This window comes from Nocardia sp. NPDC004573 (assembly GCF_053602135.1).
Genome location: NZ_JBSGDA010000003.1, coordinates 219627 through 277297 on the forward strand (window position 1 = coordinate 219627; position 57671 = coordinate 277297).

At 69.7% G+C, this 57671-nt stretch carries 46 protein-coding genes, 1 tRNA gene and 1 pseudogene (2 of these 48 cut by a window edge); 24 read left to right on the forward strand and 24 right to left on the reverse strand.

The annotated features are described in order from the left end of the window. The 5 genes in view from ACWEKR_RS06620 to ACWEKR_RS06640 are tightly spaced (at most 52 nt apart) and all read right to left on the reverse strand, a layout consistent with a single transcriptional unit that may run on beyond the window. Positions 1-832 carry the 5' portion of an MATE family efflux transporter gene (locus tag ACWEKR_RS06620; RefSeq protein WP_452353637.1) on the reverse strand. 572 nt of this gene lie to the left of the window's left edge, so 832 of the gene's 1404 nt are visible here — the first part of the coding sequence; it begins with the start codon at positions 830-832; its stop codon lies beyond the left edge, outside the window. A 52-nt stretch (positions 833-884) separates the two neighbouring features. Then, positions 885-1916 (reverse strand): PLP-dependent cysteine synthase family protein, encoded by a 1032-nt coding sequence (locus tag ACWEKR_RS06625; RefSeq protein ID WP_452353638.1) that lies wholly within the window; start codon positions 1914-1916, stop codon positions 885-887. Positions 1917-1949: 33 nt separating this feature from the next. Continuing rightward, on the reverse strand, positions 1950-3326 hold the full coding sequence (locus ACWEKR_RS06630; protein WP_452353639.1) for an alanine racemase: 1377 nt from the start codon (positions 3324-3326) through the stop codon (positions 1950-1952). Between the two features lie 16 nt (positions 3327-3342). Next, positions 3343-4353, reverse strand: coding sequence for an ornithine cyclodeaminase family protein (locus ACWEKR_RS06635; RefSeq protein WP_452353801.1), 1011 nt, complete (start codon positions 4351-4353; stop codon positions 3343-3345). Beyond that, the gene (locus ACWEKR_RS06640) at positions 4325-5482 is read right to left on the reverse strand and encodes a TauD/TfdA family dioxygenase (protein ID WP_452353640.1); all 1158 of its coding nucleotides are present in this window, start codon (positions 5480-5482) and stop codon (positions 4325-4327) included. The genes ACWEKR_RS06635 and ACWEKR_RS06640 overlap by 29 nt, the downstream gene beginning before the upstream one ends. A gap of 320 nt (positions 5483-5802) precedes the next feature. On the opposite strand from ACWEKR_RS06640, the gene ACWEKR_RS06645 reads away from it, so the two are divergent. The 9 genes from ACWEKR_RS06645 to ACWEKR_RS06685 all read left to right on the forward strand — a co-directional run bounded on the left by ACWEKR_RS06645 (position 5803) and on the right by ACWEKR_RS06685 (position 15490). Next, a complete protein-coding gene (locus ACWEKR_RS06645) occupies positions 5803-7320 on the forward strand; it encodes an ABC transporter substrate-binding protein (protein ID WP_452353641.1) in 1518 nt (505 codons plus the stop codon). Continuing rightward, a complete protein-coding gene (locus tag ACWEKR_RS06650; RefSeq protein WP_452353642.1) occupies positions 7317-8246 on the forward strand; it encodes an ABC transporter permease in 930 nt (309 codons plus the stop codon). The genes ACWEKR_RS06645 and ACWEKR_RS06650 overlap by 4 nt, the downstream gene beginning before the upstream one ends. Then, a complete protein-coding gene (locus ACWEKR_RS06655) occupies positions 8243-9064 on the forward strand; it encodes an ABC transporter permease (RefSeq protein WP_452353643.1) in 822 nt (273 codons plus the stop codon). The genes ACWEKR_RS06650 and ACWEKR_RS06655 overlap by 4 nt, the downstream gene beginning before the upstream one ends. Continuing rightward, complete coding sequence (locus ACWEKR_RS06660; RefSeq protein WP_452353644.1) at positions 9061-11106, forward strand: ATP-binding cassette domain-containing protein; 2046 nt, start codon at positions 9061-9063, stop codon at positions 11104-11106. The genes ACWEKR_RS06655 and ACWEKR_RS06660 overlap by 4 nt, the downstream gene beginning before the upstream one ends. Positions 11107-11191: 85 nt before the next feature. Further along, the gene (locus ACWEKR_RS06665; RefSeq protein WP_452353802.1) at positions 11192-11920 is read left to right on the forward strand and encodes a lytic transglycosylase domain-containing protein; all 729 of its coding nucleotides are present in this window, start codon (positions 11192-11194) and stop codon (positions 11918-11920) included. Between the two features lie 114 nt (positions 11921-12034). Then, entirely contained in the window at positions 12035-13321 is a 1287-nt protein-coding gene (gene eno, locus ACWEKR_RS06670; protein ID WP_195086014.1) for a phosphopyruvate hydratase, read from the forward strand. 90 nt (positions 13322-13411) lie between these two features. Next, positions 13412-14017: an FtsB family cell division protein gene (locus ACWEKR_RS06675; RefSeq protein ID WP_452353645.1), complete on the forward strand. Its 606-nt coding sequence runs from the start codon at positions 13412-13414 to the stop codon at positions 14015-14017. Continuing rightward, positions 14014-14550 carry a DUF501 domain-containing protein gene (locus ACWEKR_RS06680; protein WP_452353646.1) on the forward strand — a complete coding sequence of 179 codons (537 nt, stop codon included), beginning with the start codon at positions 14014-14016 and terminating at the stop codon, positions 14548-14550. Before ACWEKR_RS06675 ends, ACWEKR_RS06680 begins: the two co-directional genes overlap by 4 nt. Further along, positions 14543-15490, forward strand: coding sequence for a Ppx/GppA phosphatase family protein (locus tag ACWEKR_RS06685; RefSeq protein ID WP_452353647.1), 948 nt, complete (start codon positions 14543-14545; stop codon positions 15488-15490). The genes ACWEKR_RS06680 and ACWEKR_RS06685 overlap by 8 nt, the downstream gene beginning before the upstream one ends. 24 nt (positions 15491-15514) lie before the next feature. Here the strand turns inward: ACWEKR_RS06685 and ACWEKR_RS06690 are convergent, their stop codons facing one another. Continuing rightward, complete coding sequence (locus tag ACWEKR_RS06690; protein ID WP_452353648.1) at positions 15515-16036, reverse strand: SRPBCC family protein; 522 nt, start codon at positions 16034-16036, stop codon at positions 15515-15517. 422 nt (positions 16037-16458) lie between these two features. On the opposite strand from ACWEKR_RS06690, the gene ACWEKR_RS06695 reads away from it, so the two are divergent. From ACWEKR_RS06695 to ACWEKR_RS06710, 4 genes are all read left to right on the forward strand, one after another. Continuing rightward, complete coding sequence (locus ACWEKR_RS06695; protein WP_452353649.1) at positions 16459-17967, forward strand: amino acid permease; 1509 nt, start codon at positions 16459-16461, stop codon at positions 17965-17967. A 46-nt stretch (positions 17968-18013) separates the two neighbouring features. After that, on the forward strand, positions 18014-18931 hold the full coding sequence (locus tag ACWEKR_RS06700) for a ribonuclease Z (protein ID WP_452353650.1): 918 nt from the start codon (positions 18014-18016) through the stop codon (positions 18929-18931). 231 nt (positions 18932-19162) lie between these two features. Then, positions 19163-19236: transfer RNA gene (locus tag ACWEKR_RS06705), tRNA-Leu, on the forward strand. A 284-nt stretch (positions 19237-19520) separates the two neighbouring features. After that, complete coding sequence (locus tag ACWEKR_RS06710) at positions 19521-20018, forward strand: hypothetical protein (RefSeq protein ID WP_452353651.1); 498 nt, start codon at positions 19521-19523, stop codon at positions 20016-20018. Between the two features lie 158 nt (positions 20019-20176). On the opposite strand, the gene ACWEKR_RS06715 is transcribed toward ACWEKR_RS06710, so the two are convergent. Further along, positions 20177-20980 carry an SDR family oxidoreductase gene (locus ACWEKR_RS06715; protein WP_452353652.1) on the reverse strand — a complete coding sequence of 268 codons (804 nt, stop codon included), beginning with the start codon at positions 20978-20980 and terminating at the stop codon, positions 20177-20179. Positions 20981-21416: 436 nt separating this feature from the next. Here ACWEKR_RS06715 and ACWEKR_RS06720 point away from each other — a divergent pair, with 436 nt between their 5' ends. Next, the gene (locus tag ACWEKR_RS06720) at positions 21417-22820 is read left to right on the forward strand and encodes a three-helix bundle dimerization domain-containing protein (protein WP_452353653.1); all 1404 of its coding nucleotides are present in this window, start codon (positions 21417-21419) and stop codon (positions 22818-22820) included. A 115-nt stretch (positions 22821-22935) separates the two neighbouring features. Next, a complete protein-coding gene (locus ACWEKR_RS06725; protein ID WP_452353654.1) occupies positions 22936-23262 on the forward strand; it encodes a hypothetical protein in 327 nt (108 codons plus the stop codon). 6 nt (positions 23263-23268) lie between these two features. On the opposite strand, the gene ACWEKR_RS06730 is transcribed toward ACWEKR_RS06725, so the two are convergent. The 5 genes from ACWEKR_RS06730 to ACWEKR_RS06750 all read right to left on the reverse strand — a co-directional run bounded on the left by ACWEKR_RS06730 (position 23269) and on the right by ACWEKR_RS06750 (position 32674). Further along, the gene (locus ACWEKR_RS06730; RefSeq protein ID WP_452353655.1) at positions 23269-29436 is read right to left on the reverse strand and encodes an amino acid adenylation domain-containing protein; all 6168 of its coding nucleotides are present in this window, start codon (positions 29434-29436) and stop codon (positions 23269-23271) included. Between the two features lie 436 nt (positions 29437-29872). Continuing rightward, a complete protein-coding gene (locus ACWEKR_RS06735) occupies positions 29873-30424 on the reverse strand; it encodes a hypothetical protein (RefSeq protein WP_452353656.1) in 552 nt (183 codons plus the stop codon). Positions 30425-30561: 137 nt separating this feature from the next. Beyond that, a complete protein-coding gene (locus tag ACWEKR_RS06740) occupies positions 30562-31182 on the reverse strand; it encodes a DUF305 domain-containing protein (RefSeq protein ID WP_452353657.1) in 621 nt (206 codons plus the stop codon). 86 nt (positions 31183-31268) lie between these two features. Beyond that, positions 31269-31424, reverse strand: a complete 156-nt coding sequence (locus tag ACWEKR_RS06745) for a hypothetical protein (RefSeq protein ID WP_452353658.1) — start codon at positions 31422-31424, stop codon at positions 31269-31271. Positions 31425-32098: 674 nt separating this feature from the next. Then, complete coding sequence (locus ACWEKR_RS06750) at positions 32099-32674, reverse strand: AMIN-like domain-containing (lipo)protein (protein ID WP_452353659.1); 576 nt, start codon at positions 32672-32674, stop codon at positions 32099-32101. A 295-nt stretch (positions 32675-32969) separates the two neighbouring features. Here ACWEKR_RS06750 and ACWEKR_RS06755 point away from each other — a divergent pair, with 295 nt between their 5' ends. Next, a complete protein-coding gene (locus ACWEKR_RS06755) occupies positions 32970-34121 on the forward strand; it encodes a class I SAM-dependent methyltransferase (RefSeq protein ID WP_452353660.1) in 1152 nt (383 codons plus the stop codon). 133 nt (positions 34122-34254) lie between these two features. Further along, positions 34255-35118 carry a Bax inhibitor-1/YccA family protein gene (locus tag ACWEKR_RS06760; protein WP_195086000.1) on the forward strand — a complete coding sequence of 288 codons (864 nt, stop codon included), beginning with the start codon at positions 34255-34257 and terminating at the stop codon, positions 35116-35118. A gap of 57 nt (positions 35119-35175) precedes the next feature. Here the strand turns inward: ACWEKR_RS06760 and ACWEKR_RS06765 are convergent, their stop codons facing one another. From ACWEKR_RS06765 to ACWEKR_RS06775, 3 genes are all read right to left on the reverse strand, one after another. Continuing rightward, a complete protein-coding gene (locus ACWEKR_RS06765) occupies positions 35176-36396 on the reverse strand; it encodes an acetyl-CoA C-acetyltransferase (protein WP_159843093.1) in 1221 nt (406 codons plus the stop codon). A gap of 41 nt (positions 36397-36437) precedes the next feature. Further along, the gene (locus ACWEKR_RS06770; protein WP_452353803.1) at positions 36438-37271 is read right to left on the reverse strand and encodes an SGNH/GDSL hydrolase family protein; all 834 of its coding nucleotides are present in this window, start codon (positions 37269-37271) and stop codon (positions 36438-36440) included. Between the two features lie 315 nt (positions 37272-37586). Beyond that, the gene (locus ACWEKR_RS06775; RefSeq protein ID WP_452353661.1) at positions 37587-38048 is read right to left on the reverse strand and encodes a hypothetical protein; all 462 of its coding nucleotides are present in this window, start codon (positions 38046-38048) and stop codon (positions 37587-37589) included. Between the two features lie 103 nt (positions 38049-38151). On the opposite strand from ACWEKR_RS06775, the gene ACWEKR_RS06780 reads away from it, so the two are divergent. Then, positions 38152-39540 (forward strand): cystathionine beta-synthase, encoded by a 1389-nt coding sequence (locus ACWEKR_RS06780; protein ID WP_452353662.1) that lies wholly within the window; start codon positions 38152-38154, stop codon positions 39538-39540. A 61-nt stretch (positions 39541-39601) separates the two neighbouring features. On the opposite strand, the gene ACWEKR_RS06785 is transcribed toward ACWEKR_RS06780, so the two are convergent. The 3 genes from ACWEKR_RS06785 to ACWEKR_RS06795 form a co-directional block, all read right to left on the reverse strand. Beyond that, positions 39602-40081 carry a DUF4254 domain-containing protein gene (locus ACWEKR_RS06785; protein WP_452353663.1) on the reverse strand — a complete coding sequence of 160 codons (480 nt, stop codon included), beginning with the start codon at positions 40079-40081 and terminating at the stop codon, positions 39602-39604. Between the two features lie 296 nt (positions 40082-40377). After that, complete coding sequence (locus ACWEKR_RS06790; protein ID WP_452353664.1) at positions 40378-42000, reverse strand: HD domain-containing phosphohydrolase; 1623 nt, start codon at positions 41998-42000, stop codon at positions 40378-40380. A 364-nt stretch (positions 42001-42364) separates the two neighbouring features. Continuing rightward, a complete protein-coding gene (locus ACWEKR_RS06795; RefSeq protein WP_281877622.1) occupies positions 42365-43540 on the reverse strand; it encodes an acyl-CoA dehydrogenase family protein in 1176 nt (391 codons plus the stop codon). Positions 43541-43768: 228 nt separating this feature from the next. Here ACWEKR_RS06795 and ACWEKR_RS06800 point away from each other — a divergent pair, with 228 nt between their 5' ends. Continuing rightward, positions 43769-44911, forward strand: coding sequence for a cystathionine gamma-synthase (locus ACWEKR_RS06800; protein ID WP_159843104.1), 1143 nt, complete (start codon positions 43769-43771; stop codon positions 44909-44911). A gap of 97 nt (positions 44912-45008) precedes the next feature. On the opposite strand, the gene greA is transcribed toward ACWEKR_RS06800, so the two are convergent. Together greA and ACWEKR_RS06810 are read right to left on the reverse strand one after the other, a co-directional pair. Further along, the gene (gene greA, locus ACWEKR_RS06805) at positions 45009-45503 is read right to left on the reverse strand and encodes a transcription elongation factor GreA (protein WP_040782534.1); all 495 of its coding nucleotides are present in this window, start codon (positions 45501-45503) and stop codon (positions 45009-45011) included. 297 nt (positions 45504-45800) lie between these two features. Then, complete coding sequence (locus ACWEKR_RS06810) at positions 45801-46271, reverse strand: DUF4307 domain-containing protein (protein WP_452353665.1); 471 nt, start codon at positions 46269-46271, stop codon at positions 45801-45803. 102 nt (positions 46272-46373) lie between these two features. On the opposite strand from ACWEKR_RS06810, the gene mca reads away from it, so the two are divergent. The 3 genes from mca (at position 46374) to ACWEKR_RS06825 (ending at position 49004) form a co-directional block, all read left to right on the forward strand. Continuing rightward, positions 46374-47258 (forward strand): mycothiol conjugate amidase Mca, encoded by an 885-nt coding sequence (gene mca / locus ACWEKR_RS06815; protein ID WP_452353666.1) that lies wholly within the window; start codon positions 46374-46376, stop codon positions 47256-47258. Then, positions 47255-47533, forward strand: a complete 279-nt coding sequence (locus ACWEKR_RS06820; protein ID WP_452353667.1) for a hypothetical protein — start codon at positions 47255-47257, stop codon at positions 47531-47533. The genes mca and ACWEKR_RS06820 overlap by 4 nt, the downstream gene beginning before the upstream one ends. Before the next feature lie 160 nt (positions 47534-47693). After that, positions 47694-49004 carry an FAD-binding oxidoreductase gene (locus ACWEKR_RS06825; protein WP_452353668.1) on the forward strand — a complete coding sequence of 437 codons (1311 nt, stop codon included), beginning with the start codon at positions 47694-47696 and terminating at the stop codon, positions 49002-49004. Positions 49005-49050: 46 nt separating this feature from the next. Here ACWEKR_RS06825 and ACWEKR_RS06830 read toward each other — a convergent pair whose 3' ends face one another. Further along, complete coding sequence (locus ACWEKR_RS06830) at positions 49051-50655, reverse strand: TROVE domain-containing protein (protein ID WP_452353669.1); 1605 nt, start codon at positions 50653-50655, stop codon at positions 49051-49053. Positions 50656-51552: 897 nt separating this feature from the next. Here ACWEKR_RS06830 and ACWEKR_RS06835 point away from each other — a divergent pair. Then, a complete protein-coding gene (locus ACWEKR_RS06835; RefSeq protein ID WP_195085988.1) occupies positions 51553-52131 on the forward strand; it encodes a TIGR03086 family metal-binding protein in 579 nt (192 codons plus the stop codon). A gap of 765 nt (positions 52132-52896) precedes the next feature. Here ACWEKR_RS06835 and ACWEKR_RS06840 read toward each other — a convergent pair. Further along, positions 52897-53292 (reverse strand): hypothetical protein, encoded by a 396-nt coding sequence (locus ACWEKR_RS06840; RefSeq protein ID WP_452353670.1) that lies wholly within the window; start codon positions 53290-53292, stop codon positions 52897-52899. Between the two features lie 20 nt (positions 53293-53312). Then, positions 53313-53891: a hypothetical protein gene (locus ACWEKR_RS06845; RefSeq protein ID WP_452353671.1), complete on the reverse strand. Its 579-nt coding sequence runs from the start codon at positions 53889-53891 to the stop codon at positions 53313-53315. Positions 53892-54225: 334 nt separating this feature from the next. Between ACWEKR_RS06845 and ACWEKR_RS06850 the strand changes: the two are divergent. Next, a pseudogene (locus ACWEKR_RS06850) lies at positions 54226-56308 on the forward strand (thioredoxin domain-containing protein). Positions 56309-56377: 69 nt separating this feature from the next. Here the strand turns inward: ACWEKR_RS06850 and ACWEKR_RS06855 are convergent. Continuing rightward, a protein-coding gene (locus ACWEKR_RS06855) for an adenylate/guanylate cyclase domain-containing protein (protein ID WP_452353672.1) crosses the window boundary here: on the reverse strand, positions 56378-57671 show its 3' portion. 335 nt of this gene lie beyond the right edge of the window; the window shows 1294 of its 1629 coding nt (coding positions 336-1629); its start codon lies off the right edge, out of view — the gene reads right to left on this strand; it ends in the stop codon at positions 56378-56380.

A 57671-nucleotide genomic window follows, 5' to 3' on the forward strand; every position in this document is an offset into this window, starting at 1 on the left:
CCAGCGCCGCCGGGCCGATGCTGCCCATGACCAGCGCGAGCACCGAGAACATGCCGGCCTCGGAGCCGTAGGTGAGCGCGATCGGCGTGCCGAGTCGCAACTCGGCGCGCACGGTGGTGAGCCGTACCGGCAGGGGGGTCCTGGGCAGAGTGCGGCCGAGTTCGTCGTCGTGCCACACCATCGCCCAGAACACGCCGAAGGTGATCAGGAAGACCAGCGAGGTCGCGACCCCGATGCCGGTCAGCCCGAGCGCGGGCAGCCCGGCCTTGCCGTGGATGAGGCCGAACGCCAGGACCAGGTTGAGCACCACCGAGCCGAGCGTGACCAGCAACAGCGCCTGCGGGCGCTGCATGCCGACCGTGTACTGGCGCAGGACCTGGAACCACAGGCAGGGCAGCAGACCGGGCGCGAGCGCCACCATCAGCGGACGGGCGTCGGCGAGCACGCCCGGGTCCTGCCCGAGCCAGGGCAGCATCCACCCGAGCCCGATCAGCACCGCGCCGCCGAGCAGACCGGCGACCGTGGCGATCGCGAAGCTCGAGCGCAGCAGGTCACGGATCTCCGGATCCGGCGAGTCACCGCGCTTGCCCGCCGCGCTCACGGCGGTGGCGATCTGGTTGCCGCTGGCGGTGATCAGTCCGACGCACATAGTGCGGATCTGGTTGAACAGCACGATCGCCAGCCCGCCCGCGGCCACCTGGCGCACGCCGAGCGTGCCCATCAGCGCGATGTTGGTGGTCGAGACCGCTATCTGGGCCAGCTGGGTCAACGCGATCGGCGTCGCGAGCGCGGTGAGCCGCCCGCCGTCGCCGCGGAAACTCGTCACGATCACCGGTTCTCCTTCGCAGAGGGCGAGAGCGTCGTCTTACGCGGGCAACCGGACCTCACCGCGCTTGCACCAGTGCGTTGCGGGCGGCGGGCGCGTAGCGCCGCAGCAGCACGGCGACCTCGCGTTCGGTGCCGGGGTCGAGCAGGTCGCGCTCGGTCATCCAGTCGTCGTCGAACACCGTGTCCAGGTACTTCTCTCCGCCATCGCACACGATGGTGACCACAGTGGAGCCCGGCGGAAACTCCTCGAGCCGGGTGAGCGCGGCGTACACGGACCCGCCCGCCGACCCGCCGATCATCAGGCCCAGTTCCGCGGCCACCGCGCGGGCGGTCGCGAAGGCCGCCACATCGGTGACCTTCACGCCCTCGTCCAGCAAGGAGTAGTCGACGGCGGTGCCGATGGTCGCGCCCGGCGGGGTGCCGGTGCCCGACTGCCAGTACGGGCCGCCCGGGCCGCCGAAGGCGATCGAGCCGACCGGCTCCACGCCGATCACGTAGGGGGTGCAACCCAGCTGCCGCAGCCGGGTCGCGGTGCCGAACAGCGAACCTCCGGTGCCGACGGCGGACAGCAGGATGTCGACCCGCTCGACGTCTTCCAGCAACTCTTCCGCCACCGGGTAGTAGCCCACCGCGTTGGCGTCGTTGTTGTGCTGCTCGGTGAAGAACGCGTCGTCCCGCTCGGCCGCCATCGCCTCGGCCAGGTCCTCCCGTGCCGAGGTGGCGAGGTTGTCGTCGCCCTCGTCGGCGACGTACACCAGTTCCGCACCCATTGCCCGCATCGCGCGCAGTTTGTCCTTACATGCGTGATGGTCGACCACTGCGGTGAAGCGATACCCACGTTCGGCGGCAACTACCGCGAGGCCGAGCCCGGTGTTGCCGGACGTGGATTCGATGATATGTCCGCCACTGCGCAGCAAACCGCGCCGCTCGGCGTCGAGCACCATTTCGCGCGCCATCCTGATCTTGGCCGCGCCGGTCGGGTTGAACTGCTCCAGTTTGAGCAGCAGGCGGGTGCCGGTCGCGGTGGCCGCGAGCTCGAACAGCGGCGTGCGGCCGATCAGATCCGTCACGCGCGTGACGAGCGGCATTGATGTCTCCTGTTACGGGTCGGGGAAGTCGGGTCAGTTGCCGTCGCGGGTCCAGCGGAAGCGGTCGCCGGGCGCGTCGTGCAGCACGACTTTCGGTGGGATGGGCAGTTCGTGGAAGGCGGACTCGTTCGAATCCATCTGATAACCAGCGGTATTCGGGTAGATCAGCAGGTCGCCGACCGCGGCTGCGCGGGGCAGCGGCACGCGCCGCCAGCTCAGCATGTCGGAATCCAGACAGGTGGCCGCACCGACGCTGGTCGGTGTCGGGTCGCCGGGCCGCTCGGGCCACAGCACCGGATCGGGGAGGTACTCGCTGTCGAACCACTGTTCCGAGAGGCTGAGGCTGGTGCCGTCGACGGTGAGCAACCGGTAGGGCCGGCCGTGCGCATGCCTGGTCTTGCTGCCCTGCACGCGGAAGACGGTGCATCCCGCGTGCGCGAGCAGCGCGCGGCCCGGTTCGATGGCCAGGCGCACGGCGTTGTCCCGCAATCGTCCGGCCAGATCGTCGTGGTAGAGAATCCGGGCGAGCATGGCCGCGCCGGGCACGGGAAAGTGGTACGGATAGTACGAATCGAAGGACTTCCCGGAGTGGAACCACTGTCTGTTCACACCCGCGGTGAACTCCAGCGCGGCGTCCGCCGCGACGTAATCGACCCCGAAGCCTCCGCCGATCGAGACCGTGGTGGCCGGATGTCCCAGCGTGCGCGCGTGCAGGCAGCGGGCGATCAGCTCGCCCGCCAGTTCCGCCCGTGCCACCGCGTCGTAGCCGGAGAGGTGAAAACTGAAGCCTTCCAGCCGGATCGAATCGTGCCCGCCCAGGATCGCGAGTGCGTCCTCGATTTCGGCGGGTGTCATGCCGAACCGGCTGGCCGAGGCCGTGGGCAGCACGCGGATCAGCACGCGCGCGGGCTCACTCGCGGGGGCCAGCGCGGCGAGCCGGTCGATCTCCCCGAGGTCGTCCACCGCGATCAGCGCGCCGTGCCGGGCGGCCAGCCAGAGCAGTTCGTCCGCCTTGGCGGGGCCGGTCACCATGAGCTCGGCGCCGCGCACGCCCTGCGCCAGCGCCGCGGTCAGCTCGCCGACGCTGGCGACGTCGACACCCGCACCGTTTTCCGCGCACGCGCGTGCGACACACCCGGCTTTGTTCGCCTTCTTGCCGTAGTAGATCGTGCCGTGCACCCCGGCCTGCGTGAACGCGGCGTGGAAGGCTCGGATGTTGTGACCGACTCGCGCCGGATACATGACGTGGAACGGGCCGCCCATCGCGAAAGCCAGGTCTGCCAGAAGATCCGGATCTGCGAGCAGGCGACGCTCCCACTGGTCCAGATGCGCGGGCATCGGCGCCGCGCCGATCGACTCGTTCGCCTCGGCCCCCGGCTGCACGGCGACACTCGCCTGTTCTAGACCCACCGGGTACCTCCGTGCGCTAATCCCACAGGGGCACCTCCGTACCGCGGCCTTCGGTGATCGCCCGCTCGGCCAGCGCGTGAGCGACCGCGATGTCGGTCAGCACCAGTCCACTGTTGTAGACGAAGACGCGCTCCTCGTCCGAACGGCGCGCGACCGCACGGCGATTCAGGATCTGCGGCAGCTCGGCGTCCACCGGGCGCAGCGTGCCGTCGGGGCCCGCCATGTCGGTGCCGGTCAGGGCCATCTGCTCGGCGCTGGTCGCGATCACGCGGTCGGCGTCGTGCAGCGTGGAGGGCGCGAGCCCGTATCCGACCAGCACCGCCACCGAACCCGGTGCCAGATCGTCGGATTCGAGCGCGACCTCGGTGGCCGGGCCCGCCGTCGCCAGCACGACGTCGGCCGTCGCCGCCGCCGCGCGCGGATCGGTGACCGTCTCGAGCAGCGCGTGCGGGTGGTGCTCGGCGAGCCCGCGGTGCACGGCTTCCAGGCCCTCGGGGTGGGTGCCATACACCATCAGTTTGCGCAGCTGCGGGTTCGCGGCGAGCAGATGCGGCAGGGCGTTGCGTCCCTGGGTTCCGGTGCCGATCAGCAGCACGCTCTCCGCGCCGCGGCGGATCGTCTCGCGCACCAGCAGGGCCGACACGGCGGGCGTGCGCAACGCGCCGACCCGTGCGCAGTCCATCATCGCGATCGGCGCACCGGTGCTGTCGTCGTAGAGCGTGATCGTCGTGTAATACCGCTTGGTGCTGCGGTCGTGGCCCGGGTCGAACTTGTAGGAGGTCTTCATCGCCACCACGCGCCTGCGGCCGTCCCGGCCGAGCATGGCGTAGGCGACCGACCAGCCGTCCGGATTCGCGACGCTGAGCTTGCGGGGGTTGTCCGAATCACCCGCCGCCAGCGCCAGATACGCCTCTTCGACCGCGCGCACCACGGCGGCCGGTGTGATCGGCACGTCGGCGAGGTCGCTGCGGCTCAACACCCGCAGGGGTGTGCTTCGGTCACGCGTGCTCAAGGGGTCCTCGATCATGTCGTACTGCATCCCGCTCCTGAGTGCCGCTCTCGACCGGCGGGGTGTCCGCCGTTCGGAACGGGGCCACGGTTTGTTGCCCGTAGCCATTCTCGTCGGCTTCCTCGGCTCGCCGCCGACGTTCCGGAAGCCGGATGTTCACTCGCTTGAGCCACCGGTCGGTGCCGTCGTACCGCGCGGTGAACGGCACCCGGCCGTGCACGGCGACGTCGTTGTCCACCAGCAACAGCTCCCCGGGGGCGAGCGCGGCGGTCACACATACGCGTTCGAGTTCGGCGGCGAGATGCGCGTAGGCCGCGCGGAATTCCGGATCGGCGTCGGAGAGCGGGGTGTACGCCGGGTCGTAGCGCAGGGTCTGCCCCTCGGTTCCGCCGGCGCTCCACAGCGTCGGAATCGGTGGCGCGGTGTAGTTTTCGTGTCCGGCGCCGTAGGAGACGTCCGGCAGGATCGGAAGTGTCGGCGTGCTGAGCAGTTCACGCTCCGCGGTGGACAGCTCGATGCGCCGCACCGACGACACGGTGGTGCCGACCAGATCCGGATTGCGCAGACACCCGAGCATCAGCAGGTTGGCGCGCCGCGGATGAAAGGCGTCCTCGGTGTGCGGGCTCAGCAGCACCGCGCTGCTGGCGCCGGACTGTTCGTGCTCGTGACCCGCTGCCGGGACGATGTTGTTGACCAGACGTCCGTCCTGTTGGCCCCGCCAGCCGAACGGCTCACCGGCACTGCGCGCGAGCAGCAGCATGACCAGGTCCAGTTCGTACGAGTGCGCGCGTCGCGCCGGATCGCCGCTCCAGCGCGCCGCTTCCTGCCAGCTCGGCGGCGTGGGACCGAACTCGTTGTCGGTCAGAGGAAGACGGCCTACGACGGTCGCGCCGGCCGGGGTGGCGGGCGGACGCACGGCGTGGCGCACCTCGGCGGGAAGCGCCGCGGCGCCGGCATCGATCCGTTCGATGAGCGCCGGGTCCGCGAGGGTGCGCGCGGCGGCGGCGGGATCGGCGAGCGCGAGATCGAGTGTGGCGGAGATCTCCCTGGCGAGCGCGCGCACGGCGCGGCCGGCTCCGGGGGACAACTCCCGTCGTTCGAGATCTAGGGGGTGAAGCGTCTTACGTTCGGAGAGAACGCTTTTCACCGGGTATCCCTTCTTCGCATCGGTTCGAAAAGCAGGGGTCACGAGTTATCATGCGAAGGTAACCCTTCGGACTTAGTGAAGCAAGCCTTACCTAAGCGAGTCGAAGAAAACATAGCAGAATTGCATAACTTCGGATCGGGTGAATGCGGCGGTCCGGGGGCGCGCGCGAGGCCGGTGGGTAAGTTTGCGGAAAATGCGCCCCTACGCTGCCGTTTCGGTGCCGGTATCGGCGAGTCGTGCAGCGGATTAGGCTAGCCTGTCCTGATCGCACTATGCGCGCGGTACCGCGATGGGTTCGGTTCAGGAAGAGGGGCAGCACCATGGTTATGAATCGACGGCAACTGCTGCGGTCGAGTCTCGGGGCGGGAGCGGTGCTGCTGGTCGCCGCGTGTTCCGACGGCGACGACACGTCCGGACCGGCGCGGCGTGGCGGCACGCTGCGGGTCGGCGCGCTGGGCACCACGGCACGCATCGAACGGGACCCGCACGCCAACCTCAGCAACGACAGCGATTTCCTGATCACGTCCCTGGTCTACGACGCGCTCACGGTGCCGGGTGGAAACCCGAATGTCCTGCCGCGCCTGGCGACTCGCTGGGAGCCCGATGCCGACCGACGACGCTGGAGCTTCACCCTGGCCGAGAACGCGACCTTTCACGACGGGTCACCGGTGACCTCCGAGGACGTGGTGTGGTCGCTGCGCAGGCTGCGCACGGTCGGCGGCGCGTCGAAGATACCGGTGGCCGTGGAGGACATCACCGCCGACGGGCCGAACCGGGTGGTCCTGGCCGTGCCCGAGCCGAATACCCAACTGCCGCTGCTGGTCCGGTTGATGACCTTCACCGCCAAGAAGGACACCACCGACTTCACCGGCGCGGTCGGCAGCGGACCGTTCCGGTTGGAGTCCTATCAGGGCGGCAACGCCCGCCTGGTGCGCAACGAGCGGTGGCACGGCGGGCCGCCGCCGCTGGACGCCATCGAGGTCACCATGTTCGAAAGCGTGACCGCGCTGGGCAACGCGGTGCTCGGCGGGCAGATCGACCTGGCCTCGAACGTCGGCGCCATCGCGGGCCGCACCGCCGAGGGGCGCGGCGACCTGACGGTCGTGCGCCGCCCGAACGACACGGTCGTCGGCGTCGCCATGCGTACCTCCGACGGGCCGTTCGCCGACGCGCGGGTGCGCACTGCCCTCCGGCTCGGCGTCGACCGCAAAGCCCTTGTCAACCAGGTGCATTCCGGATACGGAACGATCGCCAACGACATCCTCGGCACCGGCGATCCGCTCTACGACACCTCCCTGGCCCAGCGCACCCGCGACGTGGACCGCGCGAAGGCGCTGCTGCGCGAGGCGAACTTCGACACCGGACGCGGCTACCCGCTCGTCACCAAGGCCGAGGCGCCCGGCGAGGTCGAATCGGCCAAGGTGATCGCCACCCAGCTCGCCGAGATCGGCGTCCGGCTGGAAGTCCTCACCCAGGAGCCGAACGCCTTCTACGACCAGACCTGGCTGAAGGCGCCGCTGTACACGATCTCGTGGGGCACCAACGATTCCACACTGTTCTTCGCGAGCAAACTGCTGTCCAGCGGTTCGAACCGCAACGAGACCGGCTTCAAGGACGCGGCGTTCGACGCGGCCACGGCCAAGGCGCTCGCCGCGCACAGCGACGACGAATACCGGCAGGCCGCGCAGGAACTGCAGCGCATCCAGTACGAGCGCGGCGGTTACCTGGTCTGGGGCATGGCCGACGGCATCGACATCGCCGCCGCCCGGGTGCGCGACCTGCCCACGCTCGGCGGATTCGCCCGGGTCCAGCTGGAGAAGGCCTGGCTGGCCGGGTGATCTCGTTCGCGCGACTCCTGCTGCGGCGCGTCATCCTGCTGGTGACGCTGCTGGCCTGTGTCTTCGTCGCCGTGGACCTGCTGCCGGGCAGCACCGCCCGCGCGGTCCTCGGCCGGGAGGCCGCGCCGGAGCAGATCGCGGCAAAAGAGCGCGAACTCGGCCTGGACCGGCCGCTGGCGGTCCGGTTCTGGCAGTGGATATCGGGTGTCGCCACCGGCGATTTCGGGCGCACCGCGCGCGGACGGCCGGTCAACGACCTGCTGGTCGACAAATTCCCACCGACGCTGCTGCTCGGTGGGCTCGCCCTCGCGGTGACGGTGCTGGCCTCGCTCGCGCTCGGCGCGTGGTGGGCTACGCGACCGGGCAGCGTGGCCGCCCGCGTGTTGCAGCCGACGACGACCACCGCGGTGGCCGTTCCCGAATTCGTGATCGCCACCGTGCTGATCCTGGTGTTCGCATTGGCGCTGGGCTGGTTGCCCGCGGTGACCATCACCGGCCGCTCGGGGATGCCCGCCGGACCGGAAATGCTGGTGCTGCCGGTGTTCGCGCTCGCGTTGCCCCAGATCGGGTGGAACACCAGGGTGGTGCGCGCGGCCCTGGCCGACGCCGCGCTCGCTCCCCATGTGGAAAGCGCCGTGCTGGACGGTCTTTCGAGCGGCGCGGTGCTGGTGCGGCATGTGCTGCCGTTCGCGTTGCCGACGATCGTCGCCAGCTTCGCCACCACGGTGGGGATGTTGCTCGGCGGGGCACTGGTGGTGGAGACGGTCTTCAACTATCCGGGTCTCGGTGCGGTGCTGGCCGGTTCGGTGGCCGATCGCGACACCTCGGTGGTCGCCGCGGTCGTCGCGCTGTCCGGGGTGGTCATCATGGTCGTGCTCGCGGTCGCCGATGGTATCCGCACCTGGTCGCTGCGGGGGCGGCGATGAACGCCGCCACGCAGGTCGCGAGGCGGGCGCGGCGACGGCTCGGCCGGCTGACGGTCGCGCCCGCGCTGCTGGTCACGCTGCTGGCGGCGGCGGGGCCGACGCTGGCCCCGCATCCGGCGGAGGAGGCGATCGGCATCCCGTTCGGCGCTCCCGGCGCGGGGGCGCCGCTGGGCACCGACCGGCTCGGCCGTGACGTGCTCAGCCACCTGCTCTACGGCGGGTGGGGATTGCTGCTCGTCGCCGCGGTCATCGCCGTGCTGGTGACCGGATTGTCGTGTGTCCTCGGCGCGGTCGCGGCGCTGCGCCCGCGGATCGGGGCGTGGATCGAACTGGGTACCGACCTGTTCATCCTGCTGCCCGCGGTGCTGGGGATCCTGCTCGTGCTGACCTCGTGGCCGGACGCGGGCACCGCGGGACTGATCGTGCTGGCGTTGCTGTTCGGCGTCCCCTATTGCGCGCGCATCTTCACGGCCGCCGCCGCCGGTGTCGCGGCCTCCGGATATGTCGAGAGCGCCCGAGCCGCGGGTGAGTCGCTCACACATCTCGTGTTCCGCGAGGTTATTCCGAATCTGCGCGCGGTGACGATGACACAGCTCGGGCTGCGTTTCGTGGCCGGGGTGTACCTCGTGAGCACGGCGTCGTTCCTGCAACTACCGACGACGCTGGGCGCGAGCAACTGGGCCGTCATGGTGCGCGAGAACGCCTCCGGCATGCTGCTCAATCCCTGGGCGGTGCTGGCTCCGAGCCTCGCGATCGCGATCGTCGCGGTGAGCGTGAACCTGGCGGTGTCGGCGTTCGGGCGAGGGGAGCGGGAATGAACGCGCACGTCATCAAACGAGAGAGCGGGACGGGGGAGGCGGCGGCGTGGGCCGGGCACGACCTCGTCGCGGTCGATGGTCTGACCGTACTGAGCCCGGACGGACGGGAATTGGCCGGGCCGGCGACATTCCGGATTCCGGCGGGCACGGTCACGGCACTCACCGGTCCGTCCGGGTCGGGCAAATCCACGGTCATGCGCGCCCTGCTCGGGCAGCTGCCGTCGCCCGCGGCGCACGCGACGGGTTCGGTGTCGGTCGCCGGACACGACGTGTTCGCGCTCGATCGTGCGGCGCTGCACCGCTTCCGGCGTCGGCACATCGCCTACGTCGGGCAGGACCCGGGTTCGGCGCTGAACCCGCTGCTGCGCGTGCGCGCACTGCTGCGCGAGGTCGCGCCGCGGGCGCCCGAGTCCACCCTGATCGACACGCTGGCGTCGGTCGGTCTGTCGCCGGACTATCTGCGCCGCCGCCCCGGTGAACTGTCCGGCGGTCAGCAGCGCCGCGTCGCCCTCGCCAGGGCGCTGATCCGCCGGACCGGCGTGCTGGTGCTCGACGAGCCGCTCGCCGGGCTGCACGGCGCGCTGCGCACCGATATCGCCGGGCAGCTCGCGGCGCTGGCCCGCGAGCGGTCGGCGGCGATCCTGCTGTCCGGGCACGACACCGCTCTCGTGCACTCGATCGCCGACGACATCGTCGAACTCGGCGCGATCGTTCCGGCGTCCGTCCATCCGGCTCGGATGAGCGGTTCGCCGGGGAAGTCGTCGGCTGAGCCGGAGCATCCGGTTCGAGCGAATGGTTCGCCGGGGAAGTCGTCGGCTGAGCCGGAGCGTCCGGTTCGAGCGAATGGTTCGCCGGGGAAGTCGTCGGCTGAGCCGGAGCGTCCGGTTCGAGCGAATGGTTCGCCGCGCAAGCGGTCGGCTGAACCGGAGCGTCCGGTTCGGGTGAATGGTCTGCCGGGGAAGTCGTCGGGTGCGGCGGATGCCGAGTCGGAGCATCCGGTTCGGGGGAACAGTGCGCTGGGGCAATCGTCCGTTGCGGCGGCGGTGCCCCAATATCCGGTTCAGGGAAACGGTTCGCCGGGAACGTTCGGTACGCCTGCTGAGCCGGGAACGCGCCCGTTGACCACCGCGGCTGCCGACCCAGCCACGAGCCGGGCGATCGCCGGCTCGGCCGATGTCCCGGCATGCGGTGAATCGGCCGAACCTGTGGTGGCAGCCAGCGGTGCCCGGCAGTCTCGCCCTGGCTTCGACCGGGCGCGAAACGGTTCGGCAGGCAGAGTTCCGGCCGCGGACGACCGGCCGCGCGGTGCTGTCGTGCTGCGGGCCAGAGGCATCAGCGCCTCGATCGACGGACACCGGGTGCTCGCCGATATCGACCTCGCGCTCGAAGCGGGCTCTGCGCTCGCGGTGGTCGGCGCGTCGGGCGCGGGCAAGACCACCTTGGCGCGCGTCATCGCGGGATTGCACGGTTCGGCGACCGGTGCACTCGAACTGGGCGGGACCGCGATCGCCGTGGGTGCGGACCGGCGAATCCGATACGGCGCGGGCGGGATACAGCTGGTCACCCAGAATCCGAGGTCCGCGCTCAACCCCCGCCGCACGGTGGCGCAGACACTCGGCCGCCCGCTGCGGCGGATCGGGCGCGTCGCGCGCCGGGATCTCGCGCCGCGGATCATCGAACTCCTCGCCGCTGTCGAGCTGTCCGCCGACCTGGCCGCCCGCTACCCGCACGAGCTGTCCGGCGGCCAGCGCCAGCGCGTGGCCTTGGCCCGCGCCCTCGCCGCCGAACCCGCCGTGCTCCTGTGCGACGAGATCACCTCGGCACTGGACCACAACACCGCGGCGGCGATCATGGCGCTGCTGGACCGGATTCGCGCCGAACGCGGAACCGCCCTGCTGATCATCACCCACGACATGGCCTTGGTAGCGGAATACTGCCCCGTCCTGCTGGTCCTCGATCAGGGTCACATCGTCGAAACAGGTGACACCGAAAAGGTTCTCGCCGCGCCGACGCACAACGCGACCAGCGAACTGCTCGTCTGAACCGCGCACGGCGCGCAGCCGGGTGCGCACCCGACACGCAGTGGGCTTCGTCACCGGTTCGCCGTGGGTGCGCGCCGTCATCTGGATGATGGAAAGGGTGTTGCGAAAGACCGGCGTGTCGGCCGCCGTCGTGGTGCTCATCGGGCTCGCCGGTTGCGGCGTCGACCGCACCCCGATCCCGGAAGGCATTCCGCCCGGGCCGGGCACACCCCTGCCCGTGATCGACTTGGACGCTCCCGGGCGCACCGCCGTCCAACTGCGCGGATGGGCCGGCGAGCAGGCCGACGGGCTGGGCATCCCCTCGATCGCGCTGGAGGCGTACGGCTACGCGGCGGCCGTGATGACCAGGGCGCGTCCCGACTGCGGCGTCGCGTGGACGACGCTCGCGGGCATCGCGAGCGTGGAGAGCAAGCACGGGACCCATCGCGGGGCGAAGATGGATGCGGACGGATCGGTCCGCCCGCCGATCATCGGCGTCCCGCTGGACGGCTCGCCCGGCGTCGCGCTGGTGCACGACACCGACGGCGGCGCGCTCGACGGCGATCCGGTGCACGATCGCGCCGTCGGCCCGCTGCAGTTCATCCCGGAGACGTGGAAGCGCTGGGGCGTCGACGCCAACGGCGACGGCGTCGCCGATCCGCAGAACATCGATGACGCCGCGCTCACCGCCGCCAGGTACCTGTGCGCCAGCGGCGGTGACCTCACCTCCGAGCACGGCTGGCAGCGGGCGCTGCTCACCTACAACCAGTCGCGCGCCTACCTGCTGACGGTGCGCGATCGGGCCGCGAGTTACAGCATCGGCCGCCGGGTGTGATCGTCCGATCCCCGGAGTGCCGGTTACCCGCGTCGCCGGCGGGACGATAGGCTCGCAGCGCACGGCCCATCCCGTGAGACCAACCGTGTCAGCAGCCGAAGGAGTGTCGTTTTCGTGGCCATCATCGAACAGGTCGGAGCTCGCGAGATCCTGGATTCCCGCGGTAACCCCACCGTCGAGGTCGAGATCGCTCTCGACGACGGCACCCTGACCCGGGCCGCCGTGCCCTCCGGCGCGTCCACCGGCGAGCACGAGGCCGTGGAACTGCGCGACGGTGGCGAGCGCTACGGCGGCAAGGGCGTGCGCAAGGCGGTCGAGGGTGTGCTCGACGAGATCGCGCCCGCCGTCATCGGCCTCGACGCCGTGGAGCAGCGCACGATCGATCAGGTCCTGCTCGACCTGGACGGCACCCAGGACAAGTCCCGGCTCGGCGCCAACGCCCTGCTCGGCGTCTCGCTGGCCGTGGCCCGCGCCGCCGCCGAGTCCTCGGGGCTCGAGCTGTTCCGCTACCTCGGCGGTCCGAACGCGCACGTGCTGCCCGTCCCGATGATGAACATCCTCAACGGCGGTGCGCACGCCGACACCGGCGTCGACGTGCAGGAATTCATGGTCGCCCCGATCGGCGCGCCGACGTTCAAGGAGTCGCTGCGCTGGGGTGCGGAGGTCTACCACGCCCTCAAGGCGGTGCTGAAGGCCAAGGGCCTGTCCACCGGTCTCGGCGACGAAGGCGGTTTCGCCCCTGACGTGGCGGGCACCAAGGCCGCGCTCGACCTGATCAGCGAGGCCATCGGCAAGACCGGCCTGAAGCTGGGCAGCGACGTGGCGCTCGCGCTGGACGTCGCGGCAACGGAGTTCTACACCTCCGGCAGCGGCTACAAGTTCGAGGGCGTCGTGCGCTCCGCCGAGGAGATGGCGCAGTTCTACGCCGACCTGATCGGCGCCTACCCGCTGGTGTCCATCGAGGACCCGCTCTCGGAGGACGACTGGGACGGCTGGGTGACCCTGACCGACCAGATCGGCGAGAAGATCCAGCTCGTCGGCGACGACCTGTTCGTCACCAACCCGGAGCGTCTGGAGGAGGGCATCGCCAAGGGCGCCGCCAACGCGCTGCTGGTGAAGGTGAACCAGATCGGCACGCTCACCGAGACCCTGGACGCGGTGGAGTTGGCGCACCGCAACGGCTACAAGACGATGATGTCGCACCGGTCCGGTGAGACCGAGGACACCACCATCGCCGACCTCGCCGTCGCGGTGGGCAGCGGCCAGATCAAGACCGGCGCCCCCGCCCGCAGCGAGCGCGTCGCCAAGTACAACCAGCTGCTGCGCATCGAGGACGCGCTCGGCGATTCGGCGCGCTACGCCGGCGAAGTGGCGTTCCCCCGGTTCGCGTTCGAAAGCTGACCTGCGGTGCGAGCGACGGGCCCGGCGGGGGCGGCGAGCGTGACCCCGCGGGCCGCCGGGAGCACCGCGAAGTAGAGACCGAGGCGTGAGATGACGGAGCGACGTGCGCGTGGGACCAGTCCGGCCGGACGCGGAGACCGCCGCACGTCGCGTGCCGCCGGATCACGCCCGGCCGATGCCGCGGCCAAACGCGGCCGCAGGCGATCGGAGACCGCGGAGAAGCCGAAGCCGCGCAAGATCGCGTCCCGTTCCGCAGGCGACAAGCACGACCACACCTTCCTCGGTCTCTCCACCGGCAAGGCGGTGATCCTCGCGATGGTGGTGTGCGGGCTCGCGCTCACCCTCGCCGTGCCGATGCGCACGTACTTCACCCAGCGCGCGGAGGCCGCGCAACTGGCGCAGCAGCGCGAGGAACTCGAGGCGGATCTCGCCCGATTACGCGACCGCCGTGCGCAGCAACAGGATCCGGCCTACATCCGTACCGAGGCGCGCGATCGTCTGCGCCTGGTGATGCCCGGCGAGACGCCGTACATCGTGCAGGTACCCGGCATCGAGGCGCCCGCGCCGCCACCGGCGCCGACCAGAGCCAGAGAACCCGATCCCTGGTACACCGAAGTGTGGCGCAGCATCGCCGAGCCGCAGCCGACGCCCGCGGCCGCCGCGCCACTACCACAAGCACCGGAAGGACATAGGTGACCGCACCCACCGACCAGGATCTCGCGATCATCGCCGAGCAGCTGGGCCGCGCACCGCGCGGCGTGCTCGCCATCGCCTACCGCACCCCCGACGGGATCCCGGCCGTTGTGAAGACCGCGCCCCGGCTGCCGGACGGCACCCCCTTCCCGACGCTCTACTACCTCACCGATCCCCGGCTCACCGCCGAGGCGAGCAGGCAGGAATCCGCCGGTGTGATGCGGGAGATGACCGAACGGCTCGCCGCCGACCAGGAGCTGGCCGCCGCCTACCGCGCCGCGCACGAGAGCTATCTGGCCGAACGCGACGAAATCGAGTCGCTTGGCACGGATTTCACCGGGGGCGGGATGCCCGAACGGGTCAAGTGCCTGCACGTACTGATCGCCCACGCACTGGCCAAGGGGCCGGGCGTGAATCCGCTCGGCGACGAGGCCGTGGCGTTGGCCGCCGAGCACGGCCTGCGCGGTACCGCGATTCCGGCCGACTGGCCCGCGCCTGCGACCGCCCGCGAGAATCTGGAGCACAGCGATGAGTGACCGGGTAGCCGCCGTGGATTGCGGCACGAATTCCATCCGACTGTTGATCGCCGACGTGCTCGGCGACGGACGCCTGGCCGACCTGCACCGCGAGATGCGCATCGTCCGCTTGGGCCAAGGGGTCGACGCGACCGGCTCGCTGGCGCCCGAGGCGATCGAACGCACCCGCGTCGCCTTGGCCGACTACGCCGCGCTGATGCGCGAGGCCGGGGTCGGCCGGGTGCGGATGGTGGCCACGTCCGCCACCCGGGACGCCGCCAACCGGGAGGACTTCTTCGCCATGGCGCGGGCCGAACTCGGCGCCGTGGTCGCGGGCGCGGAAGCGGAGGTGATCACCGGTGACGAGGAGGCGCGCCTGTCGTTCGCCGGCGCGATCGGCGAGCTGTCCAGCGCGGCAGGGCCGTTCGTCGTGGTCGACCTCGGCGGCGGTTCCACCGAGCTGGTGTTCGGCGACAGTGCGGGAGTGCGAGCCGCGTTCTCCGCCGACATCGGTTGCGTCCGCATCACCGAGCGGTGCCTGGCGGGCAACCCGCCCACCGCGCAAGAGATCGCCGCCGCCCGCGCCTTCGCCACCGAGCGGTTGACCGAAGCGTTCACGCACGTGCCCGTGGAGGGCGCGCACACCTGGGTCGGCGTGGCGGGCACGATGACCACCCTGGCCGCGGTCGCGCTCGACCTCCCGGAATACGACTCCGAAAGGGTGCACCTCACCCGCTTGACCCTGGATCAGGTCCACCAGGTCTGCGACCGCCTGATCGCCATGGATCACGATCAGCGCGCCGCGCTCGGGCCCATGCATCCCGGCCGGGTCGACGTGATCGGCGGCGGCGCGGTCATCACCGAGGTCCTCGCCGAGGAACTGTCCCGGCGCGCGGGCATCGCCGAACTGGTCGTCAGCGAGCACGACATCCTCGACGGCATCGCCTTGTCGATCGCCTGATCCCGCTCGGGCCGGCGCGTCCGGTCAGGTCTGCAGCGGGTGTCCGTCGAGTTTCACCTCGGCGTGCGTGTCGGCTCCGGCCCGAACTCCCAGTCCGGCGCGACTGCGGCGAGATTTGCCGACCGCGATGTCGGCGAGGCGGGAGAGTGACTCCATATTCCGCGGCACCAACAAGAGCTCTTGCAGCACATTGGGCACCATTCTCCCCAGCCCGCGTTCGGCGTGCTCGTACATCCGGATCTGGGTCTCACCGGGCACGGTCTCGACGAGTTCCAGACGGATCCACGCGGCGCCGATCGGCGAGAGCTTGGCTTCCAGTTCGAGCATGTGCGGCGGATCCACCGACACGACCTTGGTGGTGTCGTTCACGGTGAACGGCCATACGCCCGCGCTGTAGTGCAGCTGGGCGCCGACGCCGGGCCACTCGTCGTCGACGTCGCGGATGTGGGTGGCGCCGACCACCCAGGCGCAGAACAGCCATCCGTCGGCCAGGACGGCGAAGACGTCTTCCGGTGTCGTCGGCACGGTGATTTCCACGTGGACCATCAGCTCAACGCTTCCTGGGTGTGGGCGGGGGCTGGTTTGCCTGTCGCTTGCGGGGTGCCCGGTCGTCCGGCAGGCAAACCACCGTGTCCTGGTCCGAGTCGCTCCGCCGGGGTGAACAGAACAAACGAATCCCCCGCGGCACCGCGCCGGATGCCATCTTCGGGAGATGGTCGAAGCGGCAAGTTCGGCACCGGTATCTTCTTCCCGGTTGGTCCGGGGACATCGGTGTCGGGTAGTTTGGCTCGGTTCTATGACCCAGGTCACGGGTTCGTGTACTCCGGTATCACCGGGAGGTCGTGGTGTGTGCGGGGCTGATCGTCACCGCCAACACGCTAATGACCAGCAAACTTATGGCCGACGTGCATCGACTCGCCGTATGGGTACAGAACACCAAGCACAGCAGCACGAATTAAGGAGAACGCGTGACTAACCCCGGGCCACAAGCCGATCCGGCGGGTGATGTCTCGTCTCGGTGGGGCGGCCTGTTCCGCACCAAGTCCATCGAACAGTCGATCCGCGACACCGACGAACCCGACTCGAAACTCCGCAAGGACCTGACCGCCTGGGATCTCACCGTCTTCGGCGTGGCCGTCGTGGTCGGGGCGGGCATCTTCACCCTCACCGCGCGCACCGCAGGCAATGTCGCGGGCCCGTCGGTCTCGCTCGCCTTCGTGTTCGCCGCGATCGCCTGCGGGCTGACCGCCCTCTGCTACGCCGAGTTCGCCTCCACCGTGCCGGTGGCGGGCAGCGCCTACACCTACTCCTACGCCACCTTCGGCGAGCTCGTCGCCTGGATCATCGGCTGGGACCTGATCCTGGAATTCGCCCTCGCCGCGGCGGTGGTGGCCAAGGGCTGGTCACAGTACCTCGGCGAGGTACTCGGCACCACCTCCCCGATCGTGCACCTGGGCCCGGTGACCTTCGACTGGGGCGCGGTGCTGCTGATCACGGTGCTCGGCGTGCTGCTCGCGACCGGCACCAAGGTGTCCTCGCGGGTGTCGGCGGTGGCGGTCGCCATCAAGCTGGGCGTGATCGCGCTGGTGCTGGTCGTCGGCGCCACCTACTTCAAGTCCTCGAACCTCTCGCCCTACATTCCGCCGTCCCAGGCGGGTGAGCGCGGCGAGGGCCTGCGGCAGTCGCTGTTCTCCTATCTGACCGGCGCCGGGCACAGCAACTTCGGTTGGTACGGCCTGCTCGCCGCGGCCAGCCTGGTGTTCTTCGCGTTCATCGGCTTCGACGTGGTCGCCACGACCGCCGAGGAGACCCGCAACCCGCAGAAGGCGGTGCCGCGCGGCATCCTCGGCTCGCTGCTCATCGTCACGATCCTGTATGTCGCGGTGTCACTCGTGCTCACCGGTATGGTGCCCTACACCGAGCTGGCCGGTGACGACGCGACCCTGGCGACGGCGTTCGGCATCCACGGGGTGACCTGGGCGAAGAACATCATCTCCATCGGCGCGCTCGCCGGGCTCACCACGGTGGTGATGGTGATGTACCTCGGGCAGACGCGGGTGTTGTTCGCGATGTCGCGCGACGGGCTGATGCCGCGCAAGCTCGCGCACACCGGCGCGAACGGCACGCCGGTGCGCGTCACCGCCATCGTCGGCGTGGCGTGCGCAGTGCTGGCGGGGTTCGTGGACTTCGGCACGCTGGAGGAGATGGTCAACATCGGGACGCTGTTCGCGTTCGTGCTGGTGTCGGTCGGCGTGCTCATCCTGCGGCGCACGCGCCCGGATCTGCCGCGCGGGTTCCGGGTTCCGCTCGTGCCGGTCGTCCCCGTCCTCGCGGTGCTGGCGTGCCTGTGGCTGATGCTGAACCTGTCGGTGGAGACCTGGCTGCGGTTCCTGGTGTGGATGCTGATCGGGTTCGTCGTCTACTTCGCCTACTCCCGGCGCAACTCCGTGCTCCGCAAGGCTCCTGCCCTGGAGTGACGCGGCCGTGTTCGGCTCCTCGGAGGTGGGCGGCTAGCCTGACGCCGTGTCGCAGCGTGAGTTGGTCGTGCTCGGAACCGCGAGTCAGGTGCCGACGAAACAGCGGAACCACAACGGGTACCTGCTCCGGTGGGACGACGAGGCGATCCTGTTCGACCCCGGTGAGGGAACACAGCGGCAGATGACCTATGCCGGTGTGACCGCCACCGGGCTCACCCGGATCGCCATCACCCATTTCCACGGCGACCACAGCCTCGGGCTGGCCGGGGTGGTGCAGCGGATCAACCTCGATCGGGTGCCGCATCCGGTCGACGTCTGGTTTCCCGCGTCCGGCGCGGTGTACTACGACCGACTGGTCAACGCGACGTCCTACTATCACCGCGCCGAACTGCGGCCGCGTCCGGTGGCCGGACCGGGGCCCGTCGACCTGCCCGAAGCGCCGTTCACGGTGACGGCGGTGCCGCTGTCGCATCCGGTGGACACCTTCGGCTATCGGCTCAGCGAGCCGCCCGGTCGCCGCATCCTGCCGGACCGGTTGCGCGCCTTGGGATTGAGCGGCCCGATCATCTCCGAACTGCAAGAGCGCGGCAGCGTCGAGTCGGAGGGCCGCACAATCACTTTGGCGGAGATCAGCGAACCGCGATCCGGCCAGAGCTTCGCCTTCGTGATGGACACCAGGCTGTGCCCGGGCGTCCGGGAACTCGCCGCCGATGTCGACATGCTCGTCATCGAAGCCACATTCCTGGACGCCGACGAACATCTGGCGGTCGAGTACGGCCATCTCACCGCGGGCCAAGCCGCGCGGGTGGCCGCGGACGCGGGCGTTCGCACCCTGGTGCTCACCCATTTCTCCCAGCGCTACCGCGACCTCGACGAGCACCTGGCGGAAGCGGCGAAGTACTTCACGGGCGAGATCCACATCGCCACCGATCTGGCCCGAATCCCGCTGCCTCCGCGCCGCTGACCCGCGCACCGGACATCCGACACGCCGAGATGATCGGTGGACGCTAACACCAGCCCGCCGTCACCGATCTAGTTCTCTGGGACGCCTGCCAGCCCCGCGCTGGAAACCGCCGTCACCGGCGCCGGTCATCCGACCGCGCCGTCCGGCACCCGGCCACGGCCGACGCCCCGCCACCCCGGCGAATTGCCGGAATTCCGGTACAGCCGTACGACTCGGTACGCTGTCCCGGACGCCCCTATAGCCCAATTGGCAGAGGCAGCGGACTTAAAATCCGCCAAGTGTCGGTTCGAGTCCGACTGGGGGCACTCAGGTGGACTGTCCAGGTCCCGCCGCCGGCGGCTCGGCACAAGAAGCGGCACCGGCCACTGACTGCTGTGTGGATCTTCGTAACCGTCTCGAGGACGCGTCGCACGGTGACCTACGTCGCCGGACGAGACATCCGGATCCGGCGCGGGGTGGTGACGCGGCACCGGTATGCGCAGGACATCACCAGCCCGGCCGGAACCTCTGGGGCGTGAGAACGGCGCATGGATAGTCCTCTCCGGCTACGCGCGGCATCGAAGTCGTTGTGGCGTAATAGAGTGGCGGTGTGGCTCTGGAATGGGTAGCTGTCGTGGGGACTTTGGGCGGCGCGGTTCTCGGGTCGGGTTCCACGATGCTCGTCGAGACGATACGAGCCCGGCGAGAACGATCGGTACGCCTGGAAGACACGCGCCGCCAGGCATACGTGAAATATCTGACGGCCCTGACCCAGACCGACAACGCCATGCAAGCCCTCGCCATCGGACGGTCGTCTCCGCTGGACCGCGCGGAGGCCACCGCGGCGTTCCGGTCGAACCACCTGGTCGCGGCGATCTACGAACTCGAATTGTTCGCGCCGAAATCCGTCTGCGACAACGCGTGGCTGGCATACGGCAGGCTGAAAGATATCCGAGAAACGCTGATCACTCAGAGTGTGACGATCGAGCGTGCCGGCGCGGGTTCACCAGAGTGGCGGGCGGTCCACGAGCCATTCTTGGCCGCGCTGAAGCAACTGCGCGAATCCATGCGGGGGCAGTCGGGTGGTCTCGAAAGGGCGCCATCCTGAGTCGGCGGATCGCGTACGAGGTGGGGCGGTCGCTGTTGACCTTCGGCTTTCACGAGGTGGGATCCAGGCCCACGTTCGTGCTCGACCGCGGTAGCTCGCTCTGCTGAGGGGCTCGAGGGAGACGGTATGTGCGGCCGTCGCGTCCGGCCCTCCCTGCTTCAACGCGAAAGGCCGTAGGCGCGAGCGATGATGCGTTCCATGACGGTGCGGGGGAGGAGTCGGCGGAGGGTGAAGAGGGCGGGGGCGTTGCTGCCTACGGCGTAGAGGGGGTGTGGGCGGTCGGCTTCGATTGCTCGGACGATCGTGGTGGCGACCTTCTCGGGGGTGATGCCTTTGGCCTGGTTCTCATCGAGCTTCGCCATGAAAGTGGTGAAGTCGGCGGTGTGGGGGGAGCCTTCGGTGAGGTATTTGGTGCGTCGTTCGCGGAGGCCGGTGTCGATCTGGCCGGGCTCGACCGCAGTGATCCAGACGTCGAAGGGGGACTCCTCGAAGCGGGCGGCGACCGCGAAGCCGCGCAACGCCGCCTTGGTGGCGACGTAGGAGGAGCGGTAAGGCATCGGAAAGCTGGCGAGCATCGAGCCGACCATGACGACGCGCCCGTATCGGCGTTCCCGCATGCCGGGCAGCACCGCTTTGGTCAACGCGATCGGACCGAGCACGTTGAGCTGGAACAGTCGCTCGACGGCGTCGGTGGGCAGTTCGGCGAGCGGGCCCGCCTGGCTCTCGCCCGCGTTGTTCACCAGGATGTCGACCTGGTCCAAGCCGGCCGCGAAGGCATCGATCGAGGCCGTATCGGTGAGGTCGAGCGCCCGGTATTCGACGCCCGGCAGCACGGCGTCGGAGCCGATGGCGTCGGGATTCCGGCTGGTGCCGACCACCCGGTATCCCCGCCCGGCCAGTGCGGCGGCCGTAGCCTTGCCGATTCCGGACGACGCACCGGTGACCACGGCGACGCGAGACATGACGCTCCTTTCGACAGCAAACACGCTGACGATATCGTCAACTCCACGGTCTGCGCTACCGCAAAGTAGCTTCGGGCCGTCCGTACGGCACCGGCCGGGCGCGCAAGCGCGACGGCTGCGACGCGCAATCCCGCGGCGGCGGGAAACGCGAAGACAACATGTGGTAGCGGGTCGGAGATTGCCCATTGAATTCTGTGTGGCGAGATTCGGCCAGGGCCTGGTGTGGGGTGGGCTGTCGCCTGCACGCTTCGCGGGCCTGTGAGCTGGGCGGACGGACGTGCCAGACGGCGTGGGATACGCACCGGCGCAGGCGAAATCGTTCACCGGCGGGAAGTCTGCCCGGATGTCGGCCGCAATGCGATAGGGCTAGTGTTGGCCGGCGCGGTGCAGGCCGGAGACGCTGCCGCGTTACCCCCCCGACGCCGAGGAGACTGTGGTGGTTGTCGATACCGTCCGAGAGGAACAGGCGATCCGTCAGATGACGGAGCGGCTGGTCGAAAACTACACCGAGACTTATTCTCCGGAGCATATCCAGAGCACGGTAGGGGCGGCGCGAAAGAAGTTCGAGGGCCACCCGGTGCGGCAATTCGTTCCCATTCTGGTCGAGCGGGTGGTGCGACGGGAGTTGGAGAAGTCCCCCGAAGCGGAAGTCCAGCCCATGACGGTCCCGATGGACAAGGCGCAGGAGCCCTCGGCGACTTCTCCGGGAAAACTCGCGCAATTGCGTGCGGTGTGGTCGTCGAGGAAGCGTTTCGCGCCGTATGCGGTGGGCGCCGTCGTCATCCTGACGGTGATCGCCGTCGTCCTCGCCGTGCGGCAACCCGCTCCCGAAGCGCCCGCCGCCGCGCCGGCTCCGGCCGCGCCGCTCACCGTTGCCCATGGTGTCGTGGGGTCCGAGAAGATGGGTTTCTTCCAGGACCAGAAGGTGATCGACGCGCTGGCGCGCAACGGCGTCCGGGTGGAGGTCGAGCCCGCCGGGTCGCGCCAGATCGCCACATCCATAGATCTCGCGAAATTCGATTTCGCCTTTCCATCCAGTGAACAGGCGGCCGAGCGAATTCAGCGGCAGCGCAACGTGACCGGGAAATACACGCCGTTCTCCTCGCCGATGGCCGTCGCGACATTCACGCCGATCACAGAACTGCTCGCCAAGGCGGGAGCGCTGCGCCCCGGGCCGGTGCCGACGCTGGACCTGCGCCGTTACCTCGAAATCGTCCGCAACGGTACCCGCTGGGACGAACTGCCCGACAACGCCGCGTATCCGGTGCGCAAGAACATCCTGATCTCCACCACCGATCCGCGCAGCTCGAATTCGGCCGCCATGTATCTGGCCGCGGCGAGCTATGTCGCGAACAACAACACGATCGTGCAGGGCCCGGCCGCCGAGCAGGCCGTCCTGCCCGCGGTGGCGCGGCTGTTCGTGGGCCAGGGGTACACCGACAACACCACCGAGGGCCCGTTCAACAACTACCTCGCCACGGGCATGGGCCCGACGCCGATGGCTTGGATCTACGAGGCGCAGTACGTCGAGGCGATCGTGCGCGGCCAGGTGAAGCCCGAGATGACGCTGCTGTACCCGTCTCCGACGGTGCTGTCCCGGCACACGCTGGTGCCGTTCGGCGCGACGGGCGACCGGCTGGGCCGCCTGCTGTCCACGGATCCGGAGTTGCAGCGGCTGGCCGCCGAGCACGGCTTCCGCACCAACGACGGCGCGCAGTTCGCGAAGGTCGCCGCCGAACGCAAAGCCCCGGTGCCCGCGGAACTGCTGGACGTCGTCGCCACCCCGACCTACGACACCCTGGAGCATCTGCTCGACGGAGTGACCAAGACCTACAACTGAAGCCACGTCCAAGTCCGGGTGTGTCCGCCCTCGCGTTTCGGTGCAGACGATACGGGCATCCTCCCCGCATCAGATACCGCGACAGCGGCCGGTATCGCGGCGGGAGGAAACACCAGTGACAGCGGACGACGGACCATGGGAGATACCTCCCATCGATGACGCTCCGGACATCGCGCGCGACCCCGCGCCGCCGCCGGGATCGACGTTGGCCGACACCAGGAACTGGGCCGGGTACGGATTGCTGCTGCTCGCGGCGGTGGGTGCGATAGCCGCCGCGGTGCTGGCGGCCTCGGGGCCGGCCCGTTCGTCCGTCGTCGCCGCGATCATCGCGGCCGTCTTCCTGGTGGCCGGTGTGGGCATGATCGTGCTGGAGCAGGTGCGCGCACGAGCCAAGGCCCGCAGGCGCACCGCAGAACCCGCCGCCGTGCCGCCGGGGTACTGAGAATCCTCAATCCACAGGCAGGAAACCGGAGTCGATGAACTCCCGCACAAAGGTGTCCACCACCGTGCGGTCCACCGCAGGGCAATCCACCCCGGTGCCCGCCAGTGCGGCGCGCGCGTGTTCGTCGTCCCAGTCGAGATGACCGGCGAGCCGGGCGAAGTCATGACTCAGTAGTGCCGCACGCACCAGCGAATCGTCGCCGAGAGCGTCGCGCCGCCGCGCTTCCCTGTCCAGGCCCGCACGCACGGTGTCCGCCGGCATCGTCGCCAGCGGGAGCCCGTGCGCTCGCAGACTCGCGAGGATCTCGCCGACCGCCACCGGCGCTCGGTTGACCAGGTGATAGACGGTTCGCGAGCGCGGCCGGACGGAGATCTCCACAATCGCGCCCGCCACGTAGCTCACCGGAACCAAGGAGACGGTCGCGTCCCCGACGTCGGGCGCCATGCCGAGCATCGCGGCGGCTCGCACCATGTTCCACAGCGAATCCTGCGGGCTGTTCACGCCGACCTCGGGGCACCCGCAGATGGTGCCCGGGCGGTAGATGGCGATGGGCACGCCGCGCTCGCCGGCCTGGCGGACCAGTTCCTCGGCGACCCATTTGGACGCGAGATAGCCGTTGCCGGACACCTGATCGGCGCCCAGCCGCACGTCTTCGCTGACCACCGGCGAATCCGGCGCCGCGGCGACGGCCGCGCCCATGGTGGAGACCAAGTGGAACGGCTTGACTCGCCGTGTCGTCGCCAACCGCAGGAGTTCTCGCGTGCCTTCGACGTTGGCCTGCCGGAGCCGGGCGTAGGGGTCGACGTGATTGACGCGCGCGCCGTTGTGGTAGATCGCGTCGATGCTGTCGGCCAAGCACTCGTAGTCGGCGGGGCCGAGGCCGAGGCGCGGCGCGGTGAGGTCTCCCGCGACGACGACGATCCGTTCCGCGGCGGTCGTCCCGGCGAGCCGGTAGTGGCTCAGCGCGGCCAGGATCCGGTCGATGCCTTCCTCGGCGTCGTCGGCGCGCACCACGCACCACACCCGCGCGTCGGTGCGGTCCAGCAGTTCTTGCAGCAGGTGGGCGCCGAGGAAGCCGGTCGCGCCGGTCAGCAGCACCTCCTGCGGCGGCCCGGTGTGCGCAGGCCGGCATCCACCGATGCCGATCTCCGGCTCCAACACGGCGTCGCCTTCCGGCGTGGGAGCGGTGGGGGCGCACGCACCGGCCAACCGCGCCGCGAGGCCGCCCACCGTCGGAGCAGCGAGGATCGCCGACATCGGCACGTCGCGCCGCAGCCGGTCCGATAGCCGCTGGTGCAGCGTGAACGCGAGCAGCGACGAACCGCCGAGTTCGAAGAAGTCGTCGCCGACGCCGATCGGCGACACCGCGAGCACCTCGGCGAAGACTTCCGCGATCGCGCGCTCCAGTGGGGTGCCGGGGCGTACCTCGGTGCGGGCGGCGAACACCGGCTGAGGTAGCGCGGCTCGGTCGAGCTTCCCACTGGTATTCACCGGGAACGCGTCCAGCGTCAGCACCGCCGACGGCACCATGTAGCCGGGCAGCACCCGAGCGACCGAGTGCCGCACCGCGTCCGGATCGACCGTGGCTCCCGGCGCGGCGACCACGTAGCCGACCAGCCGGTCTCCGGCGTCGGAGCCCTTGACCGCGACTGCGGCGCGGCCCACCGCCGGATCGGTCAGCAGGGCGGCTTCGATCTCGCCGAGCTCGATGCGATGGCCGCGCACCTTCACCTGGAAGTCGGTACGACCCAGATAGTCGAGGTTGCCGCCGCGGTTCCATCGCACGAGGTCGCCGGTCCGGTACATCCGCTCGCCGGGATGCGAGGGATCGGCGACGAACCGGGCCGCGGTCAGGCCTGATGCGCCGTGATAACCACGGGCCAGCTGAACGCCTCCCAGGTACAGTTCGCCCGCCACACCCACCGGAACCGGCCGCAGCCGATCGTCCAGGACCTGGCATCGCGAATTCCACTCCGGCACGCCGATGGAGACAGTGGCAGAGGTGTGGTCGGCGGCCGAGACGGCGTGCCGCGTGATGCTCACCGCGGCCTCGGTGGGTCCGTACAGGTTGTGCAATCCGGCCCCGCACACGCTTGCGAAAGCCCGCGCGGTCTCCGGAGGTAATGCCTCGCCGATGACGAAAACGGCTCGCAGCGAGGATAATTCGTCATCCGTCACGTGCTGGGCGAAGACCGTGAGCATCGCGGGAACGAAATCGGTGAGCGTCACCCGGTGCTCGGCGATCAGTCGGCCCAGTGCCGCCGGGTCGCGATGCTCCTCCGGGCCGGCCAGTACCAGCCGTGCACCCGCGCGCAAGGGCAGGAAGTAGCCCCACAGGGACACGTCGAAGGTCGCGGGGGTCTTGTGCAGATAGACGTCGGTGGCGTCGACGCCGTATTCGGCTTGCATCCAGTCGAGTTGGTGCACGATCGCCCGATGGCTGACCGCCACTCCCTTGGGGCGACCGGTCGAGCCGGAGGTGTAGATGAGATAGGCGGGATGGTCGGCGTGCCAGGACGCCCGGCGCTCGGCGTCGAGCACCGGTGCGGAGCCGAAGCGATCGAGATCCAGGGCATCGACGTCGTACGCCTCGGTGACCGTGAAGCCGTCCGCGGCGGTGGTCAGCACGCACCGTGGCGACGCCGACTCGAGCACGTACCGGATGCGTTCGGCCGGGTGGCCGGGATCGATCGGCACCCAGGCCGCGCCCGCCGCCACGATCGCCTGCAGCGCGACGACCTGCTGGATCGACCGACGCATCGCCACCGCGACCACACTCTCCGGCCCCACGCCCCGCTCGATCAGCCAGCGGGCCAGGCGCGCGGAGCGCTCGCACAGTTGCGCGTAGGTGAGCGTCTCGGGCCCGCACACCACGGCGATCGCATCCGGCGTCGCCGCGGCATGCCGCGCCGTCGCCGCGGTGAGCAGCTCGGCCGGGACGGCGTGCCCGGCTCCGGCGCCCCACGACCGGATGCGCTTGTGCTCGACCGGGTCCATGATGTCGATATCCCCGACGACCGCCCCGGGCTCGGCCGCGACCTGCCGCAAGATGCGGATGTAGCCGTCCAGGAAGCGCTGCACGGTGTGCTCGTCGAACAAGTCGGTGCTGTAACCGAATCGGATGATGATCTCGCCGGGCTCGCCGTCGTCGTCACGGGTGTCCACCACTCCGATGTGCAGATCGGTCTTCGCCGTGTCGGCGTCCACGTCGAGGAACGACACGCTCGGCCCGGACAGCTCGAGGGTGGCCTGCGTGAAGTTCTGGAACGCGAAGCCGACCTGGTAGAGCGGGTGACGTCCGGGCGAGCGGGTCGGATCGACCGCGTCGACCACGTGCTCGAAGGGCACCTCGGAGTGCGCGAAGTTGACCAGGTCCCGCTCCCTGGTGCGGCGCAGCAGAGCGGTGAAACGCTCCGCGGGCTCGATCCTGGTCCGGGAGACGGTCGTATTGACGAACATGCCGACGACATCGGCGAGCGCGGGCTCGGCTCGATTGGTCATCGGCACGCCGATCGCGATGTCTGTGCTGCCGGACAGGCGGGCCAGCAGCACCGCCAGCGCCGAGCGCATCACCATGAACAGCGTCGCCCGGTGGGCGCGGGCGAGCGTGAGCAGGTCACGGTGCAGGGTCGCGGGCACCGACCGCTGAGTGGCCGAGCCGCGCAGTGTGGCCACCGGCGGGCGGGGCCGGTCGGCGGGCAGATCGAGTTCGTCGGGCAGGCCGGCCAGCTCTCCGGTCCAGTACGCCAGTTGTCGCGACAGCAGCGACTCCGGGTCGTCGCGGGAACCGAGTAAGTCCTTCTGCCACAGCGCGTAGTCGGCGTACTGGACATCCGGCGGCTGCCAGGCCGGCGCGGCGCCCGCGCTGCGGGCGGCGTAGGCCATGGCCACGTCGCGGGCCAGCGGCGCGAGCGACGACCCGTCCGCACAGATATGGTGCAGAGCGCAGACCAGGACGTATTCGGTGGGGGTGTGCAGCAGCCGGACGCGCAGCGGCACTTCGGCGGACACGTCGAACCCGTGCCGCAGGATCGCACGTACCCGGTCGGGCACCGCCTCGTCGGGCAGTTCCTCGACCGCGAAATCGTCCACCACGCAGTCGGTGTCGAGGATCAGCTGGCGCGGCCCGGTCTCGTCGGCCGGGTACTTCGTGCGCAACGCCTCGTGCCGTTCGACGGTGTCGGCGAACGCCGCGCGCAAGGCGGGGACGTCCAGTTCCGACAGCCGCAGGGCGAAGCCGATGTTGTCCACCGAGGACGTCGTGTCGAACTGGTTGCGCAACCAGAACCGCAACTGGGCGGGCGACAGCGGGATGCGCTGCGGCCTCGCTTGCGCGCGCAGCACCGGGCGGGCCGTGTCGAACTGCTGCGAGCGAATGGCCTTCGCCAAGGTGGGGACCGTCGGATGGTCGAACACCAGCCGCGGCGGAATGCGCAGCCGCCAGGTTTCGCTCAGGCGCGCGGCCACCTGGGTCGCCAGCAGTGAATTGCCGCCCGCCGCGAAGAAGTCGGCGTCGGCGCTGAACCGCTCGCGGCCCAGCACGCGGGCGAACACCTCGGCGACCGTTTCCTCGCCGAGGTCGGCGGCGGGCCGATGGTCCGGCTCGTCGAGGGCACGCACGCGCAGCGCGGGCCGGTCGGCCTTACCGGTCGGGGTGCGCGGAATCCGGTCCACGACCGTGATCGTGTTCGGCACCATGTATTTCGGCAGCAGTGCGGTCAGCGCGTCGGCCAGGGCCGCGGTGTCGGGGGCGTGTCCCGGTTCCGGTTGGACGAAGGCGGCCAGCGTGGTCTCGCCCGAGGCGGTCTTGCGGTCGACGGTCACTGCCAGCCGCACGCCCGGCTGGGTCGAGAGGATCGCGTCGATCTCGCCGAGTTCGATCCGGAAGCCCCGGATCTTGACTTGGTCGTCGGCCCGGCCGAAATAGTCGAGAGCGCCGGCGGTGGTGCGGCGGACGAGGTCGCCGGTGCGGTACATCCGGGAGCCGGGCGGTCCGAATGGGTCGGCGAGGAACTGTTGCGCGGTCAGATCGGGTCGCCCGTGGTATCCCCTCGCCACCCCGGGGCCCGACACGTACAGCTCGCCGACGACGCCGGTGCCGACCGGCCGCAGCCGATGATCGAGCACCTGGCAGCGCATGCCGGGCACAGCGGACCCGATGGTGACCGGTGCGTCCGGTGACAACGCCGGACTGAGCGTCGCCACGATGGTGGACTCGGTCGGGCCGTAGGCGTTGTGAAACAGGCGCCCTCCGGTCGCCCAGTGCCGCGGCAGCATCGGGGCGCAGGGTTCGCCGCCGACCATGACCGAGCGCAGGGCGGGCAGTCCGGCAGGCTCGATGGTGGCCAGTGCGGACGGGGTGAGGAAAGCATGGGTGACGGCCTGCCGCGCGAGCAGTTCCACCAGGGCGGCGCCGCCGTACAGGGTCGGCGGGGCGATCACGAGTGTGGCGGCGGAGGAGATCGCGAGCAGCAACTCCAGGATCGAGGCGTCGAAACTGGGTGACGCGAAGTGCAGCACGCGCGCGTCTTTGTCCAGCGCGTGCCGGGTGGCCAGTTCGGCGCACAGCGGGGCGAGCCCGGCGTGGGTGACGGTGACGCCTTTCGGGCGTCCGGTCGATCCGGACGTGTAGATCACGTAGGCCGCGTGGGCGGGCCGAAGCCGTACCGGGCGCTCGAAATACGCGATCGGACTCGCGGGGTTCGCCGCCACCTGCGCGGCCACCTCGGCATCGTCCAACGCCAGCCAGCGCACCTCGGCGGGCAGCGCGGTCGCATGTTCGGTGCGCGTCAAGCCCAGCACGACGCCGCTGTCCGAAACTTGAAATCGGATGCGAGACAACGGAAGTGCCGGATCGATGGGGACGAAGGCCGCGCCGGTCTTCGCGATGGCCCACACCGCGAGCACCGCATCGAGCGAACGCGGCAGTGTCACCGCTACCGTCGATTCCGGCCCAGCGCCCGCCGCCAGCAGCGTGCGGGCCAGGCGGGAGGACTCGGCGTCGAGGTCACGGTAGGTGATCTCGGTGTCGTCGGACCGCACCGCGATGCCGTCGGGATTGTGCTCCGCCGCTGCGGCCAGCAGCGCGGCGAACGTCGGTGCTGCCGAGTCGGCCGACCTGCGGCGCCGGCCGTTCCGGGCGGAGGGGCGGGGATTCCGGATACCGCTGGTCATATCTTCGTCCCGTTCCGCGTGGCAGTAAACGCGCCAGATGCTATAGCGGCACAGGGCGATTCCTCACCGATGAGAAGGAGCCGCCCGCCCGCTTCGTCGGCGCTCGGTGACCCGCCAGCGTGCGCGGCGATGCCGTCCGGCACGCAGGGGAGTCCGAAGACGGAACGGTCGTCCGCGTCCTGGTCCACCGCGTCGCGCGGATGGCGGGCGAATGGGGATTCGCGACGTTCGCGATGACCTCGCGGATGTAAGGGCGACGGCCGCCATTCGTCCTCGGTGCGACAGGTCCGGCGCTGTGCCCGGTCGTCGGCCAACTGCTGGGCGACAGCACCGGAGCGGGCACCCACCACCGCGGCGACGAGCGTGATGTCGCGGGTGTGCGCCCGCAGCGTCAGCGTGCGGTCTTGTGCCGGTTACCGGCCGGAACAGGTGCCGGTCATCGCGTGCCGTGACCTTGGCAGGCTGTCAGCGCGCTGTTCTTGGTGGCGTTGAACCGGTCGATCGCCGTGTTGAGGGTGTCGGTGTCGGCGCGGCGGGCCAGCGTGTCGGCCAGGGCGTTGGTGTCGTCGCGGTAGGCGCGCAGCGAGGTGGCGATCGCGGACGGCACGTCTCTGGTCACGTTCTGGTCGACCGAGCGCGCATTGTTGCGCAACGTCGAGACAGCGGTGTCCGCTTTGCCGTTGGTCTCGGCATCTGCGCGCCCTTTGGTGTTGCTGGCATCGATGTAGTCGTTGAATGCCCGTACCGAGCTGCCGTTCGCGGCCAGGAAGGCGTCGCAGGCCGAGCCGGTCGCGCGTTCGACGGCGGCGGCCCGGGACGAGGAGGCGGCGGCCGAGGAGGAGGTCACCTCGGAGGCGTACGCCGCGAGGTCGGTCCGATTCACCTCCGCCGTACCGGAGACTTGCTGTGCGCAGGCGCCGATGAGCAGCACGCCCGCCGTGATGGCCGTCGCGGCCGCCGATAGGCTCGCGCGTTCGAGTCGTCGCATGATCGGCCCTCACTCCCCTCGGACGTCCGGCCGGGACGGATGGACGGAGCCGGACGATCCGACCGTACGTTGTGCGGACGGGACACGCGCGCCCGCGCCGATATCGATGGTCAACCGATATCGGCGCGGTGACCGGGTCAGCTCTGGCCGAGCATGATCCGCATCTGCTCGATCTCGACCCGCTGGGCGGCGATGATCGCCTGCGCGAGCCCCTTGGCCTCGGCGTTCCGGCCGTCGGCCAGCTCCGTTTCGGCCATGGCGATCGCGCCCTGGTGGTGATCGATCATCATGGTCAGCCACTGACGGTCGAAATCCGGACCGGATGCCGCCCGCAGCGCCGCCATCTGTTCGGCGGACATCATGCCCGGCATGCTGGGCATGCCGTGGCCGCCGTGTCCCTCGCTCGTGGTGGGCGCGGGCTTGCCGAAGCTCTGCAACAGGGCGGTGATCTGCTGCATCTCCGGGGCCTGTGCTTGCTCGACCTGCGTCGCGAGCGCCCGCAACTGCTGGTTGTCGGTGTGGCTCGGCACCAGTTGCGCCATCTCGACGGCCTGGGCGTGATGCGGATACATCATCTGCAGGAATGTCACGTCGGCGTCGTTGTAGTCGCTGCGCGCTGACGTGCTCGGGCCGGCCGAGATGGTTGTCGAGGTGCCGTGCTCGGTGGTGTGCCCGGTTTCGGCGTCGCCGCATCCGGCGAGACTCACCGCGGCGATCGCGGCGAGGACGAGGACCGAGCGGGTACGGGTGATGGACATGGGTGCTCCTTGTGCGGGGCGAAGTTCGGAGGACGGAGTCGACGAGGCCGCGACCGTGGTTCGGACACACGGCCGCGGCGGACCTGTCAGATCCGCAGAATCGCCAGTTCGGCCAAGGTGAGCACGGTCCAGGGCGGTGGTCGTTCGCGCCGTGCCCGCCAGTGCCGCGGCCGTGCCGCACCGGCGCCGGGGCGATCGACCGCCATCCGGTACAGCAGCACCAACGCGGCCAGCGCGAGCAAAGCGACCAGGATGAAGACGCAGCCGTGCTGCGTGCCGTGGCCCCCGTCGCACCCGCCGCCTGCGCAATGGGCGAGCTTCGTCGTGACGAGGGCCGGTGCGGTTGCGCTGTGTGACGCGGCTGCGTGTGCTCGCGGGGTTCCGGTCCGTGATGCGGGGGCTGCGTGTGCTCGCGGGGTTCCGGTCCGCGATGCGGTGACGGCGAGCGGTCGCCCGACTTCGGCGTGTACTGCCGTGTCTACGATGGCTCGCGCGGCGAAGAAATCGTCGGGCGCGATCACCGGCGTACGCGCCGCGCGGAGGGAATCACCGTCAGCGACGCGGGCGGGGTCCTGCGGCCGAAGTCGGTCGTGGCCGCTCGCAGCGCTGTCCGGGCGTGGCGATGTCGCATGGTGGGAACTGGTCGCTTCGTGACCGGTGACGTGCCGAGGAGCGGCAGTCCGTCCAGGACTGCCGGGCGCTGCCGCGGACGCGAGCTTCGTGGCGACGTGCGCACCGGCGATGTGGGCGTGTTCGGAGGCTCCGAAGACCACCGAATGCATGGCGACGACTCCGAGCAGGAGCGTCAGCAGCCCGACCAGCCGGGGCGGCCCGGCGGCGCGGAGTCTGCGGTGATCGGCCACGGGTACCGAGTCTAGCCGGTGTTGCCGGTCATACCCATTGGCGGTACCGGTATCTACGGGCTCGCGATGTCCACGACCAGCCGGGTCGGGTCGGCCAGCGCCGTGACGGTGAACGCGGGCCGGTCGGCCTGCACGCCGATGAACGACTGGGTGACACCCTCGTACACCGTGGTCCGATAGACACCCGCGATGCCGGTGACCTCCGGATCCACCGCCGGGTCGGGGCCCGCGTACGGTGTCACGCCACTGTCGAACGGATAGGCGGAGCCGAGGATCCGCACTTCCAGGATCGACCGGCCCGCCACGTCCACGGGATTGCCGCTGGCGTCCTGCACGGCGCGGTCGGTGTACCGGACGACCCAGCCGGGGGTGCCGACGCCGCCGAGCTCGTAGACCACGCGATCGAAACCGGCCTGACGCCCCAGGCGGACATCGGTCACCGTGAGCGCCGCGTCGCCGGAGGGCTTGCCCTGCTTCGGCGCGGCGTCGCCCGGGACCGGGGCCTGCGCCGCGGCGGCCGACGTCCGTGTCGTCGAGGCGACCGGGAGGCCCGGCCCCGCCCCGCCGTCACCGCAGCCGGTGAGCAGTGCCGTCGCGGCTGCGGCCAGGAACACCATCCTGTTGCGCATGGGCAGATGCTACTCAGCACAACGCGTCGGATGGCGTAACCGGAGCGCGTTGCGGCTGATTCGCCCGTAGCTTTCATCCGAGACGTGAGGGCACCCGTACGCCGCGCACGCGCTTGCTCTTTCGGACGCGGTCGGCAAGCGGTCGACTCGTCCCCGTGCGACTGTTGCTCGAAGCAGCGGCGAAAAGTCCTGTCCCGACTCGGTTCAGCGCCCAAGCCGCGATGCCGGAATCATGGCGGCATCGATTGGCCGGGGTGGGCGCGGTCTTGCGGCAACGATCTAGCACACTTGAGGTGTGGGAGATGTCGAGGACGTACTGAGCCGGCTGCGGCGGTATCCGGACGTGGAGGCGCTGAACCTCTACGCGGTGGACGCCGCCGATCGGCTGATCCTCGACGTCGCGGCCGACGCCCTGTCGACCGTCGATAGCGGGAAAGTAGCCGTTATCGGCGACTCCTATGGTGCGCTGACCCTCGGCGCCATCGCGGGGCATGATCTGCGCGACGTCAGGGTGCATCAAGACCTGCTCACGGGCGAACTCGCCCTCGCCAACAACGCTCGTGCGGCGGGACTGTCGGATCGCTACACGGCGCATCCCCTCGGTCCGGAGTTGCTGCGTGATGCCCAGGTGGTCCTGCTCCGCCTGCCCCGTGTACTCGCCGGGCTGGCCGAGGTCGCCGACGCCATCGCCCGCTACGCGGATCCGGCGGTCGAGGTGTACGCGGGCGGGCGCGACAAATATCTGACCAAGTCGATGAACGAGGTTCTCGCGCAGTCGTTCTCCGAGGTGCGCGCCAGCCGTGGCAGGCAGAAGTCACGCACGCTGCTGGTCACCGGTCCGAAACCCGTGGCCGAACAGGCGTTTCCGGTGCGCGAGCGGCTGGACGAGCTCGGATTCGAGGTGGTCGCGCACGGGGCGGCCTTCTCCGGCGCGCGCCTGGACATCGGCACCAGGTTCCTGCTCGAGCACCTGCGACTGATGAAGCCGGACGCGCGTGACGCCATCGATCTCGGTTGCGGCACCGGCATCCTGGCCGTCGCGTTGGCGACGGTGCGGCCGGGCATCAAGGTGATCGCCACCGATCAATCCGCCGCGGCGGTCGCGTCGGCGCGAGCCACCACCGAGGCGAACGGGGTCGCCGACCGGGTGTGCGTGGTACGCGACGACGCTATGTCATCGGCCGCGGACAACAGCGCCGACCTCGTGCTGTGCAATCCGCCCTTCCACGTCGGCGCGGCCGTGCACACGGGATCGGCGATCAAGATGTTCGCCGAGACCGGGCGGGTGCTGCGCCCGGGTGGTGAGCTGTGGACGGTGTACAACTCACATCTGAACTATCGGGCCGTGGTCGAACGGATGGTGGGCCGGACCGAGGTGATGGGCCGCAACCGGAAATTCACCGTGACTCGTTCGGTGCGTGGCTTACACGACCCGCGACAGCGGTAGAGTCCGAATTGTCCGGCTCGACGAGACTCCCCCGGGAACTCGCGACGGATGACAAACGTTGGACAGGGCAGTTGGATATCGAGGGAACGAACTCGATGAACAGCGGCAACGACTCCAGAAAGGGACGCCGTTCATGCGTACCACGAGCAATCCGGTTTTCAGGAACCTGCCCAGGCAGGAGGGCGGTGGATACGCCAGCTTCGGTTCCGGCGTGACCTCCGCGGGACAGTTCGGCAACCAGTACGGCCAGTACCCGCAGCAGCACGGCCAGTACCCCCAGCCCTACCAGCAGGCTCCTCCCACCACGCGGTCGATGACCATCGACGACGTGGTGACCAAGACGGGCATCACCCTGGCGGTGCTGGCTCTGTCCGCGATCGTCTCCTACGGCCTCACCAACGCGAACACCTCGCTCGCGCCGCTGTTCGTGATCGTCGGCGGCCTGGTCGGCCTGGTGCTGGTGCTGATCGCGACCTTCGCGAACAAGATGGACAACCCGGTGCTCGTGTTGTCCTACGCCGTCGCAGAGGGCTTGTTCCTCGGTGCGCTGTCGTTCATGTTCACCAACGTCGAGTTCGGCGGGGTCGGCGGTAGCGCGCTGATCGGCCAGGCGGTGCTCGGCACCTTCGGTGTCTTCGCGGGCATGCTCGTGGTCTACAAGACCGGCGCCATCCGGGTGACGCCGCGCTTCACCAGGATCATCGTCGGCGCCATGATCGGCATCCTGGTGCTGATGCTGGGCAACCTGGTCGCGAGCTTCTTCATCGACGGCGGCCTCGGCCTGCGCGACGGCGGCCCGCTGGCGATCGTGTTCAGCCTGGTGGTCATCGCCATCGCCGCGTTCAGCTTCCTGCTCGACTTCGACGCCGCCGATCAGCTGATCCGGGCGCAGGCCCCGGAGCGGGCGGCCTGGGGCGTCGCTCTCGGTCTCACCGTCACCCTGGTCTGGCTGTACGTCGAGATCCTGCGATTGCTGAGCTACTTCCAGAACGACTAGCCATAGCGAGAAGGGCGGTCGCCGGATCTCCGGCGACCGCCCTTCTCCGTCTGCGGCTCAGCTCAGGCGTTCGATGACCATCGCCATGCCCTGGCCGCCGCCGACGCACATCGTCTCCAGACCGAACTGCTTGTCGTGGGTCTGCAGGTTGTTGATCAGCGTGGTGGTGATCCGGGCGCCGGTCATGCCGAACGGGTGGCCCAGCGCGATCGCGCCGCCGGAGACGTTCAGCTTGTCCTCGTCGATCTTCAGCTCCCGCGCCGAACCGAGCACCTGCACCGCGAACGCCTCGTTGATCTCGACCAGATCGATGTCGTCGATGGTCTTGCCCGCCAGCGCCAGCGCGCGCTTACACGCCTCGATCGGGCCAAGGCCCATGATCTCCGGCGACAGGCCGGACACACCTGTGGACACGATTCGCGCCAGCGGCGTCAGCCCGAGTTCCTTGGCCTTGGTGTCGCTCATGATCACCAGCGCCGCCGCGCCGTCGTTGAGCGGGCAGCAGTTGCCCGCGGTGACGGTGCCGTCCGGCCGGAACACCGGCTTCAGCGCCGAGACCGCCTCGTAGGTGACGCCGGCGCGGGGGCCGTCGTCCTTGCTGACCACGGTGCCGTCCGGCAGCGTCACCGGGGTGATCTCCCGCTCGAAGAAACCGCTGGAGATCGCTTCCTCGGCGCGGTTCTGCGAGCGCACGCCCCAGCGGTCCTGGTCCTCGCGGGTGATGCCGGTGGAGGTCGCCACGTTCTCGGCGGTCTGCCCCATCGCGATGTAGACATCCGGGATCAGGCCGTCCTCGCGCGGGTCGTGCCAGATGCCCGCGCCGCCCTCGGCGGTCTTCGCGGTGCGCGCCTGCGCCTCGGCGAAAAGCGGGTTCTGCGTGTTCGGCCAGCTGTCGGCCGAGCCGTTCACATACCGCGACACGGTCTCCACACCAGCGGAGATGAACACCTCGCCCTCGCCCGCCTTGATCGCGTGGAAGGCCATCCGGGTGGACTGCAGCGACGAAGCGCAGTAGCGGTGCACGGTGGTGCCCGGCACGAAGTCGTAGCCGAGCTGGACGGCGACGACGCGGGCGATGTTGAAGCCCTGCTCACCGCCCGGCGAGCCGCAGCCCAGGATCAGGTCGTCGATCTGGGCGGGGTCCAGGGCAGGCACCTTGTCGAGCGCTGCCCGCACAATCTGCGTGGTCAGATCGTCGGGCCGCATATCGACCAGCGAACCCTTACGGGCCCGGCCGATCGGAGAGCGTGCGGTCGAAACGATGACGGCCTCGGGCATGAGGACTCCTTGGGTCGGACGGTTCTGGCGAACCGGAGTTGTTACTCGCGGGTTCGTACCGAATCTACGTCGCCCTGCCGAGTACCGGAAGCGCCCGTCCCGCCCAGTGCCCCCAGCAACACCGGGAGCAACTGCGCCGCGGCCAGTTCGTAGCCGGCGGCCGAGGGGTGGAATCCGTCGGCGGAGAACAGAAGCTCTGGTGCGGCGCGGAACTCGGGCGCGAGCAGGTAGCCCATGCGCACCGGGTGCCCGCCCGCGACCGTCGTCGCGACGTGCTGCGCCTTCGCCAATCGCACGCTCCAGTTCTGCACGACGATCCGCAGCGGCTGGGGAATGGCCGCCACCGTGCCGAGATTCGGGCAGGTGCCGACCACCACCACCGCGTCGGCGCGGCGCAGCCGGGCGACCGCGGCGGCGAGCCTGCGCGCGGAGGCGCGGATCGAGTGCTTCTTGGTGACGTCGTTCGCGCCGACGAGGATGATCGCGGCATCCGGCGGCGGGCCCGCGATGAACATCGCGTCCACCTGGCCGGCCAGGCCCTTGGACGTGGCGCCGGAGATCGCCTTCGTGCTCAGGCGGATCCGCTGCCCGGTCGCCTCGGCGAGACCCCGGGCCAGGCGCACTCCCGGCACCTCGTCGGCCACCGTGCAGCCGAGGCCCGCCGCGGTGGAGTCGCCGAAGATCATCAGGTGCAGGTCGGCGTGCTTGCCGGTGCGCCAGGGCTCGGGCTCCGCGCAGTCGGCGGTGTAGATGCCGTCCGCCTCCGGCGGCTTCGAGGTGTCCCGGCCGATCATCCCGCGCGCGACGCCCGCCTGCGCCATGAGCAGGCGGTAGGTCGCCCACCACACGGTGCCCGCCCCGGAACCGGCGAGCATGGCCGCCGCACCGGTGATCGCCGCGGCGCGCCGGCGAGATCGAGGTGCGCTCACGGCAGCGATTTTACGAAATCCCGCCGGACGATGAGTGCCGACGAATCGGCGCTCGTCGGGCGCCCGCCTCGCCCCGGCGGCCCTGCTCGCCGGTGGGGCGGTTCGGGTTCCCCGGACAGGTCAGCGATCGTGGCCCGCGTGGGGCGAAGCGGCGCGTCGGCCGGTATCGGACCGTGAACGGCGCGAGCCGCGGAACGGAACCACCAAGCGCCACGCCGTGGAGCTGTCTACGGGCGTGCCGAGTCCGTGGACCGGCTGACCTCAGCCAGGAACCACGAAGCTGCCGCGCGCGGGGATGCTCGCCGCGTCGGTGGAGACGGTGACCTCCACCAGCCCGGGGCCGGTGTCCTGGAACAGCGCGTACTGGATGCTGCCGTAGATTCCGGTGACCACGACGTTGTCGTAGCTACCCGTCGCGCCGGTGCTGACGTTGCGCCACGCCACGGTGGTGCGGACCTCGCACAGGGGCGCCAGGGGATAGATGCCGGGCCCGATGCCGTTGACGGGTAGCGCCCGGACGTTCAGGATGGCGCGCCCCGGCCATTCGGGCCCGGTGTCGGCCCAGGTGCGGATGCTGGTCCAGCACAGACCGCCGCGCGCGAGCGTGGGCACTTGCGGGAATTCGACGGTCGCCGCCTCCGCGTGCGCGCCGGATCCGACCACCAGGGCCACCGCGGATCCGGCCAGAATCGTTGCGGCGCGGGCGATGTTCGGCTGCCTCATGGCAGCGATCCTAAGGCCACGGGGGGCGGTTCGCCGGTAGTCCGCGCCCGCTGCACGTGGCGTGCGCGAACTCACAGTTAGTGCGTCTGCAACTATGGGGTCCATGCGCATCGCGGATCATGTCGTGGATCTCATCGGCAACACGCCGCTGGTCCGGTTGAACTCGGTCGTCGGACCGAACGCGGGACTGGTCGCGGCCAAGGTCGAATACCTGAACCCGGGCGGCAGCTCGAAGGACCGGATCGCGGTGAAGATGATCGATGCCGCCGAGCAGTCCGGCAAGCTGCGCCCCGGCGGCACCATCGTCGAGCCCACCTCCGGCAACACCGGCGTCGGCCTCGCCCTGGTCGCGCAGCAGCGCGGCTACAACTGCGTGTTCGTCTGCCCCGACAAGGTCAGCGAGGACAAGCGCAATGTGCTGCGCGCCTACGGCGCCGAGGTCGTGGTCTGCCCGACCGCGGTGCCGCCGGATCACCCGGACAGCTACTACAGCGTTTCCGACCGCCTGGTGCGGGAGATCGACGGCGCGTGGAAGCCCGACCAGTACTCCAACCCCGGCGGTCCGGACAGCCACTACGAGACCACCGGCCCGGAGATCTGGCGCGACACCGACGGCAAGGTCACCCACTTCGTGGCGGGCGTCGGCACCGGAGGCACCATCACCGGCACCGGCCGCTACCTCAAGGAGGTCTCCGGCGGGAAGGTCCAGATCATCGGCGCCGACCCGGAGGGGTCGGTGTACTCCGGCGGTACCGGGCGGCCCTACCTGGTCGAGGGCGTCGGCGAGGATTTCTGGCCGTCCGCCTACGACCCCGCCGTTCCGGACGAGATCATCGCGGTCTCCGACGCGGATTCCTTCGACATGACCCGCAGGTTGGCCCGCGAGGAGGGCCTGCTGGTCGGCGGTTCCTGCGGCATGGCCGTCGTCGCCGCCGTCGAGGTGGCGCGGCGCGATCCCGACGCGGTGGTTGTGGTGCTGCTGCCCGACGGCGGGCGCGGCTACCTGTCGAAGATCTTCAACGACGAGTGGATGAGCTCCTACGGCTTCCTGCGCGAGCGGCTGGACGGCACAGCCGAACCGCTCGTGGGCGACGTGCTGCGGGGCAAGTCCGGCGAGCTGCCGGACCTGGTGCACACGCACCCATCGGAGACGCTGCGCGACGCGATCGAGATCCTGCGCGAATACGGCGTGTCGCAGATGCCCGTGGTCGGCGCCGAGCCGCCGGTCATGGCGGGCGAGGTCGCGGGCAGCGTGTCCGAACGCGATCTGCTGTCGGCGGTCTTCGAGGGCCGGGCGCACCTGACCGACTCGGTGGCCCAGCACATGAGCCCGTCGTTCCCGCTGATCGGTTCGGGCGAGCCCATCTCCGCCGCGACGAAGGTGCTGTCGGACACCGACGCGCTGATGGTCGTCGAGGACGGCAAGCCCGTCGGCGTGATCACCCGCCACGACCTGCTCGGCTTCCTCAGCACGGGCAGCATCGGGAAGTAGCCGGACACCGAATTACGGAGCAGGCTCGCCGCACCGCGTAGGGCGGCGAGTGCGGCGTGGCCTATGCCGGGCGCCTGCCGCGCACCGTCTCGCGCACGCCGCCGGTGACCAGGTCGGTCCATTCGTCGGCCAGCAGGGCCAGCCGGTACCAGGCGGCGTGCACCCGGGCGTCGGACACCTTGTCGGCGGTGTGCAGCAGGTGGCTGGCGTGGACGTGGGCGGCGGCCATGCGGTCGACCGTGGCGCCGACGGATTCGGCGCGCAGGTGCTCCGTCGCCCGCTTCCTGGGCAGCTGGTCGATCACCCAGGCGTCGATAGCGGCCACGAGTTCGGCTCGGCGGCAATCTATTCCGGCCGCGGCCAGCGGGTCGAGGTGACGCCTTCGGTGCAGCGCCGCCAGTGTCCCGGCCCACCCGAGCAGCGGGTGGTCATCTTCCGGCTCGCCCGGATGACCAGCGAAGGCGGCCACCAATTCGCGCTGGTCCGGCAGCGGCCGGGCGCCGCCGTGCGAGCGCCGGGGCAGATGGTCACGCACGAACATGGCCGGCTCCCAGCGCTTCCGGAACCGTACGCATCGCGCGAGGGTCTATCGTCGACGTGTGCATCTGTGCACCTCCAGTGGTGTGACGGTGGAGGCATCGCCCCAATGCCCGGTTCCCCCAATATCATCCGCGTGCCCCTTGGCCTGGTGGTGACACTTATATGGCATGTGAATGACAAGAGGTAACAATCCTCTACCGCCCCCGCGCCGAGTCGTGTGAGGAGGTCTCCGCCGAGCCCGCGCGCATGCTCACGCGAGTCCGGCTGGGCAAGGGGAGCATCCGGGACAGGAACGGCTCAGCCGGGAAGCAGGCGGTGCGACATGGCGAAGACTGCGGCGCCCGCCCGGGTGTGGTGGCCGGTCTTGGCACGCAGTTCGGAGAGGTGATGTGCGACAGTGCGTTCCGGCAGGAGCAGTGCGGCGGCGATCTCCCGGCCGCAGTGGCCACGAGCCGACCGGCGCAGCACGGCGATCTCGATTTCCGAGAGGTCGTGGCCCGCGGGGCCGGTGCGGTCCTCGGCGGCCGCGATGACGGCGGCGCAGGCCGCACCGTCGAGTCGGCCCGCGGCGACTTCGGCCCCGAGGTGGGCGGCGGCTTCCGCGAGGCGTGCGGCCGGGCGATAAGGCCGCGCTTCGGTACAGGCCGCGAAAACGTCCGCCGCCGCGAGTAATCGCGCCCCGGGTGAGGTGTCTCGCCTGCCTCGGGGATAGCCGCTGCCGTCGAGGCGTTCGTGGTGCGCTGCGGCGAGATCGGCCAGATCCGCCAGTCCGGGGCAGCGGCGCAGAATGCGCTCGGTCCAATAGCCGCGCAACCGAACACGTTTCCAGTCCTGCGGACCGAGCGGGCCGCCGCGGTCCCAGACCGCGCTGGACACCGCGGCGCGGCCCAGGTCGTGCAGCAGGGCGGCGGCGCGCAGTGCCGCCCGATCGTCGGCGGGCAGGCCCATTCCAGCGGCTGCGGCGTCGGCCAACCCGGTCACGTGCGCCGAATGACCCAGTAGGTAGCGACCTTTCAAGTCGACGACCATCGCCATCGCCAGGCCGGGGCGCTCGAGTTCGGCGGCCGGAAGCGTCGACGGCGTTCCTGGTTCCGCGGCGAGGACGGCGGCGAGCAGGTCGGGAACGTCGAGCATCGCATGGATGGCGTCGGCGTCGCAGGCGGCCACCAGGTCGGGGTCGAGGTGCCCGCCGGCTCGTCGCCGCAACTCCTCGACGACCTCCGGCCGCCTCGCCATGAGGCCAACGGCGGGACGTGCCCGGCCGTGCTCGGCGGCCTCGCCCGTCGGTTCGCTGTCGCGCGGGGCGATCGGCGCTGGGGCGGTCGCGGGTTCCATACCGGCCGTATCGAGCGCGAGTACCACCTGTTCGGCCACGTGCAGGATTCGGCCAGGGAGCGAGATGGCCTCCCCGCGTAGCCGGTTCGGCGCGCCGAGCCCGTCCCAGCGTTCCTCCACTTCGGTCAGCGCGCGAACGGCGGCATCCGGCAGGCCCAGGCGCGACCCGAGCGCCCGGACGATCTCGCCCGAGGACCGCAGCTCCTGCGGCGGCGCGGTCTGCGACTGCGCGACGAACCGATTGCGCAGCGCCGATTGGGCGGCGGGCGCCCAATTGCCGAATCGGCGCAGCTGGGCGGTGAAGACGGCGGGATCACCCGGATCCAGCACGTGGCACGCGCGCTGGAAAGCGATGTCGTCGGCGTACCATTGCGCGTTCTCCGAGGCGCGGCCGGTGCACCCGAGGTCGGCGAGCAGCGCGGCGTGGAAGACCGCGCTGCGCTCGGCCTCCGGCAGCCCGATCCGCTCGGCGAGGCCGGTGGCGACCAGACAGGTGGCCAGCCCCTTCTCCAACGGCATCCCGGTGGCGAGATCGGTGGTCAGCGACAGTGCCGCGAAAACTTCGGCGGCGCGGATCGACGACATGCACCGACAGTAGTGTCCGTCCGTTGCTCGCGCAGGCTCGAATCGGTTCTGCGCGAGAAGGATCCGCGCCCGGATCGGACGGGCGTCCGATCGGCTGCCGGGCAGTCGGCAGGCTTCGGCAGGGCATATTCGGCGGGATGCGGCCGGGGGACGGGATTCGGCAATTCATCAGCACCGTTCGTGCCCCTTGCCGGTTCCTCGTCCTCCGTCGTCGGCCGGCCGCCGCCACGATCTCGGCTCAGGGCGATCGTCGCGCCCCTGCCGACCGCCGGCGCGGGCCCCCGGGGTCGCGAAGCGATCGAGCCGACGGGCTCGACGCCGATCGTTACCCCCGCGACTACCCGACCGGGTGTGAAAAGGTTGGTCAGCGGAAAGCGTTCGCGTCGGTCAAAGCCCGCCCGAGCACCAGCTGGTGCACCTCCGCCGTGCCTTCGTAGGTGAGCACCGACTCCAGATTGTTCGCGTGGCGCAGCACCGGATAGTCGAGCGTGATGCCGTTGGCGCCGAGAATCGTCCGGCACTCGCGGGCGATGGCGATGGCTTCCCGCGTGCTGTTCAGCTTCCCCGCGCTGACCTGCTCCGGTGTCACCACGCCGCGGTCCTTCAGCCGTCCGATGTGCAGCGCGAGCAGCTGCCCTTTGCCGAATTCCAGCGCCATGTCGGCCAGCTTGGCCTGGGTGAGCTGGTAGGCGGCCAGCGGCTTGTCGAACACCTCGCGGGTCCTGGCGTACTCGATGGTGGCCGCCAGGCACTCGCGCGCCGCGCCGAGCGCGCCGAAGACGATGCCGAAACGCGCCTCGCTCAGGCACGCCAGCGGCGCGGCCAGTCCCCGCGAACCCGGCAGCACCGCGTCGGCGGGCAGGCGAACGTCGTCGAAGCCCAGCTCCGCGGTCACCGAGGCGCGCAGCGACAGCTTGCGGTGCATCTCCCGCGCGGTGAACCCGGGCGTCCCGGCGGGCACCAGGAACCCGCGGATCACCTGCCTGCCCTCGTCCTCGGTCTGCGCCCAGACCACCGCGACGTCGCTCACCGACCCGTTGGTGATCCACATCTTCGAGCCGTTGAGCACCCAATCGGAGCCGTCGCGCTTCGCCCGGGTGCGCATGCCGCCCGGGTTCGAGCCGAAGTCCGGTTCGGTCAACCCGAAGCAGCCGATCGCGCGCCCCGCGGCGAGTTCCGGCAGCCAGCGCTGCTTCTGGTCCTCCGAGCCGAATTTGTGGATCGCGGTCATCGCGAGCGAACCCTGGACCGAGACCATGCTGCGGATGCCGGAATCCACCGCCTCCAGCTCCTGGCAGGCCAGGCCGTACGCGGTCGCCGACATGCCCGCGCAGCCGTAGCCCTCCAGATGCATGCCGAGCAGCCCGAGCTCGCCGAGTTCGGGGGCGAGTTCGCGGGCCGGGAAGGTGCCCGCCTCGAACCACTCGGCGACGTGCGGGCGCAACCGCCGAGCCGCGAAGGCCGCGACGGTGTCCCGGATCTCGCGCTCGTCCTCGGACAGCAACGCATCGGTGGCGAACAGTTCTTCCACGGTGACCATGGGCTCAGCCTAGAGGGGCCGGTTCGGCTGAGACCGAACTCACGCAGGAGGTGCGAGCGCATGATTTCCGGCGGAGGCACGAACTGCGCGTAAATCCATCGAATCGGGAGCCGGGATCCCGCCGTGCCGACTCGGTTGTGTCGATTTGCCCGATTCCCCTGCGCGCGCCGCCGCGATCTGCCCGCACCGGGAAGTTGCCCAGGAATCGCCCCGATTAGGCTGGCCCTCATGAGCGAGCTGGGATTCTCCACACGGGCCGTGCACGCCGGGTATGAACCCGATCCGCAGACCGGCGCGGTGAATGTGCCCATCTACGCGAGTTCGACGTTCGCCCAGGACGGCGTGGGCGGGTTGCGCGGCGGTTTCGAGTACGCGCGCACCGGCAACCCGACGCGGTCGGTCCTGGAGGCGAACCTCGCCGCGCTGGAATCGGGCCGCTACGGCCGGGCGTTCGCGTCCGGCATGGCCGCGACCGACTGTGCGTTGCGCGCCACGCTGCGACCGGGCGATCACATCGTGATCCCCGACGACGCCTACGGCGGCACCTTCCGGCTGATCGACAAGGTCTTCAGTCAGTGGGGTATCGAGCATTCGCCCGCGCACGTGTTCAACGTGGACGAGATGCGCGCCGCGATCCGGCCGAACACCAAGCTGGTCTGGATCGAGACCCCGACCAACCCGTTGCTGAGCATCGGCGATATCCCGGCGCTGGCCGACGTCGCGCACGCGGCGGGTGCGAAGCTCGTCGTGGACAACACCTTCGCGACTCCCTACCTGCAGCAGCCTCTGCGGCTCGGCGCGGACATCGTGGTGCACTCCACCACCAAGTACCTCGGCGGCCACTCCGACGTCATCGGCGGCGCGCTGATCACCAACGATCCGGAACTCGACGCGGCGTTCGCGTTCCTGCAGAACGGTGCGGGCGCGGTGCCGGGTCCGTTCGACGCGTTCCTCACGCTGCGTGGCATCAAGACCCTGGCCCTGCGGATGGACCGGCACTGCGACAACGCCGAGACCGTCGCGGAGTTCCTGTCCGGGCACCCCTCGATCTCCCAGGTGATCTACCCCGGCCTGCCGGAGCACCCGGGCCATGCGGTCGCGGCCGAGCAGATGCGGCGTTTCGGCGGGATGATCTCGGTGCGCCTGGGCGGCGACGTGGAGGCGGCGCGCAAGTTCTGTGCGCGGACCGAGGTGTTCACCCTCGCCGAATCCCTGGGCGGTATCGAGTCGCTGATCGAGCATCCAGCCGCGATGACGCACGCCTCCACCGAGGGATCCGAGCTGGAGGTGCCCGCGGATCTGGTGCGGCTGTCGGTCGGGATCGAGGATGTCAGCGACCTGCTCGCGGACATCGAGCAGGCGTTGAGCTAGGTTCACGGACATGAGGAAGCGGCCGCACCCGATGATCGGGCGCGGCCGCTCGTGTCCGCGGGGGTGTCGGCCGGCCCTGGCGGCGCGGCCCGGAGCATCAGCTGTGGTAGGGCTCGGCGCTGATCAGGGTGACCTTCATCGTGTTGCCGTTGGGCAGCGTGTATTCCCTGGTCTCGCCCACCTTGGCGTCGATGAGCGCGCCACCGAGCGGGGAGTTCGGCGAGTAGGTCTCCAGCTTCGAATCGCGGAGGCCCTCCTCCCGGGTGGCGATCAGGAAGGTTTCGGTGTCCGTCTCGTCGCCGTCGTAGTAGACCTTGACGACCGACCCGGGAAGCGCGACGCCGGACTTGGTCGGTGCGACGCCGACCTTGGCGTTGTTCAGCAGCTCCTGCAGTTGGCGAATGCGCGCCTCCTGCTGACCCTGCTCCTCGCGGGCGGCGTGGTATCCGCCGTTCTCCTTGAGGTCGCCCTCTTCCCGGCGTTCGTTGATCTCGGCGGCGATGACCGGACGGTTGGCGATGAGCGCGTCGAGTTCGCTCTTGAGCCTGTCGTGCGACTCCGGGGTCAGCCAGGTCACTTGCGTCTCAGTCATCTCGATCACTCCCTAGTAGTTGTTCCCGGCAGGCCGGGATTCCCTGAGCACCGGCGTGCGCCCACCCGGAAGCGGGCACGCACCAGTCGACGGCTAGAGCGATCCTGGGAAGTTCATCGAACCCCGACAGGCCCTGGTCGCGGGCAAGCTCGCAAGCCCGAACCGTCAGCGCTGGCCGCCAATGCAGCAAACACGGCTCCGAGCCCCGGAACCGTGTATCACGCCATTTTAGCATGATTCACAAATGTGCTGGTCGGAGTTGATTTCCTGGGCAGGTCGCCGGTGGATGCGCGGAAATCAGCCAACCCGTAGGTAGCCGGGTACCCGATCGCTGCACGCGTACACACTGCCCGACGCGGGCCGCGCGGACGAGCGCACGACGGTGGTCAGTTCGACCGTCCCGCTGCTCGACGGTTCGATGAGCACCTCGCGCCGACCGAGTTCGGAACCGTCGCGCGCCATCGCGCGGACGAAACACACCACGGGCCGCTCCGGGTCGGCCCGGGTCACCTTGAGCCGGATCGTCATGGTCGAGTCGTCGACGACGACGTAGCCGAGCTGCTCGGCCTCGATGTCCTCCGGGCCGTACTTCTGATACCCGAGGTAGGCCACGCCGAGCCCGGCGAGCACCACCAGCACACCGAGCACCGGCACGACCCAGCGGTGCGGCTTACGTGGCCGCGTGCCGTACCGGTCGGCCAGGGGACCGCTCGGGGGCGTCGCCGCGGCTCCGGCGTCGCCGCCGCTCTCCGGCGCGGGCTGGCTCATGGTGGTCGCTCCCGGGGGGTACGTCGGAACAAATGTGGGTCGAATGGAACTATAGGTAACGAAGCCCCGACACCCGCGACCGAGAGCGACGGAGAACGAGACGTGAGTGGCCTTCGCCTCATGGCGGTGCACGCCCACCCAGACGACGAATCCAGCAAGGGTGCCGCGACGACCGCCCGTTACGCCGACGAAGGACACGACGTCCTCGTCGTGACGCTGACCGGCGGAGAGCGCGGAAGCATCCTGAACCCGGCCATGGACACCCCCGGCGTCCTGGAGCGCATCCACGAGATCCGCCGCGAGGAGATGGCCGCCGCGGCCCGCGCGCTCGGCGTGCGCCAGCACTGGCTCGGTTTCGTCGACTCGGGACTGCCGGAGGGCGACCCGCTGCCGCCGCTGCCGGAGGGCAGCTTCGCGCTGGTGCCGCTGGAGGAGGCGACCGAGGCCCTGGTCCGCGTGGTGCGCGAGTTCAAGCCGCACGTGATGACCACTTACGACGAGACCGGCGGCTACCCGCACCCCGACCACATCCGCTGCCATGAGGTGTCGATGGCGGCGTTCGAGGCGGCGGGCGATCCCGAGCGTTTCCCGGACGCGGGCGAGCCGTGGACGCCGCTCAAGCTGTATTACGACCACGGCTTCAGCATGAAGCGGATGGAGATCTTCGCCGCGGAGTACGAGCGTCTCGGTGAACCGTTCCCGCTGCAGGAATGGCTGGACCGGATGCGCAAGTACGCCGCCGAGCGGGGTGACACGTTCGCCCGGATCACCACCCAGATCGACTGCGCCAAGTACTTCCCGCAGCGCGACGACGCCTTGCGCGCCCACGCGACGCAGATCGACCCGAACGGCGCGTTCTTCGCCATTCCGATGGAGATGCAGCAGCGGTTGTGGCCGACCGAGGAGTTCGAGCTGGCCAAGACCCGGGTGCGCACGGAGCTGCCGGAAACCGACCTGTTCGCGGGTATCGAGGACGAGCGGTCGTGACGCTGGTCCTGCTCGCCCAGACGCCCGGCACGCCGACCGGGCCCGAGTTCGGCAAGGCGTCGCCGCTCGGTCTGGTCATCGTCCTGCTCCTGCTGGCGGGCACGTTCCTGCTGATTCGATCGATGAACCGGCACATCAAGGGGCTGCCCGCGACCTTCGAGCCCGAACATCCGGAGCCGGACCAGGAAGCCGACGAAGGGACCGAGCACGGCATCACGAGCCGGGCCGAGGAGCCGAAAGGCGCCGACCCCGAAGGGCGCGCCGAATCCGGCTGACGGGGCGAGAAAGCATTTCTGACCTGCTTTTTGTTACCTTTTCGCCCGCTCTTTCGTCAAAGCGGTAGTCGCGGCACGAACCACGGCTCGTCCTTCCGGACAGCCGCCCCGGACTCGTTGCTCGCGTCTCCTATCGACCGCTGACAGTCAGGAAAGAGCGATGACATTCGACGAACTGCGCGCTGCGCTGCCCGGCCGTGTGCTGGTGGCCGGTGACGATGGATTCGACGATGCGGCCCGGCCGTGGACGACGACAGTCGCGCAGCCGGTGGCCGCACTGGTGCACGCCAATGATGCGGCCGACGTCGCGACCGTGGTGCGGTACGCGGGTGGCGCAGGCGTACCGGTGGTCACCCAGCCGACCGGGCACGGCGCCTCCGGCGGGGTGCCGGACGCGATTCTGCTCCGCACCGGCCGATTGGACGGCATCGAGATCGACCCCGAGCGCCGAGTGGCGCGCGTCGGCGCCGGTGTGGCGTGGGGCCGGGTGCAGGCCGCCGCTGCCCGGCACGGGTTGACGGGCTTGGCGGGCAGCAACCCGGTCGTCGGCGTGGCCGGATACACCCTCGGCGGTGGCATGAGCTGGTTCGGCCGTAAGCACGGCTGGGCAGGCGACGCGGTGCGCGCGTTCGAGGTCGTCGACGCCGCCGGCGCCCGCCGCAGGGTCACGGCCGGGGACGATCCGGATCTGTTCTGGGCGCTGCGCGGCGGCGGTGGCGATTTCGCCGTGGTGACGGCGCTGGAGTTCGATCTGTTCCCCGCGCCGGAATTGTTCGGCGGCCGCATGCTGTGGCCGGAAACCCGGATCCGTGCGGTGTTCGACGTCTTCCAGGAGATCACCGCCGATGCGCCCGACGAACTGAGCGTATGGTTCCAGCGCCTGCAGATCCCGGACGCGCCGCCGATGGTCGGCATCGACGCCGTCTACCTCGGCGACCCGGATCGAGGGCGCGCGCTGCTCGCGCGGCTGGAGGCCATCGGTGCGCCGATCCTCGACAAGCGCGGTGTTTTCGGGCCCGCCGACATCGGCGCCGTCACCGGCGAACCCACGACGCCGAGCCCGTCGCTTTCGCGCACCGAGCAGCTGACCGAACTCGGCGACGCCGTGGTCAAGACGCTGATCGACGAACCGGTCGCGCCGCTGGCGAACGTGCAGATCCGCCACCTGGGCGGCGCGCTGGCCGAGACCAAGCCGGACGGGGGCGCCCGGGGCCCGATCGCGCAGCCGTACCTGCTCTACTGCCTGGGGCTCGGCTTGCCGCACCTCGCCGACGCGGTCCACGCGCGGCGCACCGCCATCGTCGACGCGTTGAGCGCGCAGATCAGCGGCGGCAAGCCGTACACCTTCCTCACACCCGGTGAAGACGCTTCCGCGGCTTTCGATACCGCGACGCTGACCCGGCTGCGCGCGATCAAGCGCGCCCGGGACCCGCACGGTGTCATCCGGGCCAACTATCCGGTGCTGGGGTAGGCCGGCGGCGGGCCGAGAGCAGCCAGTGGTCTCGGCCCGCCGGCGGTCAGAAGGGCCAGTCGGCGTCGCGGCCCGCCTCCAGCAGCGGGATCATCCGGAACGCGGCGTCGGTCAGGCCGCCGAAGGTGTGCCGGTACGGTGCGCCGCCGGGGGCGTGTCCGTAGCGGTATCCCGCCAGGTTCCAGGTGTAGAGCGGCACCCGGCCGGGCAGCGCCCGGCCGACGTCGCCGTCGTGCGCCTGCTCGTCGGTCAGGATGACGACCCGGTCGTGACCCGCGTAGTGCGCACGCACCGCGCCCGCCGTGTCGGTGCCCCAGCCGAGGAAGTAACCCTCCTCGCGCCACCGCCGCACCGCCGCGAGCACCGGCTCGGCGCGCCGCTGCGGAAAGACCAGGCTGGCGGGCCGAGTCTGGCCCTTCCAGCTGCCGCCGGGGCTGGAGTACGACACGACGTCCGCCTGCGCGCAGCGCCGGGCGAGCGCGAGGCCGAACAGTGCCGCGGCGTCCCAGCGCGCCAGCGAGCCGTCCTTGGCGAACCCGGCCTGCATCGAGCCCGAGGTGTCCACCAGCACCAGCGTGCGCCCGGGCAGCGCGGGCACGGCCGCGAGCGAATGACCGAGCGCCTGCTCGAGCGCGTGACCCCAGCGCAGCGACGGCGCGGCCCGGTACGCCGACAGGAACCGCATCGGCAGCTGCCGCGAGCGCGCCACCTGGTGCGGGTCGGCGAGCTCGGCGGCCACCTGCGCGGCCACGGCGTCGCTCACCCCGGCCTGGTCGAAGTTGCGCAGGTTACGCAGCTTGGCCATGTAGCCCATGGTCGGGATCAACGCCTCCCAGACCGGCGCGTCCATCGGACCCTGCAGCCAGCCTGCGACCGCCTCCCAGGTCATGCCCGCCGCGCGCAGCGTGGCACGGGCTCGCTCGGGGTTGTCGAACAGCGCGCGGCGGTGCTCGAGCGGACGTGCCATCAGCTCCACACGGGCACGCAGCACCGCCAAGGTGGCGGGCAGGTCGGTCTCGCGTCCGTATCGCCGATCCAGCGCGTGTGCGAACAGTGCGCCCTGCCAGGGCTTTTCGGCCGCGGGGGCGGGATGGGTGAGCTGCAGCACGTCGGCGAAGCGGAATGCGCGCGCGGTGCTGTCCCACTTGAGCACAGCGCGCTCGTCGTACAGACGGCGCACGGCGTCGGCGATGCCGCGCTTGACCGGCTTGGGCACCGCACGCCCGTGCACCGAGGTCCAGTACGCGAGCAGTTCCCCCGGCTCGTCGGCGCGCTGCAGCACCGAGTCGATCACCTGCCGCGACATTCCCGGCGCGTCCGCCTCCAGCCGCGCCTTGGCGAACTCGGCCGCGCCGACGAGCGCGGCACTGCGCATGTTCGCCTCGGTGCGCAGCCAGCGCAGGAAGCGGGCGGTCCACTCCGGGTCGGCCAGCGTCGTCCGGCGCACCAGCGCGGCGTAGCGGTCGTCGCGCTGACCGGCGGACTCGTAGAAGGTGTGCTCGCCGACCATGTTCGTGACGGCCAGCAGGAACAGCTCGCTCTGCGGCGTGCGCTCGTATCCCGGGCCGCCTTCGAAGGTGTGGCCGGTCGGACGGGTCTCGCTGGTGACCGGTGAAGTCGCGCCGGGGCGCGCGAGGTTGAACTTGCTCATGGATTCCCCCAGTTGTGCACGGGGACAAGCGCGGACGCCGCAGCCCGAGAGGAATCCTCCGCGGCGCACCGTTCAACGCAGGCACGGTCTGCCTGGGTGTGGAAGTCGCCGTGGAGGCGCACCGGGCCGGTGCGCGCGATGCCCCCCGAGATGGTTGTTCGTCGACGGCGATTCCCCGGGGTTTGTGGTGGAGAAGTAGCCGTCGACTTCGCACCGGGAGGTGCGATGGGATTGTGGCGCATCCGGTTTCATCCGGGTGCTCCGAAACTGTAGCGAGACGAATCCCCGCGCCGCACCTTATTTTCGCGGGCGTCCGAGAAAATGCGGCGACGGCCTGCTCGCCGTATCGAGCGACCGAATGGATTCGGCAGGAATCGAACCCGAAGTAACCGTTGCCTGCGCACCGGACGCGCCGCGACGTCGTGCGTGTGAACCGGCCCGAGATCATAGCTGGACCACGGACAATGCCCTCCGTGCTCGCCGTTACACCACCGCCGAAGGGCGGTCCGGAATCGAACCGGATCTTTCGGGTCCGAAGTAACCGTGGTTCGCGCACCGGGCGGTTCGCGCGTGCGTGAGTCGCGTTGTAGCGCACCCGAGATCGAAATCGGCCACGGAACGTACCGCTCTACCGTTGAGCTACCGGACCGTGGGGGTCCGGGCGGGACTCGAACCCGCAACCTGTCCATTAGAAGTGGAAGTATCCGTTGCCTGCGCACCGGGTGCTGCACCGAGGATAGCGGGACCGTCCGATCCCGCGCATCTCCTTTTCCCGCCGCCGTCACCAGAAGCACACCGCCGGCAACTATTTCGGCGCAAGGCGGAGTTCGCATTGCCGCGCGCTGGTCGGTGTCCTGTGTTACCAATTCAGCCAAACCGCTCGACCGGAGGATGCTCATGGACAACGTGATCGGACAGATCGACCGTGCACTCGATGCGACCGGAGCGATCGTCGCCGCCGTGGGGGGAGCGGGTCTGGCAGCGCCCACGCCGTGCCGGGATTGGGATGTCCGCACCGTGCTCAACCACACCGTGGGTGGGATGCACATCTTCGCGGCGGCCCTGAGCGGCACGGACGCGGGCGCCGAACACGAGTCCGACTGGCTCGGCGGTGATCCGCAGGGCGCCTACGCCGCGGCGGCGGAGGTCGACCGCGCCGCCTGGCATCGGCCCGACGCGCTCGACGGCACGGTGGGTATCTCGCTCGGGGACCTGCCCGGCCCCGCGGCGGCGCTGGTCCATCTCACCGAGGTTCTCGTGCACGGTGTCGACATCGCGGTGGCCATCGATCGGCCGGATCTGGCCGACGACCAACTGTGTGGCGAACTGCTCGCCACCATGCAAGCCATGGGCGGCATCGATTCTTTCCGCACGCCCGGAATTTTCGGGCCCGAGATCGCCGTCGCCGACGACGAACCGGCACACCGCCGGTTGCTGGCCTATGTGGGACGCGAAGTGCTGGCCCGGACGGCATAGTCGGCGGAACGAGCCGAAAGCGGCGCGGGGTGAGACAACGTAATCCGCCCTGCTGCCGGGAATTTCGTCGAACGCCGCATTGGGAAACGCGCAGCCCGGAAATCGACGATCCGCCTACCCGGGTGGGAGCGGCCGAACAGGTGTCGACGCTCCCACCCGGCACGAGGGGCGTCCGAGATCAGGGCGGCGACGGAATACCGGCTCGACGAATCGAGCCCAACGGGCCCGAAGGCCCTGCCTTTGGATAGCTCTGCCGATTGAGCTACCGGATCGCTCGCAACCCGGACGGGATTCGAACCCGCAACCCATCCACTGAAATAGAAGTAACCGTTTCCTACGCACCGGACGCGGATAGGACTGTAGCCGGTTGATCGAAAGGCCGCCAATCATTTTGGACCCTCGGTGGCGAACCCTCCTTCCGCGTCGGCCCAGCGGGCGTGGATGCTGGGGAGGGACATGACCGGACTGTCAGCGCGTGAATGCGGCGGCGTGTTCGGCGGCCCAGGCGGTGAAATCGAAGGCGGGGCGGCCGAGTAGTTCGCCGACGGTGCCGGTGGTGGGATGCCGACGCGCTCGCGGAGGCGGACGCCCCGGACGTGCCGATTCTGCTCTCGGTCGGGTAAGCGTCCTGTCACTGGTGGCAGTGTCGGTCCTGCACGCACCGTCAGCCCTCGAGACTGACGGTGCGTAGGTTCCGGGATCGTCCGAGGCCGGTGCAGCTGACAGTTGAAGTGCCGACGGGCAACCGAATACCTCGGACCATCATCATTTCAGCTGCCCGTAGGGAACGGTGTAGCTCTGTTGTCCCTTGCTCCGCCAACCTGTCTCGGATGGTTCAAGGGATGAGCCGGTCCTGGTGTGATCTCTGGGCCACGGTTCTTTCAGATGAATTTGTATGTCATCTTGCAGAATTCGCGCCAGCTCCATAGCGAAACCCTCCGCAGAGGTACTTTCCGATTCGCCTGGATCCAGAGCGGCCGAGGTGCCCGCGTCTGGTACCGCGAGACTCACCCACGCGGTCGGTGCCGGCCGTTCGATCTCCACGTGGAACTCCTGCCAGTCGGCGGGGTACTCGGTTTCGACCCGCGCCCGAATTCCGAGGGAATTCTCGATGTCGGCTGCAAGCAGGCGCGCGCCTCTGATTGCTTCTTCGATGTCCACGATCTAATTCTGTCATACTGTCAGGGCACGGTGCACTGGTTCAGTGGCGTGATGTAGATTTTTGAATCCTGCGTCTTGTGAAGTGCGTCAACATGAATGACGTCTCCGCTTTTCCAGAGATATTTTCCACTAGAATAGCGCGGCTGCCCGAAATGGAGCATGTCATCCTTGTCTGCGGATTGTGTGGCCGTAACGGGTTTACCGTTGACGAACATTTGCCAGTCGTACTTTCCTGGCCTATGGCTGAGGTCGTTGATGAACCACCACCAAGTGTAGTAGCCAATTGGATCGCCCTGATAGGGCCTGACCTCGGATTTAACCGTACCCCAGCTGGTTACCAACTGAAAGTCGGTGCACGGCGGCGGGGCTGCCGCCGCACTCGCTGCGGAAGCCGCTTCTCCCGCAGCAAACCCGACCACCAGTGTCAGCACAATCAGCCATCGTTTATAAGCCGTGTGGGGTGATTTTCCGGAAAGTGCGGTTTCCGGCGCTTTGTAGGTTTCTCTTCCTGTATGGAATTTGCCCCGGCCCTGTCGCCGGGTTTCGGCGGGCAGCGATGCAATCGGATCTGCAGCGACAGCCTTACGGAAGCGGTTCATAGCGAGTCTCTATCTTTCGGGTTGTTCCTGTTGAATAACTGCAGGTTTCGTGCAGTAATTGGTGCCAGCGGAGTGGTGAGCTCCCCCCGGCACCGGCCTTCCGGGGAACACCTCGACTACCCGGAGTGTGGCCCGAATTTCGCGCGATCTCTCTGGGATCTGTTGCGTTCTATAAGGTTTGACGCCGCAGGGTCGGGATCGGTTCCATTGATCTCGAACGTTCTCGAGCTTCGAATGGCTACTTTCTGGTTAACCTTCATCTGCGCGCAGGATCACCGTCTGCTCAACAGGTCGATGCCCAAATCTTGGACGGGCGGGTCGTAAGATGGGGCGCATGAACCGATTGGGCAGTGCGACGTCGCCGTATCTGCGACAGCACGCCACCAATCCAGTTGATTGGTGGCAGTGGGGGAAGGAGGCGAGTGCTGAAGCTACCAGGCGAGACGTGCCCATACTGTTATCAGTTGGGTATGCGTCTTGCCATTGGTAGCTACGGCGCTCAACAACTCATTTGGTGTCATGTGATGGCGCACGAGTCGTTCGAGGACCCGGCGACGGCCCAGCAGATGAACGACAACTTCGTCTGCGTGAAGGTCGATCGGGAGGAGCGACCGGACCTGGACGCCGTCTACATGAACGCCACGGTCGCCATGACGGGGCAGGGCGGGTGGCCGATGACTTGCTTTTTGACACCCGACGGCGAACCGTTCTACTGCGGCACCTACTACCCGAAACTGCCGCGCGGCGGCATGCCGTCGTTCACCCAGCTGCTCACCGCGGTCACCGAGACCTGGCGCACCCGGCGGGACGAGGTGAATCAGGCATCCGCGCAGGTGGCGGCGGCGCTGCGGGACCAGGCAGGCGGACTGCCCGACGCGGACCTGACGATCAGCCCGGAGTTGCTCGCCCACGCCGTCACCGCCGTGCTGCGTGACGAGGACGCCGAGCACGGCGGCTTCGGCGGCGCCCCGAAGTTCCCGCCGTCGGCACTGCTGGAGGGCCTGCTGCGGCACTGGGAGCGGACCGGTGACCCGGCGGTGTTCGAGGTGGTGGCCCGCACCGCGGAGGCGATGGCGCGCGGCGGCATCTACGACCAGCTGCGCGGCGGATTCGCGCGATATTCGGTCGACGCCGCGTGGCTGGTGCCGCATTTCGAGAAGATGCTCTACGACAACGCGCAGCTGCTGCGCGCTTATGCCCACTTGGCCCGGCGCAGCACGTCGGTGCTTCCCGAGTCGTTGTCGCACCGGGTCACCCGGGAGGTCGTGCGATTCCTGCTCGACGACCTGGGCACCGTGGAGGGCGGCTTCGCCTCGGCGCTGGACGCAGACACGCACTTGGAGCCCGGCAAGCCCGGCGTCGAAGGCGCGACGTACGTGTGGACGCCCGCCGAACTGGCCGGTGCGCTCGGTCCGATCGAGGGGGCGTGGGCGGCCGAATTCTTCGGCGTCTCCACCGCGGGGAACTTCGAACAGGGCACCTCGGTGCTGACCAGGTACACCGAACCCGTCACGGCGGAGGACGCCGCGCGTTTGGACCGTGTCCGCGCGGCGTTGATCGCCGCGCGCGACCGCCGCCCACAGCCGGACCGGGACGACAAAGTGGTGACCGCTTGGAACGGCATGGCGATCACCGCGCTCGCCGAGGCCGCGGCGGCGCTGGACGCGCCGGAGTGGACCGCCGCCGCCGTCCGGTGCGCACGCTTCCTGCTGACCGAGCACGTCGTGGACGGGCGGTTGCGACGCGCCTCGCTCGGCGGCGTCGCCGGTGCAGCGCCCGGCATCCTGGAGGACCACGCCTGGCTGGTCACCGGGCTGCTCGCGCTGCACCAGGCCACCGGGGAACTGGGCTGGCTGGAACACGCGCAACGCTTGCTTGACATCGCGATCGAGCACTTCGCCGACCCGGACCAGCCGGGCGGCTGGTTCGACACCGCCGACGACGCCGAAACCCTCGTTACGCGTCCCCGCGACCCGATCGACGGCGCCACACCCGCGGGCGCCTCCGCCCTGGCCGAAGCGCTGCTCACCGCCGCGGCCGCGAGCGACCCAACCCGGGCCGTCCGCTACCGCGAACTCGCCGATCGCACCCTCGAGCGCGGCGCGATCGTGCTGGCCCGTGCGCCTCGTTCGGCGGGGCAGTGGCTCGCTGTCGCCGAGGCGGCGCTCCGCGGTCCGCTGCAGGTCGCCATCGCCACCACCGAGCCGACCGCACACCCGACCGAATTGCTCGCCGCGGCTCGGGCGGCCGCGCCGGGTGGTTCGGTCGTCCTCGCCGCCGCCCCGAACACCGTCCCCCTGCTGGCCGACCGGCCCCTTGTTCGCGACGCAGCCGCCGCCTACGTCTGCCGCGGCTCTGTCTGCGACCTTCCGGTCTCCACCCCGGACCAGCTCCGGGCGGCACTGCAACGGAACTAGCCGACCACCGATACCCGAGTTCTTCCCGCCGGATGGCGGCACCGTGACTTTCGGTTTGCGACAGGGGGCCTAGCGCCGAGGCGGGGCGTCGACTTCGGCATCCGGCGTCATGGTTCCCTCGGCCGGGGGTTCGGCGGTGTGTATTTCGATGACCGGGTTGGTGTCCGCCGGAAGGTCGGGCTGGTCGGTGCCGGTGTCGATGGATTCGGGCTGGGTCCCGGAGGTGTCGATGTCGGTCCAGCAGACCGTCGGCTCCTTCATGCCGCGCAGCACGATGGTGTCGTAGCAGGTCCATTTGGCGCGCTCGTGTTCCGCACAAGCCTCGATCACGGCTTGGCTCACCAGGATCCGCCGCGGTACCTCCTTGGCCGCCGTGGTGAGCCGCGCGGCCTCGTTGACGGCGTCGCCGATCACCGTGAACTCGAGCCGGGTGTCGGATCCGACGTCGCCTGCGAAGACCGGTCCGCGTGCGACGCCGATGCCGATGTCGAGCTCCCCGGTGGCGATCACCTCGTCCCGGATGCGGCGCGCCGCCCGCAGGGCCGGGGTGGCGTTGTCGGCCAGCGCGATCGGCGCGCCGAAGACGCACAGCGCCGCGTCGCCCTCGAACTTGTTGACCAAGCCGTTGTTCTCCTCGGTCGCCGCGACGACGGTGGCGAGCAATCGGTTGAGTTTGGCCACGAACTCCTGCGGCGGCAGCCCGGTGGACAGTTCCACCGACCCGGTCACGTCGACGAACAGGGCCGAAACCTCGCGCACGTCACCGGTGAGATCCGCGCTACGGGCGAGCGCGCGCTCGGCCACCTCCATGCCGACATGCCTGCCGAACACCTCGCGCATCCGCTCCCGCTCGCGCAGATTCGCCGCCAGCTCGTTGACCGAATGCTCCAGCCTGCCGATCTCACTGGTACTGCCGATCGGCACCCGGGCGCCGAGGTCGCCTCGCGCGATCCGGTCCAGCGCGTGACGCAGGGTGCGCATCGGCGCGGCGACCGCGCGGGCGAGGAACGCGGTGGCCAGCGCGCCGACGCCGATGCCGACCGCGGACAGGTAGATGGCGGTGCGGACCCGGTCGGGCGGGGCCGCCGCCGGGTCGGCCAGCACGACGATCAGCATGAGCAGCGGAAGCGCCGCCGCGACCGCCCAGGTCAGCACGACCCGGACCAGCACCGAGGAACTCCAGTGCATGGTCCATCCGAGCACCCCGGCGACCACCGGGATGGTCGGCCGGATCAGCCGGTCCACGATCAGAAAGGTGACCGCCGCCGACTCGAAAGCGCCGATCGTGAACAGCGACGCCGTCACACCGGGGTCGTTGTCCGGGCTCAGCCGCGCGAAGACTACGGTCGCCACGATCACGCCG

Coding starts and splice junctions, on each gene's coding strand:
- ACWEKR_RS06760 (WP_195086000.1), top strand. CDS start 34,255: ATGCGTACCACGAGCAATCCGGTTTTCAGGAACCTGCCCAGGCAGGAG.
- ACWEKR_RS06775 (WP_452353661.1), bottom strand. CDS start 38,048: ATGAGGCAGCCGAACATCGCCCGCGCCGCAACGATTCTGGCCGGATCC.
- ACWEKR_RS06845 (WP_452353671.1), bottom strand. CDS start 53,891: ATGAACCGCTTCCGTAAGGCTGTCGCTGCAGATCCGATTGCATCGCTG.
- ACWEKR_RS06830 (WP_452353669.1), bottom strand. CDS start 50,655: ATGAGCAAGTTCAACCTCGCGCGCCCCGGCGCGACTTCACCGGTCACC.
- ACWEKR_RS06790 (WP_452353664.1), bottom strand. CDS start 42,000: ATGTCGTCGATCCGCGCCGCCGAAGTTTTCGCGGCACTGTCGCTGACC.
- ACWEKR_RS06655 (WP_452353643.1), top strand. CDS start 8,243: ATGAACGCCGCCACGCAGGTCGCGAGGCGGGCGCGGCGACGGCTCGGC.
- ACWEKR_RS06665 (WP_452353802.1), top strand. CDS start 11,192: ATGATGGAAAGGGTGTTGCGAAAGACCGGCGTGTCGGCCGCCGTCGTG.
- ACWEKR_RS06735 (WP_452353656.1), bottom strand. CDS start 30,424: ATGCGACGACTCGAACGCGCGAGCCTATCGGCGGCCGCGACGGCCATC.
- ACWEKR_RS06750 (WP_452353659.1), bottom strand. CDS start 32,674: ATGCGCAACAGGATGGTGTTCCTGGCCGCAGCCGCGACGGCACTGCTC.
- ACWEKR_RS06795 (WP_281877622.1), bottom strand. CDS start 43,540: ATGGTCACCGTGGAAGAACTGTTCGCCACCGATGCGTTGCTGTCCGAG.
- ACWEKR_RS06770 (WP_452353803.1), bottom strand. CDS start 37,271: ATGCTCGCCGGTTCCGGGGCGGGCACCGTGTGGTGGGCGACCTACCGC.
- ACWEKR_RS06765 (WP_159843093.1), bottom strand. CDS start 36,396: ATGCCCGAGGCCGTCATCGTTTCGACCGCACGCTCTCCGATCGGCCGG.
- greA (WP_040782534.1), bottom strand. CDS start 45,503: ATGACTGAGACGCAAGTGACCTGGCTGACCCCGGAGTCGCACGACAGG.
- ACWEKR_RS06685 (WP_452353647.1), top strand. CDS start 14,543: ATGAGTGACCGGGTAGCCGCCGTGGATTGCGGCACGAATTCCATCCGA.
- ACWEKR_RS06785 (WP_452353663.1), bottom strand. CDS start 40,081: ATGTTCGTGCGTGACCATCTGCCCCGGCGCTCGCACGGCGGCGCCCGG.
- ACWEKR_RS06660 (WP_452353644.1), top strand. CDS start 9,061: ATGAACGCGCACGTCATCAAACGAGAGAGCGGGACGGGGGAGGCGGCG.
- ACWEKR_RS06740 (WP_452353657.1), bottom strand. CDS start 31,182: ATGTCCATCACCCGTACCCGCTCGGTCCTCGTCCTCGCCGCGATCGCC.
- ACWEKR_RS06675 (WP_452353645.1), top strand. CDS start 13,412: ATGACGGAGCGACGTGCGCGTGGGACCAGTCCGGCCGGACGCGGAGAC.
- ACWEKR_RS06835 (WP_195085988.1), top strand. CDS start 51,553: ATGGACAACGTGATCGGACAGATCGACCGTGCACTCGATGCGACCGGA.
- ACWEKR_RS06810 (WP_452353665.1), bottom strand. CDS start 46,271: ATGAGCCAGCCCGCGCCGGAGAGCGGCGGCGACGCCGGAGCCGCGGCG.
- ACWEKR_RS06780 (WP_452353662.1), top strand. CDS start 38,152: ATGCGCATCGCGGATCATGTCGTGGATCTCATCGGCAACACGCCGCTG.
- ACWEKR_RS06645 (WP_452353641.1), top strand. CDS start 5,803: ATGGTTATGAATCGACGGCAACTGCTGCGGTCGAGTCTCGGGGCGGGA.
- ACWEKR_RS06625 (WP_452353638.1), bottom strand. CDS start 1,916: ATGCCGCTCGTCACGCGCGTGACGGATCTGATCGGCCGCACGCCGCTG.
- ACWEKR_RS06635 (WP_452353801.1), bottom strand. CDS start 4,353: ATGATCGAGGACCCCTTGAGCACGCGTGACCGAAGCACACCCCTGCGG.
- ACWEKR_RS06825 (WP_452353668.1), top strand. CDS start 47,694: ATGACATTCGACGAACTGCGCGCTGCGCTGCCCGGCCGTGTGCTGGTG.
- ACWEKR_RS06690 (WP_452353648.1), bottom strand. CDS start 16,036: ATGGTCCACGTGGAAATCACCGTGCCGACGACACCGGAAGACGTCTTC.
- ACWEKR_RS06730 (WP_452353655.1), bottom strand. CDS start 29,436: ATGACCAGCGGTATCCGGAATCCCCGCCCCTCCGCCCGGAACGGCCGG.
- ACWEKR_RS06800 (WP_159843104.1), top strand. CDS start 43,769: ATGAGCGAGCTGGGATTCTCCACACGGGCCGTGCACGCCGGGTATGAA.
- ACWEKR_RS06715 (WP_452353652.1), bottom strand. CDS start 20,980: ATGTCTCGCGTCGCCGTGGTCACCGGTGCGTCGTCCGGAATCGGCAAG.